Annotated in this window: 54 protein-coding genes and 1 riboswitch (1 of these 55 running past the window's edge); of the genes, 32 read left to right on the top strand and 22 right to left on the bottom strand. The window is 71.3% G+C overall.

The window, feature by feature from the left end:
* Positions 1–1,024, top strand: the 3' portion of a protein-coding gene (locus tag ACZ6SA_RS14515) for a L,D-transpeptidase (protein ID WP_465828262.1). The gene continues 188 nt to the left of window position 1, outside the view; the window shows 1,024 of its 1,212 coding nt (coding positions 189–1,212); its start codon lies off the left edge, out of view; the stop codon is at positions 1,022–1,024.
* A gap of 153 nt (positions 1,025–1,177) precedes the next feature.
* Here the strand turns inward: ACZ6SA_RS14515 and trpD are convergent, their stop codons facing one another.
* Both trpD and ACZ6SA_RS14505 read right to left on the bottom strand, forming a co-directional pair.
* Positions 1,178–2,224, bottom strand: coding sequence for an anthranilate phosphoribosyltransferase (gene trpD / locus ACZ6SA_RS14510; RefSeq protein WP_347642610.1), 1,047 nt, complete (start codon positions 2,222–2,224; stop codon positions 1,178–1,180).
* Between the two features lie 6 nt (positions 2,225–2,230).
* Positions 2,231–2,656, bottom strand: a complete 426-nt coding sequence (locus tag ACZ6SA_RS14505) for a hypothetical protein (protein ID WP_347642611.1) — start codon at positions 2,654–2,656, stop codon at positions 2,231–2,233.
* A 205-nt stretch (positions 2,657–2,861) separates the two neighbouring features.
* Here ACZ6SA_RS14505 and ctaE point away from each other — a divergent pair, with 205 nt between their 5' ends.
* From ctaE to qcrB, 4 genes are read left to right on the top strand one after another with little or no spacing between them, the layout of a single operon-like run.
* A complete protein-coding gene (gene ctaE / locus ACZ6SA_RS14500) occupies positions 2,862–3,500 on the top strand; it encodes an aa3-type cytochrome oxidase subunit III (protein ID WP_347620840.1) in 639 nt (212 codons plus the stop codon).
* Positions 3,501–3,514: 14 nt separating this feature from the next.
* Positions 3,515–4,324 (top strand): cytochrome bc1 complex diheme cytochrome c subunit, encoded by an 810-nt coding sequence (gene qcrC, locus ACZ6SA_RS14495; RefSeq protein WP_347642612.1) that lies wholly within the window; start codon positions 3,515–3,517, stop codon positions 4,322–4,324.
* Positions 4,321–5,433: a cytochrome bc1 complex Rieske iron-sulfur subunit gene (gene qcrA / locus ACZ6SA_RS14490; protein WP_347642613.1), complete on the top strand. Its 1,113-nt coding sequence runs from the start codon at positions 4,321–4,323 to the stop codon at positions 5,431–5,433. Before qcrC ends, qcrA begins: the two co-directional genes overlap by 4 nt.
* Entirely contained in the window at positions 5,430–7,091 is a 1,662-nt protein-coding gene (gene qcrB, locus ACZ6SA_RS14485; protein WP_347642614.1) for a cytochrome bc1 complex cytochrome b subunit, read from the top strand. Before qcrA ends, qcrB begins: the two co-directional genes overlap by 4 nt.
* A gap of 409 nt (positions 7,092–7,500) precedes the next feature.
* On the opposite strand, the gene ACZ6SA_RS14480 is transcribed toward qcrB, so the two are convergent.
* Together ACZ6SA_RS14480 and ACZ6SA_RS14475 are read right to left on the bottom strand one after the other, a co-directional pair.
* A complete protein-coding gene (locus ACZ6SA_RS14480) occupies positions 7,501–7,788 on the bottom strand; it encodes an Lrp/AsnC family transcriptional regulator (protein WP_132603442.1) in 288 nt (95 codons plus the stop codon).
* A gap of 17 nt (positions 7,789–7,805) precedes the next feature.
* Positions 7,806–9,530 (bottom strand): DEDD exonuclease domain-containing protein, encoded by a 1,725-nt coding sequence (locus tag ACZ6SA_RS14475; protein ID WP_465828260.1) that lies wholly within the window; start codon positions 9,528–9,530, stop codon positions 7,806–7,808.
* 157 nt (positions 9,531–9,687) lie between these two features.
* On the opposite strand from ACZ6SA_RS14475, the gene ACZ6SA_RS14470 reads away from it, so the two are divergent.
* From ACZ6SA_RS14470 to ACZ6SA_RS14460, 3 genes are all read left to right on the top strand, one after another.
* Positions 9,688–11,196 (top strand): serine/threonine-protein kinase, encoded by a 1,509-nt coding sequence (locus tag ACZ6SA_RS14470; RefSeq protein ID WP_347642616.1) that lies wholly within the window; start codon positions 9,688–9,690, stop codon positions 11,194–11,196.
* Positions 11,186–12,643 (top strand): serine/threonine-protein kinase, encoded by a 1,458-nt coding sequence (locus tag ACZ6SA_RS14465; protein WP_465828258.1) that lies wholly within the window; start codon positions 11,186–11,188, stop codon positions 12,641–12,643. The genes ACZ6SA_RS14470 and ACZ6SA_RS14465 overlap by 11 nt, the downstream gene beginning before the upstream one ends.
* 73 nt (positions 12,644–12,716) lie before the next feature.
* Positions 12,717–14,381: a hypothetical protein gene (locus ACZ6SA_RS14460; RefSeq protein WP_465828257.1), complete on the top strand. Its 1,665-nt coding sequence runs from the start codon at positions 12,717–12,719 to the stop codon at positions 14,379–14,381.
* Positions 14,382–14,588: 207 nt separating this feature from the next.
* Here the strand turns inward: ACZ6SA_RS14460 and ACZ6SA_RS14455 are convergent, their stop codons facing one another.
* Genes ACZ6SA_RS14455 through ACZ6SA_RS14445 form a run of 3 tightly spaced genes read right to left on the bottom strand, consistent with a single transcriptional unit; the run spans position 14,589 to position 16,962 of the window.
* A complete protein-coding gene (locus ACZ6SA_RS14455) occupies positions 14,589–16,250 on the bottom strand; it encodes a PH domain-containing protein (RefSeq protein ID WP_465828256.1) in 1,662 nt (553 codons plus the stop codon).
* The gene (locus tag ACZ6SA_RS14450) at positions 16,247–16,738 is read right to left on the bottom strand and encodes a PH domain-containing protein (RefSeq protein ID WP_347642620.1); all 492 of its coding nucleotides are present in this window, start codon (positions 16,736–16,738) and stop codon (positions 16,247–16,249) included. Before ACZ6SA_RS14450 ends, ACZ6SA_RS14455 begins: the two co-directional genes overlap by 4 nt.
* Entirely contained in the window at positions 16,735–16,962 is a 228-nt protein-coding gene (locus ACZ6SA_RS14445; RefSeq protein ID WP_465828254.1) for a hypothetical protein, read from the bottom strand. Before ACZ6SA_RS14445 ends, ACZ6SA_RS14450 begins: the two co-directional genes overlap by 4 nt.
* A 110-nt stretch (positions 16,963–17,072) precedes the next feature.
* Between ACZ6SA_RS14445 and ACZ6SA_RS14440 the strand changes: the two genes are divergently transcribed.
* The 8 genes from ACZ6SA_RS14440 to ACZ6SA_RS14405 all read left to right on the top strand — a co-directional run bounded on the left by ACZ6SA_RS14440 (position 17,073) and on the right by ACZ6SA_RS14405 (position 26,438).
* Positions 17,073–18,311 carry a sensor histidine kinase gene (locus ACZ6SA_RS14440; protein ID WP_465828253.1) on the top strand — a complete coding sequence of 413 codons (1,239 nt, stop codon included), beginning with the start codon at positions 17,073–17,075 and terminating at the stop codon, positions 18,309–18,311.
* Positions 18,308–18,976 (top strand): response regulator, encoded by a 669-nt coding sequence (locus tag ACZ6SA_RS14435; protein WP_465828251.1) that lies wholly within the window; start codon positions 18,308–18,310, stop codon positions 18,974–18,976. Before ACZ6SA_RS14440 ends, ACZ6SA_RS14435 begins: the two co-directional genes overlap by 4 nt.
* Positions 18,977–19,417: 441 nt before the next feature.
* Positions 19,418–20,671 carry an NYN domain-containing protein gene (locus ACZ6SA_RS14430; protein WP_465828250.1) on the top strand — a complete coding sequence of 418 codons (1,254 nt, stop codon included), beginning with the start codon at positions 19,418–19,420 and terminating at the stop codon, positions 20,669–20,671.
* An 86-nt stretch (positions 20,672–20,757) separates the two neighbouring features.
* Positions 20,758–21,732 carry a C40 family peptidase gene (locus ACZ6SA_RS14425; protein ID WP_347642625.1) on the top strand — a complete coding sequence of 325 codons (975 nt, stop codon included), beginning with the start codon at positions 20,758–20,760 and terminating at the stop codon, positions 21,730–21,732.
* 396 nt (positions 21,733–22,128) lie between these two features.
* Positions 22,129–22,291, top strand: a riboswitch (cyclic di-AMP (ydaO/yuaA leader).
* Positions 22,292–22,364: 73 nt separating this feature from the next.
* Entirely contained in the window at positions 22,365–22,886 is a 522-nt protein-coding gene (locus tag ACZ6SA_RS14420; RefSeq protein ID WP_347643131.1) for a C40 family peptidase, read from the top strand.
* Positions 22,887–23,013: 127 nt separating this feature from the next.
* Complete coding sequence (locus tag ACZ6SA_RS14415) at positions 23,014–23,829, top strand: gluzincin family metallopeptidase (protein WP_465828248.1); 816 nt, start codon at positions 23,014–23,016, stop codon at positions 23,827–23,829.
* Positions 23,830–23,841: 12 nt separating this feature from the next.
* Positions 23,842–25,338 carry a M48 family metallopeptidase gene (locus ACZ6SA_RS14410; RefSeq protein WP_465828247.1) on the top strand — a complete coding sequence of 499 codons (1,497 nt, stop codon included), beginning with the start codon at positions 23,842–23,844 and terminating at the stop codon, positions 25,336–25,338.
* A complete protein-coding gene (locus tag ACZ6SA_RS14405; RefSeq protein ID WP_347642628.1) occupies positions 25,335–26,438 on the top strand; it encodes a glycosyltransferase family 4 protein in 1,104 nt (367 codons plus the stop codon). The genes ACZ6SA_RS14410 and ACZ6SA_RS14405 overlap by 4 nt, the downstream gene beginning before the upstream one ends.
* Positions 26,439–26,446: 8 nt before the next feature.
* On the opposite strand, the gene ACZ6SA_RS14400 is transcribed toward ACZ6SA_RS14405, so the two are convergent.
* Genes ACZ6SA_RS14400 through ACZ6SA_RS14390 form a run of 3 tightly spaced genes read right to left on the bottom strand, consistent with a single transcriptional unit; the run spans position 26,447 to position 29,513 of the window.
* Positions 26,447–27,364, bottom strand: coding sequence for a carbohydrate ABC transporter permease (locus ACZ6SA_RS14400; protein ID WP_443151842.1), 918 nt, complete (start codon positions 27,362–27,364; stop codon positions 26,447–26,449).
* On the bottom strand, positions 27,361–28,233 hold the full coding sequence (locus tag ACZ6SA_RS14395; protein ID WP_132603395.1) for a carbohydrate ABC transporter permease: 873 nt from the start codon (positions 28,231–28,233) through the stop codon (positions 27,361–27,363). Before ACZ6SA_RS14395 ends, ACZ6SA_RS14400 begins: the two co-directional genes overlap by 4 nt.
* Entirely contained in the window at positions 28,233–29,513 is a 1,281-nt protein-coding gene (locus tag ACZ6SA_RS14390; protein ID WP_347642630.1) for an ABC transporter substrate-binding protein, read from the bottom strand. Before ACZ6SA_RS14390 ends, ACZ6SA_RS14395 begins: the two co-directional genes overlap by 1 nt.
* 185 nt (positions 29,514–29,698) lie before the next feature.
* On the opposite strand from ACZ6SA_RS14390, the gene ACZ6SA_RS14385 reads away from it, so the two are divergent.
* Positions 29,699–30,613 carry a DeoR/GlpR family DNA-binding transcription regulator gene (locus tag ACZ6SA_RS14385; protein ID WP_465828244.1) on the top strand — a complete coding sequence of 305 codons (915 nt, stop codon included), beginning with the start codon at positions 29,699–29,701 and terminating at the stop codon, positions 30,611–30,613.
* 6 nt (positions 30,614–30,619) lie between these two features.
* Here the strand turns inward: ACZ6SA_RS14385 and ACZ6SA_RS14380 are convergent, their stop codons facing one another.
* A complete protein-coding gene (locus tag ACZ6SA_RS14380) occupies positions 30,620–30,961 on the bottom strand; it encodes a hypothetical protein (RefSeq protein WP_465828243.1) in 342 nt (113 codons plus the stop codon).
* Between the two features lie 287 nt (positions 30,962–31,248).
* On the opposite strand from ACZ6SA_RS14380, the gene ACZ6SA_RS14375 reads away from it, so the two are divergent.
* Positions 31,249–32,379: an FG-GAP repeat protein gene (locus tag ACZ6SA_RS14375; RefSeq protein WP_465828241.1), complete on the top strand. Its 1,131-nt coding sequence runs from the start codon at positions 31,249–31,251 to the stop codon at positions 32,377–32,379.
* A gap of 76 nt (positions 32,380–32,455) precedes the next feature.
* Here the strand turns inward: ACZ6SA_RS14375 and ACZ6SA_RS14370 are convergent, their stop codons facing one another.
* Positions 32,456–34,204 (bottom strand): AMP-dependent synthetase/ligase, encoded by a 1,749-nt coding sequence (locus ACZ6SA_RS14370; protein WP_465828240.1) that lies wholly within the window; start codon positions 34,202–34,204, stop codon positions 32,456–32,458.
* Positions 34,205–34,322: 118 nt separating this feature from the next.
* Between ACZ6SA_RS14370 and ACZ6SA_RS14365 the strand changes: the two genes are divergently transcribed.
* The 7 genes from ACZ6SA_RS14365 (at position 34,323) to ACZ6SA_RS14335 (ending at position 40,022) form a co-directional block, all read left to right on the top strand.
* On the top strand, positions 34,323–35,090 hold the full coding sequence (locus tag ACZ6SA_RS14365) for a metallophosphoesterase family protein (RefSeq protein ID WP_347642635.1): 768 nt from the start codon (positions 34,323–34,325) through the stop codon (positions 35,088–35,090).
* Between the two features lie 58 nt (positions 35,091–35,148).
* On the top strand, positions 35,149–35,586 hold the full coding sequence (locus ACZ6SA_RS14360) for an SRPBCC family protein (RefSeq protein WP_347642636.1): 438 nt from the start codon (positions 35,149–35,151) through the stop codon (positions 35,584–35,586).
* A gap of 1 nt (position 35,587) precedes the next feature.
* Positions 35,588–36,736 carry an ArsA family ATPase gene (locus ACZ6SA_RS14355; protein WP_347642637.1) on the top strand — a complete coding sequence of 383 codons (1,149 nt, stop codon included), beginning with the start codon at positions 35,588–35,590 and terminating at the stop codon, positions 36,734–36,736.
* A 93-nt stretch (positions 36,737–36,829) separates the two neighbouring features.
* Positions 36,830–37,222, top strand: coding sequence for a hypothetical protein (locus tag ACZ6SA_RS14350; RefSeq protein ID WP_347642638.1), 393 nt, complete (start codon positions 36,830–36,832; stop codon positions 37,220–37,222).
* A gap of 14 nt (positions 37,223–37,236) precedes the next feature.
* Positions 37,237–38,169 (top strand): ROK family glucokinase, encoded by a 933-nt coding sequence (locus ACZ6SA_RS14345; protein WP_347642639.1) that lies wholly within the window; start codon positions 37,237–37,239, stop codon positions 38,167–38,169.
* 10 nt (positions 38,170–38,179) lie between these two features.
* Positions 38,180–38,875, top strand: a complete 696-nt coding sequence (locus tag ACZ6SA_RS14340; protein WP_465828236.1) for an endonuclease/exonuclease/phosphatase family protein — start codon at positions 38,180–38,182, stop codon at positions 38,873–38,875.
* Between the two features lie 88 nt (positions 38,876–38,963).
* Entirely contained in the window at positions 38,964–40,022 is a 1,059-nt protein-coding gene (locus tag ACZ6SA_RS14335; protein WP_443151830.1) for a hypothetical protein, read from the top strand.
* Between the two features lie 10 nt (positions 40,023–40,032).
* Here the strand turns inward: ACZ6SA_RS14335 and ACZ6SA_RS14330 are convergent, their stop codons facing one another.
* Together ACZ6SA_RS14330 and ACZ6SA_RS14325 are read right to left on the bottom strand one after the other, a co-directional pair.
* Positions 40,033–40,512 carry a hypothetical protein gene (locus ACZ6SA_RS14330; RefSeq protein ID WP_465828234.1) on the bottom strand — a complete coding sequence of 160 codons (480 nt, stop codon included), beginning with the start codon at positions 40,510–40,512 and terminating at the stop codon, positions 40,033–40,035.
* 46 nt (positions 40,513–40,558) lie between these two features.
* Positions 40,559–41,317 carry an alpha/beta hydrolase gene (locus ACZ6SA_RS14325; protein ID WP_347642643.1) on the bottom strand — a complete coding sequence of 253 codons (759 nt, stop codon included), beginning with the start codon at positions 41,315–41,317 and terminating at the stop codon, positions 40,559–40,561.
* A gap of 160 nt (positions 41,318–41,477) precedes the next feature.
* On the opposite strand from ACZ6SA_RS14325, the gene ACZ6SA_RS14320 reads away from it, so the two are divergent.
* Positions 41,478–42,185, top strand: coding sequence for a lysophospholipid acyltransferase family protein (locus tag ACZ6SA_RS14320; protein WP_347620874.1), 708 nt, complete (start codon positions 41,478–41,480; stop codon positions 42,183–42,185).
* Positions 42,186–42,316: 131 nt separating this feature from the next.
* Here ACZ6SA_RS14320 and ACZ6SA_RS14315 read toward each other — a convergent pair whose 3' ends face one another.
* On the bottom strand, positions 42,317–42,775 hold the full coding sequence (locus ACZ6SA_RS14315) for a MarR family winged helix-turn-helix transcriptional regulator (protein WP_347643132.1): 459 nt from the start codon (positions 42,773–42,775) through the stop codon (positions 42,317–42,319).
* Between the two features lie 135 nt (positions 42,776–42,910).
* On the opposite strand from ACZ6SA_RS14315, the gene ACZ6SA_RS14310 reads away from it, so the two are divergent.
* On the top strand, positions 42,911–43,339 hold the full coding sequence (locus tag ACZ6SA_RS14310; RefSeq protein WP_347642644.1) for a DoxX family protein: 429 nt from the start codon (positions 42,911–42,913) through the stop codon (positions 43,337–43,339).
* A 15-nt stretch (positions 43,340–43,354) separates the two neighbouring features.
* On the opposite strand, the gene mmuM is transcribed toward ACZ6SA_RS14310, so the two are convergent.
* Entirely contained in the window at positions 43,355–44,221 is an 867-nt protein-coding gene (mmuM, locus tag ACZ6SA_RS14305) for a homocysteine S-methyltransferase (RefSeq protein WP_347642645.1), read from the bottom strand.
* 58 nt (positions 44,222–44,279) lie between these two features.
* Positions 44,280–44,942, bottom strand: a complete 663-nt coding sequence (locus ACZ6SA_RS14300; protein WP_465828231.1) for a Crp/Fnr family transcriptional regulator — start codon at positions 44,940–44,942, stop codon at positions 44,280–44,282.
* 73 nt (positions 44,943–45,015) lie between these two features.
* On the opposite strand from ACZ6SA_RS14300, the gene ACZ6SA_RS14295 reads away from it, so the two are divergent.
* A complete protein-coding gene (locus tag ACZ6SA_RS14295; RefSeq protein WP_347642647.1) occupies positions 45,016–45,279 on the top strand; it encodes a YciI family protein in 264 nt (87 codons plus the stop codon).
* 21 nt (positions 45,280–45,300) lie between these two features.
* Here the strand turns inward: ACZ6SA_RS14295 and ACZ6SA_RS14290 are convergent, their stop codons facing one another.
* Positions 45,301–47,631, bottom strand: coding sequence for a VIT domain-containing protein (locus ACZ6SA_RS14290; protein WP_465828229.1), 2,331 nt, complete (start codon positions 47,629–47,631; stop codon positions 45,301–45,303).
* Positions 47,628–48,290: a helix-turn-helix domain-containing protein gene (locus ACZ6SA_RS14285; RefSeq protein ID WP_465828228.1), complete on the bottom strand. Its 663-nt coding sequence runs from the start codon at positions 48,288–48,290 to the stop codon at positions 47,628–47,630. The genes ACZ6SA_RS14290 and ACZ6SA_RS14285 overlap by 4 nt, the downstream gene beginning before the upstream one ends.
* A gap of 116 nt (positions 48,291–48,406) precedes the next feature.
* Here ACZ6SA_RS14285 and ACZ6SA_RS14280 point away from each other — a divergent pair, with 116 nt between their 5' ends.
* Both ACZ6SA_RS14280 and ACZ6SA_RS14275 read left to right on the top strand, forming a co-directional pair.
* Positions 48,407–48,874: a Dps family protein gene (locus ACZ6SA_RS14280; protein WP_465828226.1), complete on the top strand. Its 468-nt coding sequence runs from the start codon at positions 48,407–48,409 to the stop codon at positions 48,872–48,874.
* A 306-nt stretch (positions 48,875–49,180) separates the two neighbouring features.
* Positions 49,181–50,203 (top strand): alkaline phosphatase PhoX, encoded by a 1,023-nt coding sequence (locus ACZ6SA_RS14275; RefSeq protein WP_347642651.1) that lies wholly within the window; start codon positions 49,181–49,183, stop codon positions 50,201–50,203.
* A gap of 95 nt (positions 50,204–50,298) precedes the next feature.
* On the opposite strand, the gene ACZ6SA_RS14270 is transcribed toward ACZ6SA_RS14275, so the two are convergent.
* The gene (locus ACZ6SA_RS14270) at positions 50,299–50,892 is read right to left on the bottom strand and encodes a TetR/AcrR family transcriptional regulator (protein WP_443151821.1); all 594 of its coding nucleotides are present in this window, start codon (positions 50,890–50,892) and stop codon (positions 50,299–50,301) included.
* Between the two features lie 149 nt (positions 50,893–51,041).
* On the opposite strand from ACZ6SA_RS14270, the gene ACZ6SA_RS14265 reads away from it, so the two are divergent.
* On the top strand, positions 51,042–53,216 hold the full coding sequence (locus ACZ6SA_RS14265) for an MMPL family transporter (RefSeq protein WP_465828223.1): 2,175 nt from the start codon (positions 51,042–51,044) through the stop codon (positions 53,214–53,216).
* Here the strand turns inward: ACZ6SA_RS14265 and ACZ6SA_RS14260 are convergent.
* Positions 53,173–54,033: a bifunctional helix-turn-helix transcriptional regulator/GNAT family N-acetyltransferase gene (locus ACZ6SA_RS14260; RefSeq protein ID WP_465828221.1), complete on the bottom strand. Its 861-nt coding sequence runs from the start codon at positions 54,031–54,033 to the stop codon at positions 53,173–53,175. The genes ACZ6SA_RS14265 and ACZ6SA_RS14260 overlap by 44 nt on opposite strands.
* Positions 54,034–54,127: 94 nt before the next feature.
* On the opposite strand from ACZ6SA_RS14260, the gene ACZ6SA_RS14255 reads away from it, so the two are divergent.
* The gene (locus ACZ6SA_RS14255; protein WP_347642655.1) at positions 54,128–55,030 is read left to right on the top strand and encodes a lactonase family protein; all 903 of its coding nucleotides are present in this window, start codon (positions 54,128–54,130) and stop codon (positions 55,028–55,030) included.
* Here ACZ6SA_RS14255 and ACZ6SA_RS14250 read toward each other — a convergent pair.
* A complete protein-coding gene (locus ACZ6SA_RS14250) occupies positions 55,023–55,256 on the bottom strand; it encodes a hypothetical protein (protein WP_465828219.1) in 234 nt (77 codons plus the stop codon). The genes ACZ6SA_RS14255 and ACZ6SA_RS14250 overlap by 8 nt on opposite strands.
* Positions 55,257–55,385: the final 129 nt, after the last annotated feature.

Here is a 55,385-nt window from a genome sequence, read left to right as displayed (position 1 = left end):
GTCGGCCCAAGGGGGAACGCTCAGGAGCGTGCGCGTGGAGGGCGACAAGTCCGGCTCGCTGGACGGTGTCCTGAGCGGCGACCGTACGCGGTGGCGCAGCACCGTCACGGCGAGGCCGGGCGTGACCTACACGGTCACCGCGCTCTCGGTGGACGCCGCGGGCAAGCAGACCCAGGCGAAGAGCACGTTCAAGACGGTCAAGAGCAACAAGACGTTCGACATCAAGACGATCACCCCGAACAAGGACTACACCGGGCTGACGGTCGGCGTCGGCATGCCCATCATGATCGAGTTCGACCAGCCGGTCGCCGACCGCGTGTCCGTCGAGCGCAACCTCATCGTCCGCACGTCCAAACCAGTCGAGGGCGCCTGGCACTGGTTCGACGACACCCACGTGGACTTCCGGCCGCGGAAGTACTGGCCCGCGCACACGAAGGTGCGGGTGGAAGCCAAGCTGGCAGGAGTGCGCGGCGGGCCCGGCATGTACGGCAAGCGCGACGTCCGGCTCAACTTCAAGATCGGCCGCGAGCAGATCACCAAGGGCAGCACCAACAACCACGTGCTCACGGTCAGGCGCAACGGCAAGAAGATCCGGACGATGCCGATGAGCGCCGGCCAGGGCGGGCAGTGGAAGTACTACACCACCTCCGGCATCCACCTGGCCATGTCGCGCGAACCAGTGACGATCATGACCTCTCCGGGGATCGGGCCCGGCTCCCCGGGCTACTACCGGCTGACGGTCTACAACACGGTCCGCATCTCCAACAGCGGCGAGTACGTGCACAGCGCACCCTGGTCGGTCGGGTCGCAGGGCCACGCGAACGTCAGCCACGGATGCGTCAACGTCAGCCCGGCGAACGCCGCGTGGTTCATCAAGAACACGCTGATCGGCGACCCGATCATCATCACGGGCTCGCCGCGGCAGCTGGAGCCCACGAACGGGTGGGGGCACTGGCAGGAGAGCTGGAAACAGTGGCTCAAGTGGAGCTCGATCAAGTCGGGTCCCACCGTCACCCTGCCATAGCCGGCCACCGTACGACGACCGCCGGACCGGGTCACGCCACCCGGTCCGGCGGTTCCTGCCGCCAGACCCGCCTCCCGCCCGGCCGCGGGCCTCGGCGCGCCACACAACGTGCCGCCCGGGCAGCGCGATCCCGGAGGACCGGCGACCAGGACGTCAGGCGGGGCCGCAGGCGCCGCTGACCTCGACCCAGCGGTCGAGGGTGGCCGCGGCCGCACCCGAGTCGACCGCCTGCACCGCGCGGGCGTAGCCGTCGATCATCGCCGAGTCGAGGTTGTCGCCGGGCCCGTCGAGGGCCACCAGGGCCGCGGCCGCGTTGAGCAGGACGGCGTCGCGCACCGGGCCGGTCTTGCCGCGCACCAGGTCGTGCACGGCCTGGGCGTTGAACGCCACGTCGCCGCCGCGCAGCGCGCCCACGTCGGCGCGCGGGATGCCGAGCACCGACGGGTCGAAGCCGGTCTGCGTCGCGGTGCCGTCTTTCACCACCCAGACCGTGGAGGTGCCGGCGATGGTCAGCTCGTCGAGGCCGTCGTCGCCGCGGAACACCAGGGCGGAGACCCCGCGCTCGGCGAAGACGCCCGCCAGCACGGGCAGCATCGCGGCGTCGAAGACGCCGATGGCCTGGGCGGCGGGGCGGGCCGGGTTGGTGAGGGGCCCCAGGAAGTTGAAGACCGTGGGAACGCCGATCTCCTTACGGGTGGGCCCGGCGAAGCGCAGCGCGGGGTGGTAGACCGGGGCGAAGCAGAACGCGATGCCCGCCTCGCGCGCGACCAGCGCCGTCTGCTCGGGCGTCAGGTCGAGCCGGATGCCCAGGTGCTCCAGGACGTCGGCGGCGCCGCACGAGGACGAGGCGGCGCGGTTGCCGTGCTTGACGACCCTGGCGCCCGCGGCGGCGGCCACGATGGCGGCCATCGTCGAGACGTTGACGGTGTGGGCACGGTCGCCGCCCGTGCCGACGACGTCGACCACGGGGCCCTCGACGCTCAGCGGCGTGGCCAGCTCCAGCATGGTGCGGGCCAGGCCGACCACTTCGGCCACCGTCTCGCCCTTGGCGCGCAGCGCGATCGCGAAGCCGGCGATCTGGGCGGACGTCGCGGTGCCGGACATGATCTCCCGCATCGCCCAGGCCGTCTCGTCAGAGGTGAGGTGCTCGCCTGACAGGAGAGCGGAAAGCAGGGTGGGCCAGGTCGTGCGGGAGTCCATGGGCACCTACTTAGCGTTGAGTCGGGTGGAGGAGCGGCGGCGCATGAGATCGGCGACCGTGTCGGCCAGCACCATCGGCTCCAGGGGCTGCGACACGACGGCGTCGGCCTTGGACCAGTCGGCCAGCCAGCGGTCGTCGCGCCTGGCGATGATCAGGCAGATGGGCGGGCAGTCGTAGACCTCGTCCTTCGCCTGGCGGGAGATGCCCATGCCGCCCGCCGGCTGGGTCTCGCCGTCGAGGACGGCCACGTCGATCTCGCCGGAGCCCAGCCACTGGTGGACCTTGGGCTCGGTGGCGCACTCCACGAGCTCGACGAAAGGCACGTCGGCGGCCGGGCGCCTGCCGATGGCCGCGCTCACCTCGGCCCTGGTGGCGGCGTCGTCGCTGTAGACGAGGACCTTCATCGTGTCGTCGGTGCTCCCAGTGGACATCGCTGTCGCGCTCACTATCGTGTCGTAGCAGTATGGTCACCTGGGATCGTACCGGTGCGGCGGTGTGCAATCCCAGGCCGCCCGAGCGCGTGCCGCGCATGCTGGGCGGTTTGGGTGTGGTTTGCCCCAATTATCCCAGGTTGGTGCGCGGTTCGTGCCCTCTAACGGGGGGTCGTGCGCCGGACCGACCACTGGAGCCGCAATAATGCTGCCCGTGGCGACAGCATCCGCAATAACTTCGACGACGGCAGCCCAGCCGTACCGCAGACCCAACCTGGTCAGCGTCGGTACGATCGTCTGGCTGTCCTCCGAGCTCATGTTCTTCGCGGCGCTGTTCGCGATGTACTTCACCATCCGGTCGGTGAGCGAGGGGAAGGGCCTGGCGTGGAATCCGCTCATGGTCCCGAACCCCGAGCACGACCTGAACATCCCGTTCGCGACGGTCAACACGATCATCCTGGTGCTGTCGAGTGTGACGTGCCAGCTCGGCGTGTGGGCCGCGGAGAAGGGGCAGGTCGGCAAGCTCCGCTTCTGGTACATCGTCAGCTTCCTCATGGGCGCGGTCTTCATCGCGGGGCAGCTGTACGAGTACGGCGAGCTGGCGTCAGACGGCGCGACCCTGTCCGCCAACGCCTATACCTCGGTGTTCTACCTGACGACGGGCTTCCACGGCCTGCACGTGACCGGTGGCCTGATCGCGTTCCTGTTCATGCTGGGACGCACGTACGCCGCGAAGCGCTTCACGCATGAGCAGGCCACCAGCGCGATCGTCGTGTCCTACTACTGGCACTTCGTCGACGTCGTCTGGATCGGTCTTTTCGCGACCATCTACATCATTCGTTAAGGAACGGGACTTCTGTGACTAGGATCACCGCTTGGCGGCGGCATCCCCTAGCGAGATACGCCGTCCTGATTTTGGCGTTGGCGCTGGTCGGGATGGCATACACCGCTTTCGTCCAGGCGGGTAAGCCTGCCGACGCGGCATTGGCGGCGGGCAAGGTCGACGACGTGGCCGAGGGCAAGAGCCTGTTCGTGGCGCACTGCGCGAGCTGCCACGGCACCAACGCCGAGGGCACCGAGACGGCGCCCACGCTCATCGGGGTCGGTGCCGCGGCCGTCGACTTCCAGATGAGCACGGGCCGCATGCCCGCCGCCAACCCTGGGCCCCAGGCGCCGCGCAAGCCGCAGCCGGAGTGGGTCACCCCGGAGAAGATCACGCAGATCTCCGCCTACGTGCAGTCGCTCGGCGGCGGCCCGCAGGTGCCGGGCGCCGAGCAGGTCGACCCGAAACTGGGCGACGCGGGCAAGGGCGGTGAGCTGTTCCGCGCCAACTGCATCCAGTGCCACAACTGGGCCGGTGCCGGCGGCGCCCTGACGCAGGGCAAGCACGCTCCCAACCTCAACGAGGCGACCCCCACGCAGATCTACGAGGCGATGGTCACCGGCCCGCAGGCGATGCCGGTCTTCAACGACACGACGATCACGCCCGAAGAGAAGCGCAGCATGATCGCCTACATCACGCAGGTGCGCGCGCAGAAAGACCCGGGAGGCTTCGGCCTCGGGCGGATCGGTCCGGTCACCGAGGGTCTCGTAGCGTGGATCGTGGGTCTCAGCGCCCTCGCACTGGCCGCCATCTGGATCACCGCGAAGAAGCGACAGAAGTCATGACAGACAACGAGCACGAGATCGAGCAGCCGGACGAACGCGTTCCCAAGCGCGTCATCGGCACCCCCGCGCCGGGCACCTCGATGCTCGGCGCCACCGAGAAGCCGCAGGAGGCCGGCCAGGAGGTCCCCGGCGTCACGCTGCAGGACGAAGCCAAGGCCCGCAAGGCCGAGAAGATCGTCGCCCTGTGTTTCATGATCACGTTCCTGGCGGCGATCGGGTTCATCGTCTCCTACGTGGTCTTCCAGGTCGGCGGGCCCGAGGCGACCGGGGTGTCCAACTTCGCGCTGGGCAGCACCCTGACCGTGGCGATCCTGGGGCTGGCGATCGGCATCGTGGTCTGGGTCCGCCAGATCATGCCGAAATACTCCCTGGTCCAGGAGCGCCACGAGATGGCCTCCGCCGCCCCCGACCGCGACGTCGTGGCCGAGACGTTCGTCCAGGGCGCCAACGAGAGCGGCTTCGTCAAGCGCAAGCTGCTGCGCCGCACGCTGCTGCTCGCGGCCGCGCCGCTCGGCCTGGTGCCGCTGGTGCTGCTGCGCGACCTCGACAACAGCAAGATGCCCGGCGCCAAGTTCAACGAGACGCTGCGCCACACCGTCTGGGGAGAGAAGACCAAGGAGGGCAAGCCGCTCAGGCTCGTCGTCGAGGGCACGGGCCAGCCGATCCGCGCCGCCGACTTCAACTCGCCCGGCGGCATCCTGTCGGTCGTCCCCGAGGGCTACGAGCACGACCTCAACGCCCTCGCCAAGGCGACGCTGATCCTGATCAAGTTCCGTCCTGAAGAGATCAAGAGCGGCACCCGCCAGAACTGGACGCACGACGGCATCGTGGCATATTCCAAGATCTGCACGCACGTGGGCTGCCCCGCTGCCCTCTACGAGCAGAACACCCACCACATCCTGTGCCCCTGCCACCAGTCGACGTTCGACGCCGCTGACGGTGCCAAGGTCATCTTCGGTCCCGCGGCCCGGCCGCTGCCGCAGTTGCCGATCACCGTCGACGCCGAGGGTTATCTCATCGCCCAGCACGACTTCGAGGTGCCCGTCGGCCCCAGCTACTGGGAGCGCGGTGACGCCGAGGCCGCGGTCAGGGAAGGAGGCCAGACGTGAGCGAGCTCACGAATGTTCCGAAGGCCGTCTCCGGGCCCTCGACGTTCCTCGACGACCGCCTCGGCGGCGCGAACTTCCTCAAGCGCAACATGCGCAAGATCTTCCCCGACCACTGGTCGTTCCTCCTGGGCGAGATCGCCCTCTACTCGTTCATCATCCTGCTGCTGACCGGTACGTTCCTGACGTTCTGGTACAAGCCCAGCATGATGGAGATCGCCTACGACGGCTCGTACGCGCCGCTCAAGGGCGTCATGATGTCCGAGGCCTACGCGTCGTCGCTGGAGATCAGCTTCGACGTCCGTGGCGGTCTGCTCATCCGGCAGATGCACCACTGGGCGGCCCTGATGTTCGTCGCGGGCATGATGGTCCACATGCTCCGGGTGTTCTTCACCGGCGCCTACCGCAAGCCGCGCGAGCTCAACTGGATCATCGGCGTGCTGCTGCTGACGCTGGCGCTGGCCGAGGGCCTGACCGGCTACTCCCTTCCCGACGACCTGCTCTCCGGCGCCGGTCTGCGGATCACCGAGGGCGTGGCGATCTCGCTGCCGCTGGTCGGCACGTACATCACGTTCTTCTTGTTCGGCGGGGAATATCCGGGTGAGGATGTCGTCGCCCGGTTCTACTCGCTGCACATCCTGCTCATCCCGGGCATCCTGCTGGCGTTGATCTCCGCCCACCTGGTGCTCATGTGGGTGCAGAAGCACACCCAGATGCCCGGCAAGGGGCGCGACAACAAGAACGTCGTCGGCGCGCCGTTCTACCCGGCCTTCATGGCCAAGGGCGGGGCGTACTTCCTGTTCACGCTGGCCGTGGTCACGGGCCTGGCGACGTTCGCCCAGATCAACCCGATCTGGCTGTTCGGCCCCTACACGCCCGCCGACGTGTCGGCCGGCTCGCAGCCCGACTTCTACATGGGCTTCCTCGAAGGCGCGCTGCGCATCATGCCCGCCTGGGAGATCAACCTCTTCGGCACATCCCATGCCGGCACGCTGCCGTTGAGCGTCATCATCCCGGCGCTGGTGCCGATGGGCATCATCATGACCGGTCTGGCGCTCTATCCGTTCCTCGAACGCTGGGTGACGGGCGACAACCGCGAGCACCACATCGCCGACCGGCCGCGCAACAACCCGCACCGCACCTCGATCGGCATGTCGGCCATCGCGTTCTACGGTGTCCTCTGGCTGCTCGGCGCCAACGACGAGATCTCGGCGTTCTTCCACATCAGCCTCAACTGGACGACCTACGCGGGACGGGTGCTGATCTTCGTGGCGCCGGCGCTGACGTACATGATCACCTATCGCATGTGCCTCGGCCTGCAGCGCTCCGACCAGGCGATCATCTCGCACGGTGTGGAGTCCGGCGTGATCAAGCGGCTGCCGCACGGTGAGTTCATCGAGGTCCACACGACCCCGGCCGACGACATCGAGGCGCACATGCGCGGCAAGGAGCCGGTGCTCATGCTCCCGGTCGCGCCCGACGGCTCGGGCATCCCGCCGAAGGGCATGCGCGGGCCCCTGGGCAAGCTGCGTGCGCGCATGTCCAAGGCGTACGGCGGGGAGAAGATCCCGCTGGACGGCGGGCATGGGGACGGGCACGGGCACGAGGAGGAGCACGCCGCCGTCGGTTCAGCCGACGACGACCACAGCCTCACGCGCTGACGCCGCACACCGTACGGGCCCGGACGAGCACCGCTCGTCCGGGCCCGTCGGCGTTCGCGGCCGTGTGCGGTGGTTCAGGTGGGGCGCCGGGACGGGCCGATACCGCGGCAGGACGTGGGGACGACGCCCTGCCGTGGCCGGGAACCGGGATCGGGTGGGGCCTGGGGCAACCATCACAGGGGCACAGAAGCACGCGATGCGGGAGAACCTGGGGGCGCACCCGGGAGCATGTCACCGGCGGCCGGGCTGCGGCGCGCGGGGTCAGGGGCCGGTGAGCGCTCGGGGGTGGACGCGCCGGGTGGGGTGGTGAACGCTCCGAGGCGGTGGAGGCGCCGGGGTGGGTGAACGCTCCAGGTGAGGGCCGGGGTGAGGGCCGGGGTGGGCGTCAGGAAGTGCTCGTGTGCGGGGGTCAGTCGGCTTCGGGAAAGCCGATGGAGAAAGCCGCTTCGAGGTCGTGCTTGGAATAGGCGCGGAAGGCGATGTGCGTCTCGGTGTGCAGGACGCCTGAGACCTTGTTGATCCGCCCGGGGACGACCTCCGCGATCTCTTCGTACGCGGAGACCCTGACCATGGCGAGCAGGTCGTATTCGCCGGTGATGGAGTAGACCTCGCTGACCCCTTGGATCTCGGCGATCGTCTGGGCGACCTCCGGGATGCGGTCTACCTCTGCCTTGATGTGGACAATAGCCGTGACCATGTAACAACTCTATCGTTTCACCTCAAAGGTCGCCCCTCTCGAGGGCGTGGCCGATCAGGCCGCTGGTACGCCAGATCGATGCGCGCCTTGTGCCGGGCAGCCCCCCGGGCGGGCAGGCTCCACTCGCCGTCGACCTCCACCAGCCGCACCCCCGGCGACTCCAGCCAGCGCAGGATGCACTCGGTCTCCTCGGCGCTGGCGGCGTGGACGGGCCCGGGACCAGGAATGACGGACTCGGCGCCGGCCGTCAGCGAAGCGACGAAAGGGGTCGGATGGGCGCCCTTCGGCATGACGCCCGCCGCCGCCAGCCGGCCGTAGCGGATCACGTGGATGTCCCAGCCACCGCCGAAGGCGGGGCTGGCGGCCACTAACTGGGGGATGCGAGTGATGGCGCTCAGCCGCTGCATGCGGGCGGCCGCGCGGACGAACGCGGCCAGCCGGTCGCGGTCGATGGAGGCCTCCTCGTAGCGCTGCTCCACCGACAGGCGCTCCATGCGGGCCGACACGGCGGAGAAGACCGGCGACGCGTCGAGCGTCATCGCGCGGCGGGCGCTCTCGGCGTGCACCGCGTATTCCTCCTGGCTGGTCTTCCCCTCGCAGGGGGCGCCGCAGCGGCCCATCTCGTGCAGCACGCAGGCCGCCCGCCGGGTGCGCAGCGTGATCGGCTGCGTGCACTGGCGCAGGGGGACCGCCTCGTGCAGGGCGATGCGGGCGTCGTCGGCCAGGCGGGAGCTGCCGAACGGGCCCAGATAGGTGGCGCCGTCGTCCTTGAGCTCGCGCACGATCGACAGGCGCGGGAACAGGTCGGTGGTGAGCTTGAGCCAGACCACCTTCTCGGGGAAGCGGGAACGGCGGTTGTAGCGGGGCTTGGCGCCGCCGATCAGGCGCAGCTCCCTGACCTCCGCCTCCAGGGCGGTCGAGCAGACGATGTGGCGCACCCGATCGGCGATGCCGATCATCTCGCGGATGCGCGGGCGGGTCTCGCTCGCCGTGAAATAGGAGCGCACGCGGTTGCGCAGGTTGGTGCTCTTGCCGATGTAGAGGACCTCGCCGCGTTCGTCCTCGAACAGGTAGACGCCGGGGGCGTGCGGGACGGACTCGGCCAGGTGGCGCTTGCGCTGCTGCTCCGGGGTGGGGGCGCGGACGAACGACTTGAGCTCTTCCAGCGTGTGGACCTGGAACGACCCGGCCCGCTCGATGAGCCCGTGCAGCACGTCGACGGTGGCCCTGGCGTCCTGCAGGGCGCGGTGGCACGGCTCGGTGGAACTGCGGAAGAACCTCGCCAGCGTGGCCAGCTTGGCGTTGGGCGTCTCGTCGCGGGTCAGCACGCGCCGCGCCAGGTCGACGGTGTCGACGACCGGGTTGACCGGCGGGGGATAGCCGAGCGAGGCGCAGGCGGCCTTGACGAAGCGGGTGTCGAAACCGGCGTTGTGGGCCACCAGCGTGGCGCCGCGGATGAACTCGAGAAAGCTCGGCAACACCGCGTCGATCCGCGGCGCTGCCATGACCATGGCGTCGGTGATGCCGGTCAGCACGGAGATGAACGGAGGTATGGGGCCACCGGGATCGACCAGCGTGGAGAACTCGCCGAGCACCTCGCCCGCCCGCACCTTGACCGCGCCGATCTCGGTGATGGCGTCCTCGGCGGGGGCGCCCCCCGTCGTCTCGAGGTCGAACACGACGAACGTGACGTCACTCAGCGGGGTGCCGAGCTCGTCGAGAGTGCCTTGAACCGGGTCCACGAACCAAGACCATAGAGAGGCCGACCGACAGGAACCACGACCGGCACCCGCGATCACCGTGACAGGTCACCGGAGGGGCGTTGTTGTCACCGGGCGGCCAGGCCGCTTACCACCATTTTGTTCAGCAGAACCTCCATAAGTAGTTACCCTTCCCTTTATGTCCGCGGGAAGACTTGCCGGCCGTTACTCCCTGCTGCGCCCGCTGGGCGCGGGCGGCATGGGGAAAGTGTGGCAGGCCAGGGACGAGATGCTTGACCGCGAGGTCGCGGTCAAGGAGCTCACGCTGCCCGAGGGCATGTCGCCCAAGGAACGGTCCGACTCGATCACCAGGGCCGTGCGCGAGGCGCAGGCCACCGCGCGGCTGCGTCACCCCGGCATCGTGGCGCTGCACGACGTGGTCGTCGAGAACGAGCGGCCGTGGCTGGTCATGGAGCTGCTGCGCGGGCGCACCCTCGCCGAGACCGTGCGCGAGTTCGGGCCCATGCCTCCCGACTACGCCGCGCGGATCGGCGCCGACGTGCTGGAGGCCCTGGGCATGGCGCACGCCCAGGGGGTGCAGCACCGCGACGTCAAGCCGGGCAACGTGTTCCTGACCGACAGAGGCAGGGTCGTGCTCACCGACTTCGGCATCGCCAGGCAGGAGGGCCAGGCCACCCTCACCGAGCAGGGGCTCATGATCGGCTCTCCCGGGTTCATCGCGCCCGAGCGACTCGAGGGCCGGCCCGGCGGCCCCGCCAGCGACCTGTGGTCGCTCGGCGCCACGCTCTACGTCGCGGTGACGGGCGGGCCCGCCTACTCCGGTTCGGCGGCCCAGCGGGTACGGGCCACCCTGATGGAGCCGGTCCCGATCGCGCCGGGCCCGCTGGGGCCGCTGCTGGCCGCCATGATGGCGCACCACCCAGCGGCGCGGCCCGACGCGCGCACGGCAGGGGAGGCGCTGCGCCAGGTCGCCGCGGGCGGGGCGGCGCCGCAGTTGCCGGTCACCCAGACCGTGACCGCGCCGACCAGAACGAAGCGGCCCGGCGGCGCGGCCCGCTGGATCGCCGTCGCCGCCGCGGCGGTGGTCGTGGTCGCCGCGGGCACCACGGCCTTCTTCTTCCTGCGGGGGGAGGACGACGGCGTGCCGTCGGCGTTCACGGTGCCCATGGACGTGTGCACCCTGCTCAGCTCCCAGGAGATCGGCAGCGTGCTGCGTACGCAGAGCCCGCCGAAGGGAAGCCCCGACGCCGACGAGGCGGGGCCCAAGTGCGGCTGGCCGCTTTCGGGCAGCGGCGTGGGCCTGCAGGTGCAGAAGGACTCCGACACCGTCGATCCCTGGTCGATGACCGATGATTCCGCCCACAGGCTGTTCGAGAACCAGAAGCGCTACTGGGCCAGATACGACGAGGTCTCCTGGTCGTGGCCCGAGATCGGCGTGAAGGACTCCAGGGAGGCCACGCGCACGCCGGTACGGCCGGTCGGCGGCGTGGGCGAGGAGGCCTTCGCCTTCGAGCTGAAGGGCCCCACCGGCCGCGTGCACTCCGCTCACGTCTACTACCGGCTGGCCAACCTCGTGGTGAGCGTCGAATACTCCACCCTGGCCAACAGGCCGACCGACGACGACGTCAGGCAGGCGGCGCTGAGGGTGGCGCAGGCGAGCGAACAGGCGTTGCGCAATGCCGGGTGACCTCTACCTGCTGGCGGGCCGCTACCGGCTGCTCGAGCGGCTCGGACAGGGCGGCGCGGGCACGGTGTGGCGCGCCATCGACGAGGTGCTCGACCGGCAGGTCGCGGTCAAGCAGGTACGCGTGCCCGAAGGGCTGACCCCGCCCCAGCGGGCGGACTTCGCCGACCTGGCCATCCACGAGGCCAGGTCGGCGGGACGCCTGCGCGATCCGGCGATCGTGCTCGTGCACGACGTCGTCCTGGAGGGCGACCAGCCGTGGATCATCATGGACCTGGTCACCGGCCGCTCGCTCGACAAGGTGATCAAGGAGCGGGGGCCGCTGCCCGCCGCGTACGTGGCCGAGATCGGGCTGCGCGTCCTGTCCGCGCTGGAGGTCGCCCACGCGCACGGCATGGTGCACCAGGACGTCAAACCGGCCAACATCCTGCTCGACGCCGACGGCTCGGCCATGCTGACCGACTTCGGCATCGCCGCGCCGATGGGCGGGCACGCCGACAGGTTCGGCAGCGCGGGCTCGCCCGGCTACATGGCGCCGGAGCGGCTCAACGAGCAACCCTCAGGCCCGGCCTCCGACCTGTGGTCGCTCGGCGCCAGCCTCTACACGGCCGTGGAGGGCAGGGCGCCGTTCGAGCGGCAGCTGTCCGCGGCGGTCGCGGCGGCGGTGCTGCTGCACGAGCCGCCGTTCCCCGCCAGGGCCGGGCGGGAGCTCGGCGGCCTGCTGATGGCCATGCTCGCGAAGGATCCGGCGGCCAGGCCCACGGCTGCCCAGGTGCGCCACGTGCTGCGCGGCCTGGCCGGCGCCACCACGGGCGCCCACGGCCGGCGGGCGGGCTCGGGGTCCCGGCGCTGGCTGCTGCCCGTGGCGGTCGCGGCCGTCGCGCTCCTGGGCGCGGGCGGCTGGTACGCCGCCGGCGCGCTCGTCGGCGGGCCGGAGACCGGCAGGTTCGCCACGGCTCCCGACCCGTGCACGTTGATCACCGACGCCCAGGCCGGCCGGCTGGTGAAGGGCAAGCCCGAACGCATGCGCAGCAGGCCGGACGAGTGCCAGTGGCTGGTCCGTGACGGCTCGACGCCCGGACGCCGGCTCATCGTGCGCGTCTGGGCGGAGAAGCCGGGCGCCGACCTCGGCGGGCCGCAGGTCGCCCAGCGCCGCTTCGACAGCGAGAGGACCACCCGCACCGCCTCCGAGGGCAGGCACATGCGCGAGCTGCGCGGCGGGATCAGAGAGGTCAAGGGCGTCGGGGAGGCGGCGATCATGCAGAACAAGTTCAAGTTCCATCTCAACAGCAAGGAGAAGGGCTCGTCCGACAGCGTCATCCTCTTCCGGACGAGCAACCTGCTGGGCGAGGTGGTCTGGCATCGTGATGACGTGCCGTCCTCCGACCCCGCTGACAAGGAGCCGGCCGTCGCCGCGGCCCGCCTGGTCTCGGCGGCGCTGGCGAAGTGAACGCCTGCAAGCCTCTCGCAAGGGGTGTGACTACCATGTACCCCCGCACGTCAAGGCAACCCCAGGAGTCTTTGTGAATCCCGGTAGCGAGCACGAGCCGCCTGCCAGCCCTCACGAGGCGCCAGGCAGGCAGTTCGGGCCGCCCAACATGCCGCCCAACATGCCGCCCAACATGCCGCCCAACATGCCGCCCAACATGCAGCCCGGCACGCCACAGAACACGCCACCGTACCTGCCTCCCGCCATGCCGCCGATGTCGCCGCCGCCGCAGCGCCCGCGGCGGCCCGCCTGGCTGCTGCCCACGCTGGCCGCCGCCCTCGTCGTGCTGGTCGCGGCGGGCGGCGTCGGAGCCTACTTCGTGTACGGCAAGGTCGCGGGCACCTCCACGCCGCCGTTCGCGCAACCGGGCGACACGACGGACGACGGGCCGGCGCAACCGGCCGCCACCGCCCCCGCGACCTCCACGGCGACCTCCACAGCGGCAGCCGCGACGCGGCCCGACGTGTGCGCCATGCTGCCGAAGGACGAGGCCGACCGGCTCGTCCCCGACGCGACCATCGCCAAGAGGTCCCGGGACAGCCACTACACGGTCAGCTTCACCTGCAACTGGCAGAACCAGCGCATCTCGTACGGCGAGTTCTGGCGCAGCAGGGAGATCGACGTCCGGATCGATCAGCACAAGGGCGAGGGCTCCAAGACCGGCAGGGCGATGGCCCAGAACTCCTACGAGGTCGACTACCGCGGCGGCAAGTACGGCGAGACCGCCACCCCGTCGCTCAAGCCCGGCGAGAAGAGTTACACCTCGCCGGTGAAGGACATCCAGGGCGTCGGCGACAGCGCGTTCGCCCAGTACACCTGGCGCCGCGACGGCAAGCTGCTGTGGTACTCGTTCGGAAAGGCCTACGCCCGCGTCGGCGACATGACGATCGAGGTCAAGTACCAGGCGAGCCAGCAGCGCAAGGACGCCCAGATCCTGTCCAACGAGACCACCCAGTCGATCACCGAGGCCAACGCGATCCGCGAGGTCTCCAAGCTGGCCGGCCACTTCGCGAAGGGGGTGGCGGCCTGGCAGGCGAAGCATCCCGGCGTGCTGGCCCAGGCGGAGTCGTCGGAGGCCACGGTGTCGCCGAGCGCCACCCCGACGCCCTCGCCGAGCGTGCTGGCCGTCTTCCCCGCCGACTGCTCCGCCGTGACGGAGGCGGCCACGAAGCTCGTGCCCGAGCCCACCACCCGCGCCCGCGGCACCACGGCCGGGGGTGACAACCAGACCGAGTGCCGCTGGCTCAACCTGGACCTGCCCGGCGGGGAGGGCACCAAGAAGATCCGCAGCGCGCTGATCACCGTGCACCGCTTCACCAACCGGGCCGGCGCGGTCGACGCGGCCGCCGCCAAGGCCTACTACGTCAGCGAGTATGGCGGCGACAAGAGCACCGCCGACTCATCGCTCGAAGGCATCAACTGGGGCAAGCTGGCCGAGGTCGACGGGCTGGGCGAGCAGGCCTACCGGCAGTACGTGGAGACGAGGCGGGGCGAGGTCTCGGCGTCCAGCGCCACCGTGACCATCCGCAAGGGCGCCATGGTCGTCAGGGTCGACTACTCGGGCCACCAGCGGCCGGAGGGCGAGGCGACGAACTCGTCCAAGGTCGAGTTCATGCCGGAGAAGGAGGCCATGGCCGGCGCGCTCACCCTGGCCAAGTCCTACATGGCCACGCTGACCAAGCAGCCCAAGGGCAGCTGACCTCACGCGACGCCGCCCCGTCCCCGCCATCAGGGAGGGAGGGGCGGCGTTGTCGTGTTCTCCTGACCGGCGGTTCGCATCAACGGTTAAAGAGCCTGCAACCCGGTTGCAAGTGTGACAAATACGGTTAAGACCGCAAGCACTTGAGCCGCGCGATCACGTTTGTCCAGTACAGGGGCATGGGCAAGCGACGGGGGATCTCGCGGCTCATTGCTTTGCCACCGTCTTCCCCCTGACGAGGAACGGCTCCAGCAAGCCGGGCACGGCGCTGGAGGCCAGGTCCAGGCCGGTGCCACGGCCGACGTCCACCACCTCGTAGTGACCGCGGCCGGCGGAGGTGGTGGCCGAGACCGTCAGCAGTCCCGAGCGCCGCTGGAAGTACGACTCGGTGATCGTCCATCCCGCGATGCCCCTGCGGTCGAGCGCGACGGTCCGCCGCACCACCGCGCCACTCCGGCTGACCAGGTGCCGGGCGCCCAGCGCGTGCCCGAGGTTCCTGGCGCCCTCGACGGCGCCCCACATCCCGGCCGCCAGCACCACGACGGGGATCAGCCACACCCAGGCACGCACCCACGGCCACGGCGCCGGCCAGGACGCGGCCCCCGCCGCAACGGCCGCCAGCGCGGTCGCCAGCGCGGTCGCCAGCAGGGCCCGTACGACGCGCCGCCGCCTCGCCGCCAGGGGATGCGGGATCAGCTCGGCACCGGCGTCGAGGACACGCGACACCGGCACACCGGCCGACGCGACCTCGGCGGCGGGGCCGCGCGGCCCCGGCACGCCGGCCGGATGGCCGCCGCCGGCCCCGGCGACCTCGGCGGCGAGCCGCCAGGCCCGGTCACGGGGGAGGGGCGGTGCGAGCGCGGCGGCGTCCTCGGTCTCGTTCGCGGCCTTCTCGCCGAGCCCCGTGGCGACGGTCCTGACGCGGGCGCCGCCGCCCAGCCGCAGCAGCAGCGGCTCGCTGATCTCCACTCCGCGCAGCCTGCGCAGCTCCAGGGTCAGCGACCGGGTGGTCAGCAGCCCGCGGCGCAGCCTGAGCCGGCCGGGCTCGTGCTCCAGGCGGTAGCGGCCCCACGACTCGGCGAACAGCAGCACCGCGCCGAGCACGCCGACGGCCAGGTTGACCGCCAGCAGCAGCGGGACCGCCGTCAGCGGCCGCGCGACGATCCAGCCCCACAGGTCACCCGCCGCCCTGCTGGTGACCGACTTGAACCCGAGCGCGTTGAGCGGCTTGTAGAGCGCGCCGAGCACCAGCGCGGACGCCGTGAACGTCCACACCGACAACGGCGCGTACCTGATCCACGACCAGCGCAGCTCGGCCAGCGGCCCGTCCCGCGCCTCCCGCTCCTCCTCCCCGTGCAGCAGGGTACGGCGCAGCGTCTCGGCGTCGTTCCTGGCCAGCGGGTCGAGCGTCAGCTCGGTGTGCTCGCCCGCGTGCTCGCCGGTGCCCACCTTGACGACGGTCAGGCCGAACATCCGGAGGATCGGGTCGGCCCTGAGGTCCACGCTGCGCACCCGGTCGCGCGGGATCGAGCGATGCTGGCGCGTGGTGAGGCCCGAGCGCAACTCGAGGCGCCCGGCGGTGAGCCGCCAGCGGGTCGTACGCAACCTGGCCAGGTCATAGGCAGGCACGGCGGCCAGGATCAGCACCGCGGCGCCCGCGCAGGCCGCGACGATCCAGCCCGGCCGCCAGTCCAGGCCCAGCAGGAAGCGGGTGAGCCCGGCCACCGCGCCCGCCACCAGTGCCAGCGACTTGGTGCCCGAGACCCACAGGCTCCGTCGTGACAGCCGCCGCCAGCCGTCCTGCCCGCCGCGGTGGCGTGCCGCCTCCGGTGCGTTCCTGTCCTGCCCGCGCAGCCCTGGCGCGTTCATGTGGCGTCCCCGGGCGTCGCCTGCGTGCGGGCGGTCAGGCGTTCGGCCAGTTCGGCGGCCACCTCGTGGTCCAATCCTTCGATCTTGACGGCTCCCGCGGACGAGGCGGTGGTCACCGTGACGTCGGCCAGACCGAACAGTCGCTGCACCGGCCCCCGCGCGGTGTCGACCCGTTGGATCCGCGACATCGGCGCCACCCGCCAGGTGTGCGTCAGCCACCCCTTGCGCGTGTAGACCGCCTCGCCGGTGACCTCCCACCGCTCCACCCGGTAGTACGCCCGCGGCGCCACCAGCGCCAGCGCCACGCACGCCACCCCGAACACGGCGACCGCCGCACCCAGCCAGAGCGGCCGCTCGGTGAAGATCCAGTACGCCGCCACGGCCGCGACGGCGAGCGGCGCCATGAGGAGCAGCCACTGGACCGTCCACCACGGGATCACCCGCGGATCGGGCAGGTTGCGCGGCGGCCTCAGCATGGTCGTGCTCATCTCTCCTCCTTCGACTTCTTCGTCGCGTCGGACGCGGCCAGCAGCACGAAGCCGAGCACCCCGAGCACGATGGCCGCGAACACCTCGTATCCCTCGAGGACCGGCAGCAGATTGACCACGAGCAGGTCGTGCGCCCACCGCCACCATCCGAACAGGGCGTTGACCAGGCCGCCCACACCCTGCAGGAGCAGCACCCACCCCGATATCGTCAGAACCGCTTGCATGGCTCCAGCCTCGCCGCGCGGCCGCGCGGCGCGCGTCGGCCGTAGGTCTCGGCCGGCATCGACTTTGGTCGCTGTCGCCCCGCCCCTGGCGGGGCCTAACCTCGGTGGACGTGACGGCACACCAGCAGGACGGCGTTCCCGCCCCCGAATATCGGTGGGCGCTGCCGTCGGTGCTGCTCGGAGACGCCCGGGAAGGCGGGCGCGTGCGGCGCTCGACGCGCGACTGGATCGTCGACACCGTCATGTTCCTGCTGGCCTGCGGCCTGACGTTGCTGTCGCTGACGGAGATCCAGGACGAGCCGGCGCCGCTGCTCATGATCGAGCAGGTCATAGGGGCGTTGTCGTGCGCGGCGGTGTGGCTGCGGCGCAGGTGGCCGGTCGGACTGGCCGTGGTGACGACGCTGCTCTCGTCCTACCTGGAGCTGCCCGGCGGGCCCTCGGTCGTGGCGCTGTTCACGGTGGCGGTGCACCGGCCGTTCAAAATCTCCGGGCCGCTCGCGCTCTTCTCCCTCCTCACGCTGGCGCCCTACGTCTGGCTGCGGCCGCAGAACGACCTCGATCGGGGCTGGACGGCGGCACTCGGGGTGACGATCGCGCTGACCGTGTTCGCGTGGGGCATCGTGGTCAGGGCCAGGCGGCAGGTCATCTGGTCGCTCAGGCAGCAGGCCGAGGTGGCCGCGGAAGAGGCCAGGCGGAGCGAACGCGAGCGCATCGCCAGGGAGATGCACGACGTGCTCGCCCACCGCATCTCGATGCTCAGCCTGCACGCGGGCGCGCTGGAGTTCCGCCCGGACGCGCCCACCGAGGAGATCGCCAGGGCGGCCGGCGCCATCAGGAACAACGCCCACCTGGCGCTGCAGGACCTGCGCGAGGTGATCGGCGTGCTGCGCGCCGCCAGGCCGGGCGAGGAGGGCGAAGAGGCCGAACCGGTGCCGGAGCGCCCGCAGCCCACGCTCGCCGACCTGCCCAAGCTGGCCGAGGAATGCCGTCAGGCGGGCATGGACGTGCGGCTGACCCTCGGGGTGGGGGACGCGCCGGAAGGGCTGGGCCGTAACCTCTACCGCATCGTCCAGGAGGCGCTCACCAACGCCCGCAAGCATGCGGGCGGCGCGCCGGTGGCCGTCACCGTGGCGGGCAGGCGGGGCAAGGGAGTGTCGGTGGAGGTGCGCAATCCGCTGCGGGCCCGCCACGGCCTGCGCATCCCCGGCGCGGGCGCCGGGCTCATCGGGCTGACGGAACGCGCCGAGCTGGCGGGCGGCAGGCTGGAGCACGGCGCGACGCCGGAGGGCGAGTTCCTGGTACGCGCCTGGCTACCGTGGCCGGTGAAGACGACTCGGGAGGACGCATGACCACTCCGGCCGGCGAGCCGATCAGACTGCTGATCGTCGACGACGACGCGATGGTGCGGGCCGGGCTGTCGATGATCCTCGGCGGCGCCGGCGACATCGAGATCGTCGGCGAGGCGGGCGACGGCTCCGAGGTGCCGCCCATGGTGGCCGAGCACCGGCCCGACGTGGTGCTGATGGACATCCGCATGCCGGGCGTCGACGGGCTCACCGCCACCGAGGCGCTGCGCCGCGCCTCCGCGCCGCCCGAGGTGGTGGTGCTGACCACGTTCCACGCCGACGCGCAGGTGCTGCGCGCGCTGCGGGCGGGTGCGGCCGGCTTCCTGCTGAAGGACATCGCGCCGGGCGACCTGGTCCAGGCGATCAGGAAGGTGGCCGAGGGCGAGCCGATCCTGTCGCCGGCGGTCACCCGGCAGCTCATCACACACGTGTCCGACGGCGGGGCGGGCGATCGCACCGAACGCGCCAGGAAGCTGCTCGGCCGGCTCAGCGAGCGGGAGCGGGAGGTGGCGACGGCTGTCGGCCAGGGCAAGTCGAACGCCGACATCGGGCGCGAGCTGTTCATGAGCGTGCCCACGGTCAAGGCCCACGTCTCGCGGATCCTGACCAAGCTCGACCTCAACAACCGGGTCCAGGTCGCGCTGCTGGTCTACGACGCGGGCTCGTAGCCGGGGCACCGCGCCGGCAGGTCCCGATCACGGCGCGGCGAGCCGCCGGACCGGGCCCGTGCTCCGAGGGCCGGGCTCGGACGGGCCGGGGCGCTGGAATCCCAGCTTTTCGCGCCGGGTGGCGGCGACCCGGACAAGTGCGCGCCCGCCGGGCCTGCCGCAGCGCCGCGGGGCGCCGGGCCGAGGCGACCCTCCGAGGTCACGAGCGGCGGTGCGAGACCGTTCCGCCATGGTCGGCCTCCCTGGTGGACGCCCGTACCGGCGTGGCCGATCCGTCCCCACCAAGCGCTTGCCCAAAGCGGAGTGGCCGTTACGGTCAGGTACGCGGCAGCCGTACCCTTGTCTGAAAGGGCATGTCACGAAGGGACAAGTGGGATGAGTTCAGCGGGTGAAGGCCTGTCTCGCCCGCTTCCCGAGCAGGTGCGGCTCAATGTCGTCGACTTGGCGTCTCAAGTCCTCGGCACGACGCCCGGTGCCGCCATTCCGCCGCCGCTGCGGGGCATCGCCAAGTTCGACCCGCGTAAGCGGGCCAAGCTGGGCGGCGCCCCCATCGCGGCGCAGCTGGAGAACGACAAGAAGTTCCGCGAGCTGGTCGCCGAGTCGGTGACCGCGGGCTGGCCCGAGCTGGTCGCCGCTCTCGCCGAGGGCAACGTGCCGCCCGCCGCCGACCCCGTGCTGGTGGCCGCGGCCGCCTATCTCACCCGCCCGCCCGGCTGGGCGGAGATGATCGAGGCCGCCCGCTCCGACCTGGAGCAGTCGCTCGCGGCCGCCGAGGACTCCGAGCGCGAGGAGGCCGTCGCCCGGTTGCGCGAGCAGCTCGCCGCGCAGAAGAGCGGCGCCAAGGAGGAGGCGGAACGCCTGCGCGAGCAGGTCAGGGCCGCCCGCGCGGAGAACTCCGACCTGCGCCGCAGGCTCCACGACGCCCGCGAGCGGGCCAAGGCCGCGGCGCGCAGGGCCGAGGAGATGGAGCGGGCGGCCGAGGAGGCCAGGACGGCCGCCTCGGCCGCGGGCAGCGCGGGGGAGTCCGAGCTGCGGCGGCTGCGCGAACGGCTGTCCGACGTGGAGAAGCAGCTCGAAGCCTCGCGCCGGGCCGCGCGCGAGGGCAGGAGCATCGAGGACGCCCGCATCAGGGTGCTGCTCGACGCGCTGCAGGACGCGTCCGCCGGGCTGCGCAGGGAGCTGGCCCTGCCCACCACGATCAGCCGGCCGGCCGATTCTGTCGCCGCGGTCACCGGCGAACGGCCGGGTGTGCGCGTGCCCGCGCGGGCGCTGGCCGATGACGACCCGCAGCTTCTCGACCAGCTCCTCGCGCTGCCGCAGATCCACCTGATCATCGACGGCTACAACGTCACCAAGACCGGCTACGGCACGCTCACCCTCGCCGACCAGCGCAACCGGCTGATGACCGGGCTGGGCGGGCTGGTGGCGCAGACGAGGGTCGAGGTGACCGCGGTGTTCGACGGTGCGGAGCTCAACGCCCCTGTGCAGGTCGTGGCGCCGCGCGGCGTGAGGGTGCTGTTCAGCGCGCCCGGGGAGATCGCCGACGACCTGATCCGCCAGCTCGTCCGCGCCGAGCCGCCCGGTCGCGCCATAGCCGTGGTGTCGTCGGACCGGGAGGTGGCCGAGTCCGTCAGGCGGATGGGAGCCAGACCCGTTCCCTCTGGCTTGCTGCTGCGCCGCCTGGGCCGGGCTTAAGTTACGAATTGGTATGTTCGGGTGAGACCTCACCCGCCACTTCTGTACTATTTCGCCCCAGTAAAGATCTCCTGGGAGGCGACGCAGTGAGGTTTGGCCGGGTGCCGGTGGCCGTGGGTCTCGCGTTCGGGCTTGTGGTGTCTCCCATGGGGGCGGCGCTCGCTGATCCGAAGCCGACCATCGGGCAGGCCAAGGCCAAGCTCGACAAGCTCAACGACAAGGCCGACAAGGTCGTCGACCGCTACAACACGGCGACCGAGCGCTACAAGAAGGCCAAGGGCACCTACGCGAAGCTGAACAAGAGCTACAAGCGCAAACTCCGTACGGTCGCCGACCTGCGCACCCAGATCGCCGACATGGCCGCCACCGTCTATCGGGCCGGCGGCTACGCCACCACCATGCCGGGGCTGGTCAGCGCCGACAACCCGCAGGGACGGCTGGCCGGGATGGCGCTGGCCGGGCAGATGGCCAAGGAACGCTCGGAGAAGCTGGCGGCGTTCGACCGGGAGAACCGCGGGCTGAAGAAGGAACGTGACAAGGCGCAGGGTGCCCTGCGGTCGGCCGACGAGGTCCGCGGCGAGGTCGAGAAGGAGCGCAAGGAGATCCTCGGCCTGATCGCCAAGCAGAAGAAGCTCCTGAAGAAGCTGGGCGCCTACAAGACCGGTGACCCGAACAGCACCGGCATCGCGTACACGGGACCGGCGTCGGGGAACGCCGCAGCGGTGCTGCGGTTCGCGTTCGCGCAGGTCGGCAAGCCGTACGTGTTCGGCGGGACGGGGCCGGGCGGCTACGACTGCTCGGGGCTGACGCAGGCGTCATGGCGGGCCGCGGGCGTGTCCTTGCCGAGGACGACGTGGGCGCAGTGGGCGTGGGGCGCCAGCCGCAAGGTGTCGCTGAACGCGCTCCAGCCCGGTGATCTCATCTTCAGCGAGGGTCTGGGGCACGTCAGCATCTATGCGGGCAACGGGAAGATCGTCCATGCGCCGCAGACGGGCGACGTGGTCAAGGTCGTCAGCCTCTCCGCCTACGGCCGCAGCCTCGTGGGCGCCGTCCGCCCATAATTCCGTCCCCTCCTTCTACGACGCACCATCGTTGCCGTCGTGCGGGCGGTCCGCGATCACGTTCCGCATCCTCCTGATCACCTTAGGTCGAGATCATACGAGGCGGAATGTGACAAACGCGACATCTGACCCCTGACAAGACGGATGTTTCGCGAATGTGAGCAGGGTCACTTTTTGGTAACGACGCCCCCTGTTCCAACAGGGGTTCGGGAGTTTACTGAGGCCTGAGTCGATCTTTACAGCCTGACTCGGCTTTTGCTGATCCTTGACCGTTCCGCGTAGCTTCTGGCGTCGTCGCGGTGCACAAGCCATGGCGCCGTGAACCCGCATCGGTCCCTCCCGGTGTGAAGACAGATGAAGATCCGCTGGTCATCGCCGCGACATCCCCATGACACGGGCGATGACCTGCCGAATCCGTGCAGTCAGGAGGCACGGAACCGGGGACCCAGCGATCCCAGTTCCCCAGGGATCAGGGGTGAATCGGCGCGCCATCGCGCCGTAGGGCGACTTCCAGGCCCGAATCCGACAGCTAACCCGGTAGGCGTTCGTGGAAGACCCAAGGAGAAATCCTGTCTACCTCCCTGCACAACCCCCGTCTGTCCCGCATTGCCCTGCCTGGCGTCGTGCTCACGATGACCGTGACGGCCGGAGGCCTGGTCCTCCACGCCCCCACGGCTCAGGCGGCGACGAGGAGCGACACGGCCGGCGTCTCCTCGGTGAGGGCGGCCACCGCCGCCACCACCGCGAAGTCGGCCAAGGCCGCTCGCAAGCGGGCAAAGACCGCTCGGCAGAAGGTGAAGGCCGGCAAGGCCATCGCCGTGGCCAAGAACCAGATCGGTGACCCGTACCGTTACGGCGCCACAGGCCCTGGTTCGTTCGACTGCTCCGGCCTCGTCCAGTACGCCTGGAAGAAGGCCGGGGTGAAACTCCCGCGCGTGGCGAGCAGCCAGTTCGCCGGCATCAGGAACAAGGTCTCCTGGCGCAACCTCAAGCCCGGGGACCTCATGTTCTTCAACGGGCTCGGCCACGTGGGCATGTACGTCGGCAAGGGCAAGATGATCCATTCGCCGCGGACAGGCGAACGGGTGCGCATCGACAAGCTGGGCGGATGGCGCAAGTCGTCGTTCGTCGGCGCGGTCCGTCCCGGCCTCTGATGAGGCCCCGCCCGGGCCCGGGAGATCTTCCGGAGCCCGGGCGGGCTCCCGTGGCAGCCCGTCCTCACGCTCGTCGGCGGCCCCTCGTAGAGGGCCGGCCCTGATCGGGCCCACTACGATCGGCAGCGTGTCCGAGCAGGTGAGCCGACGAGCCGCGCTGGCCGCGCTCCTCCTCCTCGGCCTCGCCGCCGACGCGCCCGCCCCCGGATCGCCCGTCTTCCCCGCGCACGCCCGTGACCTGTGGCCGGACGGCCAGGTCACCGCCCGCGGGGCACGTTCCCTCGTCACCGGCCACCGCGCCGCACCCGGCACGCTCAGCGAACTCGCCCGCCGCGCCGACTCGGCGGGGCTGCGGGTCACGGCCGTGCTCGGCCGCCCGGTGCGGCCCGTGGTCATCGTTCCCGGCTCCGCGCAGGACGCGGCCCGGCTGGCCGGCGTGGAGCGACTCGACGGGCTGGCGGCGGTGGCCGACGGCGGGCGGGTGATCGTCGTCCCCGAGTCGTTCGGCAGGCTCACCTCCACCGGCAAGGACGTCGTCCTCACCCACGAGCTGACCCACGTCGCCGCGGGCACCGGCGGGCTGCCCGTCTGGCTCTACGAGGGCTTCGCCGACTACGTGGCCTACCGGGACGCCGGGCTGCCCGTGCGCACGGCCGCCGCCGAGTTGGCCGCCGAGGTGCGGGCCGGGCGCGTGCCGGCCGCGCTGCCGGGGCCCGAGGCGTTCGCCGTCGGCGGGCCTGACCCCGGACGCCTTGCGCTGGCGTACCAGGAGGCCTGGCTGGCGTGTCGGTTCCTCGCCCGCCGTTTCGGTGAGAGGAGCCTGGTGAGGCTCTACCGTGATGCGCAGGCGGCCGGCGTCGACGAGGCGCTCGCCGCGCTCGGGCTCTCCGTGGCCTGGCTGACGGCACGGTGGCGCGCGTACGTGCGGGAGCAGCTCGCGTGAGTGGGGAGAAGGATGAGCGGACGGCGGGACGCGGACGGCCCCTCTGAGGAGGCCGGGGCGGGCGGCGGAGAGGCGGCTGCCACAGGGCCCGGTGACGGTGTTCCCGTGGGCGCCGTCAGCGCGGAGGACGCCGCGCGGACGGACGGCGGCGCGGCGGGGGCGTGGAGACGGCGCGAACGGGGGCAGGGTGACGGGGTGCCCGCGACGACGGACGGCCCGGCGCAGGATCCGGGGGAGGGCCCGGTAGCGGACGCGGCGGTGGATGCGGTCGAGCGCCGGTTCAGACGGCAGGCCGCCGTGGTCCTGGCGGTGCTCGCGGCGGTGATCCTGGCCGTGGCCGCCTTCAGCACGCCGTGGACGGTCCTGGCCGCGGGGCCGCCCGACCCGGCGCGCGACTTCACCGCCGCCGAGATCGCGAGGGCGCGGGCGTTCGACGCGGCCACGTCCCTGCCGAGCTATCTCGGGCTGGCGCTCACGCTGGCCTTCGCGGCCCTGCTGGTGGCCACCCCCTTCGGGGCCAGGGTGCTGGGCCGGCTGAAAGGCCCCTGGTGGGTGCGGGTGGTCCTCGGCGTCCTGGTGCTCACCGCGATCGTCGAGGCGGTCAGGTGGCCGCTCGGCGTCTGGTTCGAGACGCTGCTGCGCGACTACGGGCTGTCCACCCAGGACTGGGCGGGCTGGACCGCCGACCGGCTGAAGGGCCTCGGCGTGGAGGCCTTCCTGCTCTGCCTCATGCTGCTCGTCCTCGTGGGGCTGGCCCGCAGGGTGCGGCGCTGGTGGATCCCGGCGGCCGTGGGGGCGTGCGCGCTGACCGTGGTGATGTCGTTCGTCTACCCGGTGGTGTTCGAGCCGCTGTTCAACGACTTCACGTCCATGCCGCAGGGCTCGCTGCGCGACAACCTGCTGGACATGGCAGAGCGCGACGGCGTGCCGGTGCAGGACGTGCTGGTCGCCGACGCCTCGCGGCGCACGACGGCGCTCAACGCGTACGTGTCGGGCTTCGGCGCCACCCGCAGGATCGTCGTCTACGACACGCTGCTCAAGGCGCCGCAGCCCCAGGTCGAGCTGGTCGTCGCCCATGAGCTGGGCCACGCCGAGGCCGACGACGTGCTCTTCGGGACCCTCGTCGGCGCCCTGGGGGCGGCGCTCGGCGTGGTCCTGCTGTACCTGGTGTTCGGCGCGATACGCCGGCGCACCGGCGTCACCTCGATCGCCGATCCGCGGGCGGTGGGTGTGGTCATGGGCCTGATGACGCTGGGTTCGCTGATCATGGGCCCTGCCCAGAACCTGATCAGCCGCCACGTCGAGGCCAGGGCCGACGTGCACGCGCTCGACCTCACCCGGGATCCGGCCACGTTCATCGCCATGCAAAAACGGCTGGCAATTACCAATATTTCCGACTTGTCGCCGGATCCGGTGGAATATGTGCTCTATGCCTCCCATCCTTCCAGCCCTGAGCGCATCGCCCTGGCCCGCTCATGGGCCGAGCTGAACGGCGTCCCGGTGCCGTGACCCATGCGGACGTGCTCTTCGTCACGAACGACTTCCCGCCCAGGCCGGGCGGCATCCAGTCATTCGTGCACGGGCTCGCGCTGCGCACGCCGGGCGTGACCGTCTACGCCCCCGCCTGGCCGGGGTGCGCGGACTTCGACCGGCGCCAGCCGTACCGGATCGTGCGGCATCCCACGCGGCTCATGCTGCCGGGCCCGGCCGTCGCGCGCAGGGCGGCCGGCCTGGTGGCCGAGCAGGGCGTGCGGACCGTCGTGTTCGGCGCGGCGGCGCCCCTCGGCCTGCTCGCGCCGCGCCTGCGCGCGGCGGGCGCGCGGCGCGTGGTGATGCTCACCCACGGCCACGAGGCGTCGTGGGCGAGCACGCCCGGATTCCGCGCCGTGCTGCGCAGGATCGGCGAGCACGCCGACGTGGTGACGTATCTGGGCGAGTACACGCGAGCCCGCCTGGCCGCCGCCATCCCCCCGGCCAAGCTCGTACGCCTCGTTCCCGGCGTGGACACCGGCCAGTACCGCCCCGGCACGGCCCGCCGGTCCATCAGGGCCGAGCTGGGCCTCGGCGACAGGCCGGTGGTGGTGTGCGTGTCGCGGCTGGTGCCCCGCAAGGGCCAGGACCAGCTCATCAGGGCCTGGCCCCAGGTGCTGCGGGTGGCGCCGGACGCGGTCCTGCTGCTGGTGGGTGACGGGCCCCACCGCAGGACGCTGGAGCGGCTGGCGGCGGGGCACGAGTCGGTCAGGTTCGCCGGCGCGGTGCCGGCGGCGGGCCTGCCCGGCTACTACGCCGCCGGCGACGTGTTCGCGATGCCGTGCCGCACCCGGTGGAAGGGCCTGGACGTGGAGGGGCTCGGGATCGTGTTCCTGGAGGCGTCGGCGACCGGGCTGCCGGTGGTCGTGGGCGCGTCCGGCGGCACGACCGACGCGGTGCGGCCCGGCGAGACCGGGCTGGTCGTCGACGGCGAGGACGTCGGCGAGATCGCCCGGGCCCTCGTCGAGCTGCTGACGGATCCCGGCAAGGCGCGCAAGATGGGCGCGGTCGGCCGTGACTGGGTGGCCCGCGAATGGGCGTGGGACCACGTGGCCGCCCGCTTCCGGGCACTCCTCTAGGCCTCGGCCTAGCCCTTGGTCGACCCCAGCGTGAGGCCGGCCACGAACTGCTTGTGCAGCAGCTGGAAGACGATCAGCGTCGGCAGCGCCACCAGCACCGACCCGGCCGCCAGCAGGTTGTAGTCGGTGAAGAACTGGCCGCGCAGGTTGTTCAGCGCCGAGGTGACGGGCAGCTTGTCGCCCGACGACATCAGTACCAGCGCCCACAGGAAGTCGTTGTACATCCACGTGAACTGCAGCGTGGACAGCGCCGCCAGCACCGGCCGGCACAGCGGCAGCGTCAGCCGCCAGTACCGTTTCCACACCCCGGCCCCGTCCACCAGCGCCGCCTCGCTGATCTCCTCGGGGATGGTGCGCATGAAGTTCGCCATCACGAAGACGCAGAAGCCGAACTGGAACGCCACGTGGATGAGGATCAGCCCCAGGTAGGAGTCGTAGAGCGACTGCGAGTCCGACAGCCAGGCGGGCAGCGGGACCAGCGTGTAGAGGGTGTAGAGCGGCGTGATGAGCACCTGCGGCGGCAGCAGGTTGCCGGCGGTGAAGACGATCAGCAGCGCCTTGCGCCCGGGGATGCGCAACCGCGCGATGGCGAACGCCGCGAACGACGCCAGCAACAACGTGATCAGCACGCCGGGGATGACGATGATCAGCGTGTTCAGGTAGTAGCGGGGCAGCTCGGCCTGGATCCACGCCTCCGCGTAGTAGTCGAGCGTGAGATCCTCCGGCAGCGAGAAGTAGCCCAGGCGGGCGGTCTCCTCGTACGGCCGCAGCGACGCGTACACGGCCAGGGCGAGCGGCAGCAGCCAGCCCAGCGCCACCAGCGCGAGGAAGGCGTGCAGCAGGATCCGCAGCGGCCGCGCCGGGCGCCGCGCGGCGGGCCGTCGCGCCTGCGACGGGGGAGCGGAGGCGGGGGCGGTGAGCGTCATCGTTCCTCCCTGAACAGCTGCGACAGGTAGGTGACGATGAATGCCAGCGAGATCACCAGCAGGATCACCGCGATCGCCGAGCCGAACCCGATCCGGCTGGCCTCGCCCACGATGTTCTCCGTGACCAGCACCGACAGCAGCTCGAGCCCGTTCCTGCCCTTGTTGATGGCGTAGACGATGTCGAACGCCCGCAGCGCCTCGATCACCGTGATGACCAGCACGATCACGTTGATCGGCCGCAGCGTCGGGAAGACGACGCGGAAGAACGCCTGCCGCTCGCTGGCCCCGTCGATCGCCGCCGCCTCCTTGAGCGCCGGGTCGACGGCCTTCAACCCCGCCAGATAGATGATCATCACGTACCCGACGTGCCGCCACGCGGCGGCGACCATGACGACCCAGATGTTGATCGAGCTGTCGCCGAGCCAGTCCACGCCGAGCCCGGTCACCGCGTTCAGCACGCCGTAGTCGGAGGAGTAGACGAGCTGCGCGATGAAGCCGACCACGGCCAGCGACAGCACCACCGGCATGTAGAGGGCGCTCTGGTAGACGCGTGACAACCGCAGCCGCCGGTCCAGCAGCACCGCGCAGAACAGGCCGAACGGCGTCGCGACCAGGCCGAGGAAGGCCAGCCACAGCACGTTGTTGCGGACGGCCGACCAGAACGGCGGATATTCGGCGGCCAGGTCGTGATAGTTGCGCCCGCCGACCCACTCGATGGGGCCGATGCCGTTCCAGGCGGTGCCGGACAGCCCTACGGAGGCCAGCGTGGGACCCCAGACGAGGCCCACGTTGACGACGATGGCCACCCCCAGCCCGATGACCAGGATGGTCACGTCGCGGGCGGAGTAGCGACGGGTCTTGACGGCCATCAGCGGAAGATGTTGGCCTTCTGCTTCTCGATGCTCGCCAGTAAGGAGTCGATCTCGTCCGGTTCGCCGACGAACGACTGCAGGGACGGGATCATCACGGTCGAGGCGAAGTCGGGCCGGGTGTCACGGTCGAGGAACTGCGCGATGTGCGTGGCCTTCGACACGAGCTCCGCGCCGCGCTTCTGCAGGGCGCTGTAGCCGGAGGTGTCGGCCTTGGAGCTGGCGGCCAGCGTGCCGGGGTCCAGCTTCGTGGCGACGTTCTGCGAGGAGGCCTGGGCGAAGTGCTTGAGCAGGGCCTTGGCGCCGTCCACGTTCTTCGCCTTGGCGGAGATCATGTAGCCGTCGATGGGGGCGTCGATCGAGTCGGTGCCGTACGCCGGGTTGATCTCCGGGAAGGTGAAGAAGTCCAGGTCGTCCCGGTCGGCCTCGGGGAACTGCTGGGCGACGAACATCCCCAGCAGGTACATCCCGGTCTTCTTCTGCGCCAGAGACTGGCCGGCCTCCTGCCACGTGCGGCCGAGCGAGGCCGGCTGGTGGAACTCCATCAGCCCCCGCCACGTGTCGAACACCTGCCTGACCCGGGGATCCGTCCACGACTCCTTGCCGGCCATGAGCGAGATGTGGAAATCGTAGCCGTTCGTCCGCATGTTGAGGATGTCGAACGTGCCCATCGCCGGCCAGCCGTCCTTGTCGGCGAACGCGATCGGGACGAGCCCGTCGGCCTTCATCTTCCTGGCCAGCGCGGTCAGCTCGTCGAGCGTGGCCGGCGGCTCGTACCCCTTCTCCCGCCAGAGGCTCTTGCGGTAGAACACCGCCCACGGATAGTAGGTGAACGGTACGAAGTACTGCTTGCCGTCGGATCCGGTCGACTGGTCCTTGAACGCCTGGGTGTAGCCGCCGCCGATCTCCCGCCACACGTCGGAGATGTCCACGGCCAGCCCCTGCTGGGCGAAGAACTGCATGCGGTAGCCGGCGAACCAGGTGAACACGTCTTCGGGCGTGCCGCGGAGATAGCGGTTGATGTTCTCCTGGAACGTGTTGTGGTCCACGGTGTTGATCTTCGTGGTGGCCTGCGTGAAGTCGCCGACCACGGTTTCGAGGGTCTTCTTCGGGATCTCGTCGGAGGCGTTGGAGCCGATCGTGACGGTGCCCTGCCCGCCGCCGCCGGAGGCGGGGCCGGCGTCGCCGGAGCCGCACCCGGTGAGCACGGCCGGGACGCCGAACGCGGCGGCGGCTCCCAGCAGGACATGACGGCGGGAGATCGGTAGCTGGTGGGCCATCGTGGATTTCCTCCTTGCCGGACCCTTCAGATTCCCCCGAGTTCGCGCATCTTCCTTCATCGAAAGACCAACATTTCGGACTGTCAACGCACGGTTTCATGACGAATCCCCGGCAGCCGCGCCGCCGCCGCCGTGTCATGATGCGATCGGGATGGTGTAGGAACCTGTTGGGATCTGGTGAGGCGATGCGCGCTCCGCAGCGTCAGCAGGCGATTCTCGAACTGGTCAGGCAGCACGGCGGCGTCCGGGTGGTCGAGCTGGTGCGGGTGTTCGGGGTCTCCGACATCACCGTCAGACGCGACCTGGAGTCGTTGTCGGAGCGCGGCCTGCTGGCCAAGGTGCACGGCGGCGCCACCGTCATCGGCTCCACGGACGAGCCCGGCTTCGCCGCCAAGTCAGTGCGGCAGGAGGCGGAGAAGCAGGCCATCTCCCGCCGCGCCGCCGCCCTCGCCCGGCCCGGCACCGCCGTGGCCCTGTCGGCGGGCACCACCACCTGGACGCTGGCGCACCATCTGGCCGGCGTCCCCGCCCTGACCGTCGTGACCGACTCGGTGCGCGTCGCCGAGGTCTTCCGGCGCTGCGGCCGGACCGACCAGACCGTCGTGCTCACCGGCGGGATGCGCACGCCCTCCGACGCCCTCGTCGGCCCCGTGGCGGTGGCGGCGATCCGCGAGCTCAACGTGGACGTGCTGTTTCTCGGCGTGCACGGGATGACCGTCAGAGCGGGTTTCACCACTCCCAACATGATGGAGGCCGAGACGGACCGCGCCCTGATCGAGTCGGCCGGCCGGCTCGTGGTGCTCGCCGACCACACCAAATGGGGCACCGTCGGCATCAGCACCATCGCCCAGCTCAACGAGGCCGACATGGTGATCTCCGATGCCGGGCTCGGGGCCCCGGCCAGGGAGGCGCTGGCCGGCCAGGTGGGCGAACTCGTCATCGCGGGGGCGGACCAGCGCCGCCCACCTGTTCACCCACCGGGACGGGGGTCGGGTACGCCCGCACCCCCCAGGTCCGTCCGGCGTTGGCCCGCACGTGACGGACCAGGCGGCGGACGTGACGAGGGCGGGGCCGCACCGAACGCGGTCCCGCCCTCGTGACGGCGATCAGGCCGCGTCGAGCTTGCTCTGGATGCCGACGAGGATGTGGAACATCTCCGTCTGAGTGGCCTGCATGGTCTTCTGGCCCTCCTGCATGGATTCCACGCGGCCCTCCACGGATTCCATGCGGCCCTCCATGGAGTTCATGCGCCCTTCGAGGCCGGTGAGCCTCTCATCGACCCTCGCGAACCCCGCGTCCATCGTGCGGGCGAGGTCCTTGACGCGGTTGTCCACGCCGTTGATGCGGTGGGTGAGGTCCTCCCCCAACAGTCGCTGTTCTGTGCGGATCTTGACCAGCTCGCCCTGGATCTTGTCGCCGAGCTCGATGCAGGTGTCCTTGATGCTCATGGAGATCTCCCCTACGGTGGTGAGGAGGGACCGGGGATGTTAAGGATCTCCGGTCCCGTTTCTTTGCCACGAGAATACTCCGCGGGCTGGCGTCCGCAAGCCGGAATCGAATGGAGATTCCCCTGTTCAGGTGGCACGTGGGAGCTTAAATCCGAAATGATCCGGGTATGTTACGGCGACATATTGCATGGGTTCTGGCGCTCGTTCTCGCTATCTCCGCGTGCGAGTCGGACATAAATCCCGCGGCCTCTCAAAAATCGTCAAATCGTCCTACTGGGGCCCCTCCGGTGAAGGACTGTTCCAAGGCGACCGCGCGGGATTTCGACGGGGACGGCAAGGACGACGTCGCGGTCGGCAACCGCATGATCATCGGCGGTCAGGTGTCGATCCTGAGCGCGGACCGGCTCGTTCCCCTGACCATCCCCGACAAGGCCGCCGACGGGATCGGCGCCGCGGTGACGCTGACCCGGGTCAACGCGGACAACTGCGCGGATCTCGTCGTCGGCGCCCCGTACACGGAGGTCGACGGCAAGGGCGCCGCGGGTGCCGTCTATGTCCTGTACGGCGGGAACGCCGAGCCCGTCAAGAAGATCGTCTCGCCGCAACCCCAGGCGGGGGCGCGGTTCGGGACGGCCGTGGCGGCGTACGGCCGGACGATCGCCGTCGGCGCGCCGCAGGAGAAGGACGGCGGCGTTCAGTCGGCGGGCGCCGTCTACGTGACCGGCGACGGCACTCCGCCCCGGCGCATCACCCAGGACACCGAAGGGGTGCCGGGCAACAGCGAGCCTTTCGACGGCTTCGGCGCCGCGGTGGCGGTCGGCCCGCTGCACGACGGCCGGATGGGGCTCGTGGCAGGCGCGCCGGGGGAACGCGACGACGGCGGCGGCAGGCAGCGTAAGTCCCGGACGCGATCACGCGACGGCGCGGTGACCGTGATCCCGGACGTGCGGGCGAGCCGGATCGAGGCCGTCAAGCACGACGGCGGCGACGGCTGCGCGTTCGGCGAGGCCGTCGTCTACGTGCCCGGCGGCAGGTGGGCGGCGACCCAGCCGAGATGCGGCAAGGTGCAGTTCTTCCACGACGCCGGACTCGCCGGCTCCACGACGTGCGGCGCCTGCGCCGGGAGCACGGGCGGGGGGACCGCGGCCCTGGCCGCCGCGCCCGACGGCCGGGTGGCGGTGGCCTGGGGCGACTCCGCGCAGGTGCTGCCCGCACAGGAGGGCGGGCCGGCCTCCGTCGTCCCGACCCTGCCGGGCGGCAACCTGCCGGTGGCCTTCTACGGGACGCGGCTGGTGTTCGGCATGCCCCGCGATGCGCCGCCCATGGGGGTGACCGTCTTCGATCCGGCCACCGGCAGGAGCGAGCAGGTCATGAGCAGGAGAGGCGACGTGGAGGGCGTCGGGGAGGCGCTGGGCTGACCGGCGCGCGGACCACGTCCCTGGACTTGTGCGGTGGGCCGGTGCCCGCCCCCGGCCCTCGCACCTGTGCGGTGGGTCAGGGCCCGCCGTACAGGTCGTCGATCTCCTTCTGGAAGTCGCGCAGCACGAGATTGCGCTTGATCTTCAGGGTGGGCGTGAGGTGCCCGCTGTCCTCGGTGATGTCGGCGGCCAGGATCGCGAACTTCTTGATCTGCTCGGCCTTCGACACCGACAGGTTGGCCCGGTCGACGGCCGCCTGGATGCCGGCCAGCACCTCCGGATCGGTGCGCAGCCGCTCGGCCGTCGCCCCCGCCGGCATGGCCTCGGGATCGAGGGTGATCAGCGCCGCCACGAACGGCCGGCCGTCTCCGACGACCATGGCCTGGGAGATCAGTGGGTGGGCGCGCAGCGCGTCCTCCAGAGGACCGGGGGCGACGTTCTTGCCCGCCGCCGTCACCAGGATCTCCTTCTTGCGCCCGGTGATCCGCAGGTAGCCGTCGGCGTCCAGCTCGCCGATGTCGCCGGTATGGAACCAGCCCTCGGAGTCGATCACCTCGTCCGTGGCCGCGTCGTTCTTCCAGTAGCCGGCGAAGACGTTCCTGCCCTTGGCGAGGACCTCGCCGTCGTCGCCGATGCGCAGCGTGACGCCCGGCAGCGGCTTGCCGACGGTGCCGACCTTGTTGGCGCCCGGCATGTTGACCGAGCAGGGGGCCGACGTCTCGGTCAGGCCGTAGCCCTCGAAGACCTCGATGCCCACGCCCCTGAAGAAGTGGCCGAGCCGGTCGCCGAGCGCCGAGCCGCCGGACACCGCCGCGGAGAGCCTGCCGCCGGTGGCGGCGCGCAGCTTGGCGTACACCAGCCGGTCGAACACCGCCCGCCGCAGCCGCAGCCCGAGCGGCGCGCCACCGGAGCTCTCGGCGCGGCTCCAGGCCACCGCGACGTCCACCGCGCGGGCGAAGATCGCGCCCTTGCCGCCGGCGATGGCCTTCTGCTCGGCGGAGTTGTACACCTTCTCGAAGACGCGTGGCACGCCCAGCAGGAACGTCGGCTGGAAGCCCTGCAGGTCGGGGGCGACGTTCTTCATGTTGGGGGTGTGCGCCATGACGGCGCCCGCCTCGAACAGCACCACCTGGATCATCCGCGCGAAGATGTGCGCCAGCGGCAGGAACAGCAGCGCGGCCGGGTCCTTGCCGGCGAACAGCGGCTCCAGCGGCCCGCGCAGCACGTTGAGCGCGGTGAACAGCAGGTTGTCGTGGGTGATCCGGCAGCCCTTGGGCCGGCCGGTGGTGCCCGAGGTGTAGACGATCGTGGCCAGGTCGGAGGAGGCGACCCGCTTCCTGCGCTCGTCGACGGCGGAGGCCGGGACACCCTCGGCGTCGAGCGTGCCGTCGATCCGCCAGACCGCCTTCAGTCCGGGCGCCGCCTCCCGCACGGTCTCCTCGTGCGAGCCGAGCTCGACGAACGCCGCCTTGGCCTCGCTGTCGGCGAGGATCCACGCCACCTGATCGGCCGAGGAGGTCTCGTAGACCGGCACGGTGACCGCTCCGACGGACCAGATGGCGTAGTCGACGAGGGTCCACTCGTAGCGGGTGCGCGACATCAGCGCGACCCGGTCGCCGTGCTCGACGCCCGCCGCGATCAGCCCTCTGGCCACCTCGACCACCTGGTCGCGGAACTCGGCCGCGGTGACGACGGGCCAGCCCGCGTCGGTTCTGCGGCGCATGACCACGGCGCCCGGCCGCTCCTCGGCCCGCGCGAAGACGGTGTCGGCCAGGCCGGCGGAGGCGGGCACGTCGACCAGGACGGGGACGCTGTACTCGCGCACGGATCAACTCCTCTTCGTGACGACCTGGCCTGGACGTTACCGCGCCAAGTTACGCACTGGTAGCTCCGTCGCCGAGGCGTTATGTCACGCTAGCAGCGGGGCTCTTAGGATTTCCCCCATGAGGGTCCATGTGGTGAGCGACGTCCACGGCAGGGCGGACGCCTTGGCCAGGGCCGGCGACGGCGCCGACGCGCTGATCTGCCTCGGCGACCTGATCCTTTTCATCGACTACGACGACCACGCGCAGGGCATCTTCGCCGACCTGTTCGGGGCGGAGAACGCGTCCGCCTTCATCGCCCTGCGCACGGCCAAACGGTTCGACGAGGCCAGGGCCATGTCGGCGCGGCTGTGGGCCACGCTCGGCGGCGACCGGCGCGAGCACATCGAACGCAAGGTGCGCGCCCAGTACGAGACCCTCTTCGCCGCCATGCCGGCCCCCGCCTACCTCACCTACGGCAACGTCGACATCCCCGCGCTGTGGGCCGACTACCTCAGGCCGGGGCTCGAGGTGCTCGACGGGCAGGTCACGGAGATCGGCGGGCTGCGGTTCGGGTTCGTGGGCGGCGGGCTCAGGACCCCCTACCGCACGCCGTACGAGATCGGCGACGAGGAGTACGCGGCCAAGGTCGAGGCGGTCGGCGAGGTCGACGTGCTGTGCTGTCACATCCCGCCGGCCCTGCCCGAGCTGCTCTATGACGTGGTGGCCAGGAGGTTCGAGCGCGGCAGCGAGGCCACACTGGAGGCGATCAGGCGCACCCAGCCGCGCTACGCCCTGTTCGGACACGTGCACAACCCCCTTCACCGCCGCACCCGCGTCGGGCGCACCGAGTGCGTGAACGTCGGCCACTTCCGGGGGAGGGGCGTTCCGTACGTCCTCGAGTGGTGAGCGCGGGCGCCGCCCTCCGGTCCGTCCCGAGCGGCGTGTTGTGCACTACGGTGGTCGCATGGCTGATCGCACCACTTCGAGCACCACCATCAGCGCCGGTCGCGCCGATGTCCTGGCGGTCATCGCGGACTTCCCGGCCTACCCGGAATGGGCCGGGCAGGTCAAGAGCGCGGAGGTCCTCTCCACCGGCCCCGACGGCAGGCCCCAGCAGGTGCGGTTCGCCCTCGACGCCGGCCCGATCAGCGACACCTACACCCTCGGCTACGCCTGGCAGGACGACGACGGCGTGAGCTGGCAGGTGGTCGAGCCGGGCAAGATGGTCTCCGACCTCAGGGGGAGTTACCGGCTCGCCGACGCGGGCAGTGGCACCGAGGTGACGTACGAGCTGTCGGTCGATCTCAGCGTGCCCATGATCGGCATGATCAAGCGCAAGGCGGAGAAGGTGATCGTGGACACCGCGCTCAAGGGTCTCAAGAAGCGCGTCGAGGGCCGCTGAGTTGAGCCCCCGGGTTCTGCTCTTCACCGGCAAGGGAGGCGTCGGCAAGACCACGGCCGCCGCCGCGACCGCCACGCTCGCCGCCGCCCGCGGCCTCAAGACGCTGATCGTCTCCACCGACACCGCCCACTCGCTGGCCGACGCGCTCGACGCCGAGCCTGGCGAGATCGCGCCAGGGCTGCACCTGCACCAGGTCGACACCCAGAAGACGCTGGAGCGCCACTGGGGCGAGCTGCGCGAATACGCCAGGGGAGTGCTGGAGGAGCTGGGCCTCGACGAGGTCACCTCCGAGGAGATCACCGTCCTGCCCGGCGCCGAGGAGATCATCGCCCTGCTGGAGCTGCGCGAGCACGCCCGTGAGGGCCGCTGGGACGTGATCGTGGTCGACTGCGCGCCGACGGCTGAGACGCTGCGGCTGCTGGCCCTGCCCGAGGCGCTCGACTGGCACGTCAGCAGGCTGATGCCGGTCGGCCGCAAGCTCGTGCGGCTGGTCTCGCCGTTCGTGCGCAGCGTGGCCCACGTCAGCGCGCCGGGCGAGGAGGTCATGAGCGCGGCCGAGCGTTTCCACCGCGGTCTGATGGAGGTGCGCGAGCTGCTCACCGGCGACCACGCCTCGGTGCGGCTCGTGCTCACCCCGGAGGCCGTGGTGCTCGCCGAGGCCAGGCGCACCATGACCTCGCTCAACCTGTACGGCTACCGCGTCGACGCCGTCGTGGCCAACCGGGTCTTCCCCGACGGCGACGCCGACGAGTGGCGTGCGCGGTGGGTGGAGGCGCAGTCCAGGCTGCTGGCCGAGGCGGAGGAGTCCTTCGCGCCGCTGCCCGTGCACGTCGTCCCCTATCTGCCCGCCGAGCCCGTCGGCAGGAAGGCCCTGGCCGAGCTCGGCGCGTCGATGTACGGCGAGTCCGACCCGTTCGCCCCGCACGCGATCGAGCCTCCGCTGCGGATGAGCGCCGACGAGCTGGCCCTCGCCCTGCCCGGGGCCGACCGCGACGACATCGACCTGGCCCGCAAGGGAGACGAGCTGATCGTCACCGCCGGCCCCTACCGCAGGATCCTGGCGCTGCCCGCCGCGCTGGCCCGTCGTAAGATCAGCGCGGCAGCGCTCCGCGACGGCGTGCTCAGCGTGCGGTTCGGCGATCCCGCGTGACGGCGATTTCTGCATTACCGTTCAGGTCGGGGAGCGAATCCGCAACCTGACGAGTTGAGGAGGATGAGCGACCCCATACGCAGGGAGGGCCAGATGACCGAGAGCAACGACAGAGATCCGATCGGGACCGTCGCCGACGAGGCGCGCAAGTTGTTGGAGTCGATCCAGGGGCGGGCCACCCGCCAGGTCGGCAAGTCCGTGTTCAACTCGTTCGCCGGCGGCGGTCGCAGGGAACGCGACGTGTGGGAAGAGGCGGTGTCCGAGCCACACGACGAGTACATCTGCCGTGCCTGCCCGGTCTGCCGGGCGATCGCCGCCCAGCGCGAGTCCGGCTCCGACGTGACCGGGCACCTGGTGGCCGCCGGCGGTGAGCTGTTCGCCGCCGTCCGCGGCGCGCTCGACGTCCTCAGCAGGCCGCCCGCCCCTCGCAGGCAACGCGACGATCAGGATCGCCGCGACAATGTGGAACACATAGATCTGGGATAGGGAGACACGGGGCAATGCTCACGATCGGTGTCGACATCGGCGGAACCAAGGTGGCCGCCGGTGTGGTCGACGATGACGGCAAGATCGTCGAACACACGCTCAGGCCCACCGCCGCCGACCGCCCGGAAGTGGTGGCCGAGACGGTGGCCGACGTCGTTCGCGAGCTGGCGGAGGGCAGGCGGATCGAGGCGGTCGGGGTCGGCGCGGCCGGGTTCGTCGACGAGACCAGGTCGATGGTGCGCTTCGCCCCCAACCTGGCCTGGCGCGAGGAGCCGCTGCAGAAGAAGATCAGCGGCCTGCTCGGCCTGCCGGTCGTGATCGAGAACGACGCCAACGCCATGGCCTGGGGTGAGACCAGGTTCGGCGCCGGGCGGGGCCAGTCTCACGTGGTCTGCATCACGCTCGGCACGGGCATCGGCGGCGGTCTGGTCTTCGACGGCGCTCTCTACCGCGGTCGCTGGGGCATGGGCGCCGAGCTGGGCCACATGCAGGTGCTGCCCGGCGGGCGGCCGTGCGGCTGCGGCAACATCGGCTGCTGGGAGCAGTACGCCAGCGGTCAGGCCCTCGTCAAGGAGGCCAGGAAGATCGCCGAGGCGGAGCCGGAGCGGGCCGGGATCCTGCTGGGGCTGGCCGGCGGCAAGATCGAGGGCGAGGAGGTCACCGAGGCCGCGCGGCTGGGCGACGAAGCCTCGCTGGAAGCGTTCGGCAATCTCGCCGACTGGCTGGGCCAGGGCATGGCGGACCTGGCCGCGGTGCTCGACCCCGGCTGCTTCATCGTGGGCGGCGGGGTGTCCCGCGCCGCCGACCTGTTCATCGACCGGGCGCGCGAGACCTTCGCCGAGCGGCTCACCGGGCACGGGCACCGGCCGCTGGCCGAGGTCAAGCTGGCGGAGCTGGGCGCCTCCGCCGGCGTGGTGGGCGCCGCCGACCTGGCCAGGCGCCGCTAGTCACCGCTACGTGACGATCCGCGTAGCGACCTACAACCTGCACGGGTTGCGCGACGACGTTCCCGCGCTGACCAGGGTCATCACCGCCATGCGCGCCGACGTGCTGTGCGTGCAGGAGGCGCCCAGGTTCGTACGCTGGCGGGCCAGGCGCCGGGCCCTGGCCGTCGCGTCGGGGCTGCGGCCGGCCACCCCGGGCAGGCTCGGGGGCGTCGCCGTGTTCACCGGGCCCCGCGTCAGCGTGCTGCACGCCGAGAGCCACGCGCTGCGCGCCTTCTTCGGGCTGGAGCGGCGCGGGCTGGCGGTCGCCGTGGTGGAGGCGGAGGGGACCCGGCTGGCCGTCGGCTCGCTCCACCTCGACCTCAACGACCCGGCCAGGGTGCACCACGCGGCGGAGGCCGTGGCGCTGGTGGAACGCGCGGCCACCCGGCTGGACGCGACGGTGGTGCTCGGCGGCGACATCAACGAGCGGGACCGCCAGCCCGCCTGGCGTTATCTCGCCGGGCGGCTGGCCGACTGTTACGCGGTGGCGCCCAGGGGCGACGGCCTGACCTTCCCCGCGCGGCGGCCGTCCGCGCGCATCGACGGGGTGTTCGCCGCGCGCGACGCGCGTGTCGTCTCCTGCGGGGGAGTGGACGCCCCGCCGGCCGATCTGGGCGCTGCCTCCGACCATCTGCCGGTCATCGCAGAGTTGCGAGTTGGGCTGTAACGGGCAAGAGGGGCTCGCGAGCCCGTAGCATTCAATCATGACCCGTCGCTCTCAGCGGCGTGCGCTCTCTTTGATCTTGGCGACGTCCGTGGCCTTGACACAGGCCTCGCCCGCCGCGCATGCCGATCCCCGTCCTGCCACGATCGAGGCGTGGCAGCACTCGACCAGCGTGCGCCTCCAGGCCGACGGCTCGCTCTCCGACGTGCTCGCGATCTCGGCCGACGACGTGTGGGCCGTGGGCCAGCAGGAGATCTGGGACGTCTGGAAGAACCGCGGGGCCATCCGTCACTGGAACGGCAAGAGCTGGGCGGAGGTGCCCGTGCGCGACGCCACGGCCGCGGGAAACCTGCGCGGCCTGGCCGCCGTGTCGGCGTCCGACGTGTGGACGGTCGGCGACGGCCACGACGGGCTGCCCTATCTGGCGCACGGCGACGCGACGGGGTTCGACCGGGTCAGGCCGCAGGGCCTGCGGGCGGGCGACTGGCTGGGCGGCATCGACGCCAGGTCGGGGCGGATCGTCGCGGTCGGCAGCCGCGAGAAGAACGGGCTCATCCTCACCGGCCACGGAGCCTCCTGGACCGTCCACGAGACCAAGGAGAAGGGCGCGCTCTACGCGGTGGCGGACGGGTTCGCCGTCGGCGACACCGGCACCGAGCCGCTGATCGTGCACCGGTCAGGCAACTCGTGGAAGTCCATGCCGGTGCCCTCGATCCGCGGCGGCTACCTGCGTGACGTGCACGTCGACAGCTCCAAGCGGGCGGTGGCCGTCGGCGGCGTCTACCACGGTCCCGGCGACATCAGCCCGCTCGTGCTGACCTGGAACGGCAAGCGCTGGCGCGAGCAGCGGCTGCCCCGCTCCGAGGCCCGTCTCTACGGCGTGACGGGCGACGGCAAGGGCCGCCACTGGATGGCCGGCTACGACCCGTCGCGGGCGGGGGAGCCGTTCATGATGCGCTGCGAGAAGGGCGACTGCGAGATCATCCGTGGCCGCGCCAAGCACGGCAGGAGCAGCGTGCGCCTGCAGGCGGTGGCCTATCTCGCGGGCAAGGGCGCGGTCTGGGCGGTCGGCCACGCGGTCGACACCGCCGACCGCTACACCGACGTGGTGGAGGCGTTCGCGCCGAAGACCACCACGTCGAAGTCGTAGGGCCGGGGCCTCACAACACGGCGCCGTCGTCCCAGCCCGAGTCGTTGGACGGCGGGCCGTCGCCCATGCGCACCACCAGCGCCACGAACCCGCCGATGAACGCCGCCACCGCCGTGAACAGCGCCCACCCCTCCATGTGCCAGTTGGCCATCGCGGCGACCAGGAGGTAGGCGGGGCCGCCGAACAGCGCCACCCACGCCAGCTTGGTCGGCAGATCGAGTTTGGGCAGGGGAGGCGGCGGGGGCGGCACGAAGTGACCCTCGTCCTCCTCGTCGCCGTCGTCACGCGGTTCCGGGTCGCCTTCGGGCTCGTCCGGCCCGCCGGGCCCGGCCGAGGGCTCCTCGGAGGGCTTGACCACCCTGCGGGTGGGTTCGGCGGGGACGTTTTCGCTGTCCGGCCAGGGCTGGTCGGCCGAGTCGCGCTCGGCGGTGTCGTTGAAGGACGCGACGATCTGCCGCCAGACCTCGTCCTCGTCACTCTGGGGCGTCACCTAGATGGGCCTCTCCACAGCGATCGCGACTTCCCCCTGGGTGCGATCAGTCCCTCTGCAAGGGTACCGAGGCATGTGTCCGGATGAAGCCGAGGCTCCCGGCAAAGATCCTGTCGGCATCGTTGTCCAGCGTCGCAACATGGTAGCTATCGGTAAGCTCCTCGATCGTGGCCTGCGGCACCTTCTCACGGATGATCGCCACACTCGCCGGCTTCACCACGTGGTCATCGGCACTGCGGAAGACCAAAAGCGGTTGTGTCACCTTCGCCAGGTCGGCCTGCACCAGCGACCACAGTTCCGGCAGCGAGGCGGCCGCCTTCACCGGGGTGCGGGCGTAGGCCAGCTCGGTCACGCCGGGCTTCTTGACGTCGCCCGCGACGCCGGGCACCGACGGCACGAACCATTTCAGCAGCGGGGCCAGCCTCATCAGGGGCACGTCGTTCGCGATCGACGGGTTGACCACGATCACGCCCCTGATCGCCGGGCCGTGCACCTCGGCCAGCCGCAGCGCCAGGCAGCCCCCGAGCGACAGCCCTGCCACGAACACCTCCGTGCAGCGGCCCTGAAGGATCTCGAACGCCTTCTCCACCTCGGCGTACCAGTCCTCCCAGCGCGTACGGTTCATCTCCTGCCACCGGGTGCCGTGCCCGGGCTGGCGGGGCAGTGAGACGCTCACCCCGTGCCCGGCCAGGAACTCGCCCCACGGTCGCAGCGACTGGGGCGTGCTGGTGAACCCATGACACAGCAGCACCCCGACCTGTCCTGCTTCGTGGTGGTAGGGCTCCGCGCCTGGCATGAGCGGCATAACAGCTCCTCTGTGCTGTTTCATTCCAGCAATTCATCCCGGAACGGCCCGATCGTCGCACGTTCTAGGGTGTTTGTGCGAGAGGTGGTGTAGGAGCATCCCCCGCGGGATGGGAAGATGACTCTGATCGCCGACAACACGCTGAGGAAGAGGTGCCGGGGTGTTCTACTGGGTGGTCAAGGCCATCTTGGGGCCGATCCTCCACCTTGTCTTCAGGCCATGGACCGAAGGCGCGGACAACGTGCCCAGGCAGGGGCCGGCGATCCTGGCCGGCAACCACCTGTCGTTCGCCGACCACTTCTTCGGGCCGCTGCAGATCCGCCGCAAGGTCATCTCCCTGGGCAAGGCCGACTACTTCACCGGGCGTGGCGTGAAGGGCTTCTTCACCCGCCTGTTCTTCAGCGGCGTCGGCACCGTGCCGATCGACCGCTCCGGCGGCAAGGCCAGCGAGGCCGCGCTGCGCACCGGGCTGCGCATCCTGCGCGAGGGCCACATCCTGGGCATCTATCCCGAGGGCACCCGCTCGCCCGACGGCCGCCTCTACAAAGGCAAGACCGGCGTGGCCCGGCTCGCGCTGGAGTCCCGGGTGCCGGTCATTCCCTGGGCCATGATCAACACGTACGAGATGATGCCGCCCGGGCGGCCGCTGCCCAAGCTCGGCATCCGGCCGGGCGTCAGGTTCGGCAAGCCGCTCGACTTCTCCCGCTATTACGGGATGGAGGATGATCGGCTGGTGTTGCGCGCGGTGACCGACGAGATCATGTACGCGCTGATGGAGCTGTCGGAGCAGGAATACGTCGACAAGTACGCCGCCAGCGCCCGCGTCGAGATGGAGCGGGCCGCGCGCGCCGCCGCGGGGAAGAGCTAGAGCGGCAGAATGGTCGCTCGGCGTGACGGCATGCTAGCTTAGAGTGACATCGGATGGTGATGCTCACGCATGACCGTCCTCCTGTCATGGGCCTGCGCGTGCCTCCGGGCATGCCGAAGCCACGTCACCTCTCAGCGGGACGACCGTAAGGCCCGTTCCGTCTTCCGCATGGCGGTCGTCATCGTATGCAGCTCTTCACGGCTGAGCCGGTCGATCAGATAGGCGCGCACCACCTCCACGTGGCCGGGCGCCACCCGTTCCAGGCAGTGCATGCCCGCGTCGGTGAGCACCGCCAGCACCCCGCGCTCGTCCGAGGGGCAGTGCGCCCGCTCCACCAGGCCGGCCTTCTCCAGCTGGGTGATCTGATACGTCAGCGCGCTCTTCGACGCCACGACGTCTCTGGCCAGCTCCGTCATGCGCATCTGGCGGTCGGGGGCGGCGGAGAGGTGCACGAGGATCTCATACTGCGGGTGCGTCAGCCCCGCCGCGGCCTTGAGCTGCTCCTCGATGCGGCGCTCCAGCAGGTGAAAGGTGGACACGAAGGCATGCCACGCCGCCATCTCCGTCGCGTCCAGCCATCGGGGGTCCATCACCGCCTCAGTGTAGGCGCAGGCCGTGCCGCCCCTGCGAAGAGGTCCTTGACTCGGCGGCCTGACTTCTTGTTCGGCTTTGAACATCACGGTTAGAGTTGTCGTTCAAAACTGAACGACAATCAAGGAGGTCGCATGATCGAACAGGCGCGCCCCATCGTCCTGCTGCTCGCGAGGATCGCCGTCGGCGTGATCTTCATCGTCCACGGTTACCAGAAGTTCGCGACGATGGGCATCGCGGGCACCACCAAGTTCTTCGAGTCCGTCGGCATCCCGCTGGCCGGGGTGGCCGCCCCCGCGGTGGCCACGCTGGAGGTCGTGGGCGGGCTCGCGCTCGTCGCCGGCGCCGCGCTGCCGATCGTGGGCTCGCTGCTGGCGCTCACCATGGTGGGCGCGATCGTCTTCGTGCACGGCGCGAACGGCTTCGCCGCCGGCGAGGGCGGCTACGAGTTCGTGCTGGCCCTCGCGGCGGCCAGCCTGGCCATCGGCTTCAGCGGCGGCGGCGCGTTCGCGCTCGACCGCGTGCTGGGCCGCCGCGGGGGTGCGGCCACGGTCGCCGTCTAGCGCCACGGCGGGCGCTCAGGACAGGTGCGCGCGGATCTGCCGGACGTGCTCGGGAGTCGTCCGGCAGCAACCTCCGATCAGCGACGCACCCGCCCGCTGCCACTCCTTGGCGGCCTGGCCGTACTCGATCGGGTCGGCCAGGCCCACCCAGCGGCGACCGGCCGGGTCCCACGACTCGCCCGAGTTGGGATAGACCACCACGGGCAGCGCGCCCGACAGGCACGAGATCAGCCCGGGGATGTGGCGCGGCGCGGTGCAGTTGGCGCCGACGGCCACCACCTGCGAACGCCCGGCGAACAGCGCGGCGGCCTCCTTGATCGGTGTTCCGTCGTGGAGATGCTCGCTGTCCCTGCAGGAGAAGCTCACCCACGCCTTGACCTCCGGCGTGTGGCTCAGCAGCCGGGCCAGCGCCCGCGCCTCAGGACGGGACGGGATCGTCTCGCAGGCCAGCAGGTCGGCTCCCGCCCCGGCGAGGATCTCCCAGCGCGGCAGGTGCCAGGCGAACAGGCCGTCCTCGTCGAGGTCGTAGTCGCCGGTGTATTCCGCCCCGTTGGCCAGGTAGGCGCCGTAGGGGCCGATCGACGCCGCCACCAGCCCGCCGCCGGCCTCGTCGCGGGCCTGTCCCGCCAGCTCGACCGACAGCCTGAGCAGCCGCCCGGCCTGCGCCACGTCGAGCCCGCGCCGGACGAAGCCCGGGATCGTGGCCTGGTAGCTGGCGGTCGTGGCCACGTCGGCGCCCGCCGCGAAATAGCCGGCGTGCGCCTGCCGGATCAGCTCCGGCTCCTCCAGCAGCAGCCGCGCCGACCACAACGCGTCGCGCAGATCCGCGCCGAGCCGTTCGAGCTGGGTCGACAGGCCGCCGTCCAGGACAAGTGTCGTCACCTCTTCAGGGTATGAGCAGCCGGACGGCCTCCGGACGACGCGGACGCTCCGCCGGGACTCAGGACGCCGGGATCGGGACGGCGGCCAGGCGGGAGAGGGCCAGACGATCCAGCACGACCACCTCGCCGGTGGAGATCTCGACCCATCCCCGGCGCTCGAACCCGCGCAGCGCACGGTTGACGCTCACCCGGGTCGCGCCGATCTCGGCCCCCAAGCCCGCCTGGCCGCCGTGGAGCGGCACCCGGCCGCCGGCGCAGCGGCGTACCAGCCAGGCCGCCACGCGCGCCGGCACGTCGCGCACCGCCGCGTCGGTGAGCCGCTCGTCGAGATCGCGCACGGTCGCGGCCAGCGTGCGCAGCAGCCGCGCCGCGACCTCCGGTTCGCCGGCGACCAGCTCCAGCACGGCGGAGCGCGGGACGTACGCGACCTCCACCGCCGTCAGGGCCGTGCGCGTCGCCCGGTGCGGCCCGTCCACGAGCAGGGCCGTCTTGTCGAACGCGACCGGCGCCGCCTCCACGGCGAGAACCACCTCCCGGCCCTCCGCGCTCACCCGCCCGGCCTTGACCCGCCCGTCGAGCAGCACGATCAGATGGTCTGCGGGATCGCCCTCGGAGCACAGCACCTGCCCCGCCGGATAGCGCCTGCGCCGCGCCGCCAGACCGCGCAGCCGTTCCTCTCCCAGCCGGGCGAACATCGGCAGGTCGGCCAGCGTGTACGTCATGTATCCCGATATACACCATCGCCGTGCCCCACGATGCTGAGCCGAAGGAGGGTGCGGGCCTAGCGTGCGGGGCATGGCGAGATACGTACTGAACCTGGCTTTCGACGGCGACCCGCGGCGGCTCGCCGCCCGGCCCGCGCACCGGGAGCACCTGCGCGGGCTCAAGGAGGAGGGCCGGCTGGTGACCGCCGGGCCGTGGGCGGACGACACCGGGGCGCTGCACGTCTACGAGGTGCCCGGGGAGGAGGACCTGCGGGAGATCCTCCTCCGGGACCCGTACACGGCGGCCGGCGGCTACGAGGTCGTCCTGCTGAAGGAGTGGACGCCGATCATGTGACCGCCCCGGTGACCCCGGAAACTAGGTGCGCTTCCAGAACGGGCCGCGACCCTCGCGAGGCTCACCCGTGGCCCCCGGCCCCGAGGAGTGGCCGACGAGCGCGGTGAGGACGGCGACGGCGCGGTCGTGCAGCGCCTGCGCGTCCGCGCCCGGCCGCTCGGCCGCCTCCAGCTCGCGGGCCAGCGCCGCCAGTTCCTCGTTTCCCCCGAGGTAGGCGGCGAGCGCGGCCAGCCGCGAGCCCAGGTCGGCCAGGTAGAGCAGGTCGGGCGCGGGAAGCGCCGTCAGCCTGCCGAGTTCGGCCACCAGCTGAGGCCGTACCGATGCCACCGGGTCCGCGTGCCGGGGGCCGGACCTCCGGGAGCGGGCAATGCCGCGAGGCGAGCCCGGCCGCGCGGGCGCTCCCGGCGCCGGAAGCGGGCCGGCGGCGCCGGCATCGCCGAGCAGCCCCTGCTCCGCTCCCGGGGCGAAGCCCTGAGGCTGCCGCATGTGTACGGCGGCCGCCGGCGCGGCGGCCATCATCGTGTGCCCGAAGGCGCCCATCGGCGCCGCGCTCCGCGGCATCTCCCATCCGCTGGGCGGCTCGACCGGCTGGATGACGCGGTGCTCGGGGCCGCCGTCGGCGACCTGCCTGGTGTCGATCGCCACGTACGCGGTGAAGCGGCAGAGCACACCGTTGTCGAGGGACGTGCGCACGATCCTGGACTCAAGGTCGTGCTCGCCCATGGCGTACCGGTCCTCCAGCTCCCGCAGGTGCGTGCGGGCCCAGACGGCGCGGATGGCCGGATGGTCCACCGTCACGCCCGGGACCTGCTGCTCCCACGGCCCGTCGGCCGCCATGCCGTGCACGGTCAGCGCGGAGCCCTCGCGATAGCGCCCGAACACCCGCAGGGGCACGCCGGGGAAGATCGAGCCGAGATGGGTGACCGTGTCCGGCTCCAGGTCGAGGCCCTTGACCGACAGGTCGGTGACCAGGGGGGCGCCGATCCTGCGGTGGATCTGCTCCATGGCGGCGTCGAGCCGGTCCTCCGACTCGACCAGCTCGCACCTCCCCGCGCCCAGCCCGGCCAGCCGGCCGAGGAACCCGGCGTTCACGGCCCTGTCGATGCCGACGGTGTGCACGCGCATGGCCGACAGCGCCCCGCCGGCCCGCTCCAGGATCTGGTCCTCGTTGCCCACCTGGCCGTCGGTGACCAGCACGACGACGCGTTCGCGCCCGGACGTGGCGCCCAGGAGGGCGACGGCCCGGAGCAGCGGCTCCAGCAGCTCGGTGCCGCCTCGGGCGTCGACCCGCGCGAGATGCTCGACGGCGCGGTAACGGTTGCGGTCGGACGCCTCCACCAGACCCTCGAACGCCTGCTCCACCACGGAGTCGAAGGTCAGCACCGCGAACCTGTCCTGGGGCGTCAGCGTGTCCACGATGCGCGCGGCGGCCCGGCGGGCGCACACCATCTTCCAGCCGCCCATGCTGCCGGAGCGATCGAGCAGCAGCACCACGTCGCGGGGCGCGCGCGTGGCCTGCAGCGGCGGCGGCACGACGGTCAGCGCGAACGTGCCCTCGCCGTCGAGCTGCAACGACGTGGACGCGTCGAACGACATGCGCAGGACGAAGTCGCGGTCGAGCCGCTCTCCAGGGCGCAGGCGAACCGTGTGGCCCTCCTCCTCGACCACGTGCAGGCTGGAGGCCAGCTCGCGCAGCTCCAGGCCCGCGGCGTCCACGCGCGCGCTGAGCGAGAGCCGTACCGGGTCGGGGAAGCCGGGCAGCAGGACGGGAGGGCTGATCCTGGACGCGTCCGGGACGGCGTCGGTGTCGGGCGCGGCGCCGTCGCCGGCGGGCCGCCCGTCGATGGGCGTGCCCGGGATGTAGCGCGGCGCGACGACCAGCGGGAACCTGAACGTGGCCGCGCCGTCCTCGTACGGCAGGGGCTGGCTCATGGTCAGCCGGACCGAGACGCGCTCGCCGGGCAGGACGTTGCCCACCCTGATCGTGAAGACGTCCGGCCGGTCCTCTTCGGCGATCGCCGCCCGCCTGCCCTCGCGCAGCGCCTGGTCGTAGTCGGCCCTGGCCTGGCCGCGCTCCTTCAGCACGCCCTCGATGACCCGGTCGTCGGCCTCCATCCTGAACCCCGTCACGGCGGCCCGGTCGGGCAGCGGGAAGACGTACGTCGCCTCCAGGGTGACGTCGAACGGGTTCCTGAACCCCTGGGTGACCTCCACCCCGGCGATGAGCCCCGAGATGCCGGCGGCCACGTCCACGCTTTCGAGCGGCAGGTTGCCGCGTTCGGTCCGCAGGGCGCCGAACCCGGCGTCCGGCACCGGCAGGCACCGTGCGGGCTCCAGCGAAGTGATCCTCATATCAGTTGCCTCTCTTCGAGCACCGCGAGCAGCGGCCCGGCCGCCGCCAGCACCGCCTGAACGTCCTCATCGGACGGCGCCCGGCCGGCGTCCAGCACCAGCCGCACCCCGTCGCCCAGCACGACCCCTCCCACCAGGGCACCCGCTCGGCGCCCGGTCCTCCCCGCACGCGCCTCAGGACCGGGCCGGGGGCCGACCGCCGGCGGCCCCGTGTCCCGTGCGGCTCCCGTACCCGGGTGCTCGGCCCAGAACCGTCCGCGCGCCCGGTCGTCCGGCGCGTCTCCGGACCCGGCGGTGTCGCCGAGCCTAGGGGTGTCCCCGAGCGCGGTGCCGGTGTCGAGCGCGGCGGTCGTCTCCAGCATCCGGTCCGTCGCGCCCGCGAGGGCGGCCTGGATCTCGGCGATCGACCGGCCCGCCGCCTGCAGCCGTTTGACGGCCACGATCTGGAGCAGGTGGCGCCGTCCGTACCGGGCGATCCTGCCGCGCCTGGTGAGGGGCGGGTCCACGAGGCCGATGGTCGTATACCACCTGATCAGCCGCTCGCCGGGCACGTCGCGGACCCGGCCGTTGATCCTGCCGTTCCCGGAAGGCGCCGCGCCGTCGCGCAGTGCTCGCGCCGCGCGGTCGGCCAGCTCGCCGATGGTCCAGGTGTCGCTCATACCTTCACAGTGACACTGTCACTATTACACTGTCAAGCCATGGCGCACCGGAAGAACGCGGGCCTGAGAGTCGTTAGTAAAAGGGACAGTCCGACCGAATAGGGAGGAATGACGACATGGCCACGATCACCGGTCCACTCTCGGGTGATGCCAGGAACACCGTCGCGGAAGCCCTGCAGGGCGCTCTGGTCGACCTGGTCGACCTTTCGCTGGTCGCCAAACAGGCCCACTGGAACCTCGTCGGCGCACACTTCCGCCCGATCCACCGGCAGCTCGACAAGGTCACCGACCTGGCCAGGAAGCACATGGACCTCATCGCCGAGCGCAGCGTCGCCCTGGGGGTCAACCCGGACGGCCGTTCCGCCACGGTCGCCAGGAACACGAAGCTCCCTCAGCCGGATGGCGGCTGGCTGGAGGACGGCAAGGTCGTGGCGAGGATCACCGAGACGCTCGACGGCATCAGCAAGCGGATGTACGAGCGCATCCGGGTCACCGACGAGCCCGATCCCGTCACCCAGGACCTGCTCATCGCCGTGGCGCAGGACATCGACAAGCAACACTGGATGTTCCAGGCCCAGCGCTGACCGACCCCGAGGAGTCCGGGATCCGCAGGGCGGAGCACCCGGGCTCTTCGTCTGCCCTGAGCGGCGCACACGGCCCGCGAGACGGTCGCGAGACGGCCGCCGGGATGGGCCGCCGCGCGGAGGCCGGGTGCCGGCGCGCGTTTCGAGCCTGAAGGCGGCCCGGGCATCGCGGGTTGCCGGCCGCTCAGGGTCTCCCGCATGATCAAGTTCTGGGGCCGTGAGGTTTGCGCAGAGTTTGGTCTGCCGAGTCTCTGCCATTCATGTCCGTGCGGTCGACTAGCGTGGCACCTAGAGGGAGGCCCCACGATGTCCCACAAGACTCTCCTCCGCACGGGCCCGCTCGTGCCGGGCGGCCCCAGCCCGTACGGCCCGCTCCGCCTGCCGGGCGAGCACGGCCTCGCCCTGCCCTCTGGGTTCCATGGCAGGGAGGTGGCCCGCTCCGGGCACAAGGTGGCCGGGCTGACCTGGCACGCGGCGCCCGACGGTGGCGCCTGCTTCCCTGACGGCGCGGGCTGGATCTACGTGTCCAACTCCGAGTTGCCGCTGCTCGGCGGCGCGTCGGCGCTGCGCTTCCGCGCCGACGGCAGCGTGGCCGACGCCTACCGCATCCTGTCGGGCACCGATCTCAACTGCGCGGGCGGCGCCACACCGTGGCACACCTGGTTGTCGTGCGAGCTCGGCCACCGCGGCCGCGTCTTCGAATGCGATCCGTACGGCTCGCGCGCCGCCCGTCCCCGCCTGGCCATGGGCCGGTTCAAGCATGAGGCCGCCGCCTGCGACCCGCAGCGGCGGGTGGTCTACATGACCGAGGACGAGCCGGACGGCTGCTTCTACCGGTTCATACCCGGCGACTGGGGTGACCTGACGGAGGGGGCGCTGGAGGTCCTCTGCGCCTCGGGCCGCTGGCAGGCGGTGCCCTCGCCGGCGGCGCTCTTCCAGGAGGCCCGCCACCAGGTGGAGGACGCCCGCCACTTCGACGGCGGTGACGGCTGCCACTACGCGGGCGGGGTGTGCTACTTCACCACCAAGGGCGACTCGGGCCTGTGGGCCTACGATGCGCAGACCTCGACGCTCGACCGGTTGTGCTCGGGCGTGCGCGCCATCACGGCGGCGCCCTCGGGCGACCTCTACGTGGCCAGGGAGACCACGCAGATCGACGTCATCGCCCCCGACCGGGCGGTCACGCCGTTCCTGCGGCTGGAGGGGCACGACGGCGCCGAGCTGACAGGGCTGGCGTTCTCCCCGGACGGCGAACGGCTCTACTTCTCGGCGCGGCGGGGCCGCGCCGAGGGTCACACGTTCGAGGTGACGGGCCGCTTCCGCGCCTGAGCTTCTCCGGCCTGAGCTTCGCGCTCCCCGATCGTCCCGGGCCCGATCGTCCCGGGCCCGTGCTTACCTGCGAGCCTGCCCGATGACCCTGCCGGTCAGCTCAGATAGCGCACGAGCGCGAACTTCAGCTCGTCCACCAGCTCGGCGCCGCGCTCGGGCGACGCCGAAGTGATCATCGGCATCACCGCCTTCACCATGGCCAGCGCCATGCTGCCCACGAGCAGGGAGCGTTCCTCAGAAAGGCCGGGTGAGCGGCGGCGGAGCATGGAGGCGATGTGCCGGGCGATGTCGTCGTGCAGCCGTCCGGCCGCCTCGGCCAGGCGATCGCCCGTCGCCGTCCCGTACAACAACGACCAGTAGGCCGGCGAGCGGCTCTTGAACCGCACGCTCTCGTCCACCAACTGCCCGACCAGCACGTCCAGGGGAACGTCGGGCGTGACGGCGGCCAGCCGTCCGGCCCAGAACTCCTGCCGGTCGTCGGTGTAGCGGGTCACCAGCCCGTCCAGGATCTCCTCCTTGTTGCGGAAGAACTGGTACAGCGACCCGGGTGACATCCCCGCCCGCGCGGCGACCTGGTTCGTGGTCAGCTCGGGATAGCCCACCTCGGCGATGACCTGTTCGGCCGCGTCGAGGATCTCCGCCATGCGCTTCAGGCCGCGCGCCTGCCGGCGGACCGTGCGTTCAGCCATGCGTCTCCTCATTGACAAACACGAGCTTTTGCTTGTATTTCTGGTGCGAACCGTAAACACGAGTAGTTTACCGAGTTTTGAGGAGACGCCATGAGTACCGTGCTCGTCATCGAGCCCGGCCCCCTGAGGACGCCCGCCGAGGTGCCGGCATGGCGGTGAACGCGCGGCCCCGGGCCGCCGGAGCGAGCGTCGCGGACCCGGCGCTGCGCAGGCTCGGGTTCCTCCTCGTCCGGCGCCGCCGGCTCGTGCTCGCGCTCGCCCTGGTCGTGTCCGTCGTCGCCGCGGTGCTCGCGGCGGGCACGGTGTCGCGGCTGTCCCTGTCCAGGTTCGAGGCGCCGGGATCGGAGTCCGACCGCGCCCAGAGCGAGCTGGTCGCGCGGTTCGGCACGGGCAGCCCGGACATGATCTTCCTGGTGACCGCCAAACGCGGCACCGTGGACGATCCCGCCGTCGTCGCGGCGGGCAGGGAGCTGACCGCCCGGATCGGGCGCGAGGAGGGCGTCGCCGAGGCCGCCTCCTACTGGACCCGCGACCGGCCCGCCACCCTGCGCAGCGGCGACGGCAGGCACGCGCTGATCCTGGTGCGCATCCCGGGTGACGCCGACCATGTGCGGGCCGGGGTCCTGCCCGGGCTCGTGCCCGAGATCACCGAGGGCAGCGACCTGCTCCAGGTGCGGGCCGGGGGAGGGGAGGAGGTGTTCAGGGAGACGGTGCCCCTGGCCAGGCAGGACTTCGTCCGCGCCGAGCTGGTGATCTTCCCGCTGGCGTTCGTGCTGCTCTGGTTCCACCAGCGGCGCGTGGTGGCGGCCGTGGTGCCGATCCTGGCCGGGGTGTTCGCCATGGTGGTGGGGCTGGCGCTCCTCGGCGGCGCCCTGCTGTTCGCCGAGATCTCGACGTTCGCCCTGAACCTGACCCTGGCCATGGGGCTCGGCCTCGGCATCGACTACTGCCTGTTCGTGACGCAGCGGTTCCGCGAGGAGGCGCGGCGCGGCGCCGACCGGGCGAGCGCGGTCGCCGGCGCCGTGGAGCACGCCGGCAGGACGGTGCTGTTCAGCGGCCTCACCGTGGCCACGTCCCTGGCGGTGCTGCTCGCGCTGCCGTTCGACTTCCTGCGCTCCTTCGCGTACGCGGGCGTCGCCGTCGTGATCGGCGGCCTGGTCGCGGCGGTGCTGGTGCTGCCCGCCGTGCTCGCCACGGCCGGCGGCACGATGCTCCCCGAGCGGGAGGGGCCCGAGCGCGCGGCGGGGTTCTGGCACACGACGGCGCTGCGGGTGATGCGCCGGCCACTGCTGGCCGGCGGGCTGGCCATGGTGGTGCTGCTGGTGCTGGCCTCGCCGTTCCTCGGGCTGCGCTTCGGCGTGGCCGACGACCGCATCCTGCCGCCCGAGGCATCATCGCGGCAGACCCAGGACGTCATCCGCCGGTCCTTCCCGGCGGAGGAGACGGACGCCATCCAGGTCATCTCGAAAGGTACGGCGTCGGGCGACATTTCGGCGTATGCCGCGCGTTTGTCCCGGGTCCCCGGCGTCGCCCAGGTCGACTCGGCGGCGGGCTCCTACACCGCGGGCGGCCGGGTGGGCGACGGCGACCCCGCCAGGTTCGCGGGGCAGGGGACGTGGCTGTCCGTGGTCCCGTCGGCGGAGGCGCTGGCCGGCGACCCCGTCCGCGTCGTCGAGGCCGTACGTTCCGTCGAGCCGCCGTTCGAGGTGCTGCTCGGCGGCTATCCCGCCGAGCTGGCCGACTACCGGTCCTCCGTGGTGGACCGGTTGCCGCTCGTCCTCGCCCTCATGCTGGGCATGACCTTCGTCGTGTTGTTCCTCATGACCAGGAGCGTGATCATTCCCATCAAGGCGACCCTCATGAACGTGCTCAGTCTCGGCGTCATGTTCGGAGCCCTGGTCTGGATCTTCCAGGAGGGCAACCTGTCGAGCCTGCTCGGCTTCACCCCCACCGGCACGCTCGAGGTGAGCATCCCCATCCTCATGCTCTGCGTCGCCTACGGGCTGTCCATGGACTACGAGGTGTTCCTCTTGTCGCGTATCAAGGAGGAGTACGACAGGACGGGAGACACCGAGCACGCCGTGGCCGCGGGCCTGCAGCGGAGCGCCCCCTTGATCACGGCGGCCGGCGGGATCCTGGCGCTGACATTCGCCGCCTACGCCACCGCTCAGGTGTCGTTCGTGCAGATGCTGGGCGTCGGCATGGCGGTGGCCGTGCTGGTGGACGCGACGGTGATCAGGGCGGTGCTGGTGCCGAGCCTGATGCGCCTGGCGGGGCCGCTCAACTGGTGGCCCGCAGGTCGCACGACCACATCTGGTCGGTGACCTCGACGCCGTTCTCCGTGCCCTTCTCCTCCGACTCCAGCTCGAACCCGGCCGCCCGGTAGATGTGCCGCGCGCTCACCAGGCAGTCGCGCGTCCACAGCGTGACGCGCCGGCAGCCCTCCGCCCGCGCGTGCCGCAGGCACTCCTCCACGAGCCGCCGCCCGATGCCTATGCCGCGGGCGGACGGCTCGACCAGCAACATCCGCAGCTTGGCCGTGGCGGCGTCCTGCCGGACGAAGAACACGCACCCGGCCCGCTCACCGCCCACCTCGGCGATCCACCCGGCGTCGCGGGAGAAGTCGAGCTCGCCGACGATCCTGGCGACCAGCTGCTCGAAGCCGGTGCCCCAGCCGTATTCGGCGCTGTAGAGGGCGCCGTGGCGGTGGACGACCCAGCCCAGGTCGCCGGTGCGCGGGGGCCTGATCACGTACGGCTGCCGCTCCCCGGGCGGGCCCAGCAGCCTCCTGATCGTCGCCATGCCGGTGACCAGCCGCTCCTGGTCGGGCTCGGGCAGCGTGGACAGCAGGCGCTCGACCTCCTCGGCCGAGCGCCCGTCGAGCTTGGCGAAGACCTCCGAGCCCGCGGGCGTGAGGCGTACGAGCTGCTTGCGCGCGTCGGAGGCGGAGCGTTCGCGCGCGATCAGCCCGTCGCCCTCGAAGCGGGCCAGCATCCTGCTGAGGTAGCCCGCGTCCAGGTCGAGCAGCCCGCGCAGCTCGCCGGTCTCCATCAGCTCGGCGTGCGCCAGCTCGAACAGCACCCGCACCTCGGTCAGCGAGTACGGCGAGTCGAGCATCCCTGCCTGGAGCGCTCCGATCACCTTCGTATAGAACCTGTTGAAGGCTCTTACCTCAGAAACTCTTGCTTCTGGCAACGAACTCATTGCCATAGTCAACCACAGGAGGATACCCACCGTGAAGCACGTGTACATAGGCGGATACGGCCCGGGCATCGTGACGACAGGCGGCGACCTGACCAGGGTGGCGGCCCCGTCGTTCCTGGCCGCCCATCCCACCCTGCCGGTGCTGTACGCCGTGGGAGAGCTCGAACGCGGCTGGCTCACCGCGTACACCGTGGGGGAGGAGGGCCTCAGCCCGCTCGACGAGCGGCCGAGCGAGGGAGACAGCCCCTGCCACGTCGCCGTGGATCCCACGGGCAGGCTCCTGGCGGCGGCCAACTACGGCGACGGCACGGCCGTCGTCTACCACCTCGACTCCAGGGGCGCGTTCGCGGGCGAGCCGATCGTGCTGCGGCACGAGGGCTCGGGCCCCGACCCTGATCGCCAGGCGGGCCCGCACGCCCACGAGGCCGTCTTCCACGACGGCCTCCTGCACGTCTCCGACCTCGGCACCGACGAGATCCGCCGCTACCGCCCCGACGGAACGCCGCTGGAGCCGATCACGATGGGACCGGGCACCGGTCCGCGCCACTTCGCCTTCACGGGCTCACGCCTGTACGTCGCGGGCGAGCTCGGCGGCACCGTCACCCTCGTCGAGGGCGAGCGGCGCACGTCCGTGCCCGCCTCCGGGCAGGCGGGCGAGAACGCCCCCTCGCACCTGGAGCTCGCCGGCGGCCTGGTCTACGTCGCCAACCGCGGCCCCAACACGATCTCGGTGTTGCGGGACGACCTGTCGGTGGTGGCCGAGGTGCCGTCGGGCGGCGACTGGCCGCGGCACTTCGCCATCGACGGTGACCGCATGTACGTGGCCAACCAGCGCTCCGGCACCGTGAACGTCTTCGCGCTGAAGGACGGCGTCCCCGAGCCGACCGGGCAGGTGTACGACGTGGAGAGCCCGGCCTGCGTGCTGATCACGTGAGGGGCCGACCGGGTTGTGCCCTGCGGAGCAGGCGGGGATGGCTGCGAACGAAGGTCACGATGAAGAGGATCTGGATGCCGCCCTCGACGAGGAGCAGGAGCCCGGAGTCGAGCGCCGCGAGGGCGGATCCTCCGGTGAGGCCCTCCAGCGCTCGCAGCAGCGTGCCGATCACGATGGGTGCGGTGAACAACCCGAACGCGGTCAGCGCGACGGTCGCTCCGCCCACCAGGAAGAGGGATTGAACTCCTCTCCGGCCTGAAGGCCGGAGATTCTCCCGTCACACCGTGGTTAAGCGGCGCGCGGGGGTTGACGCTTCACAGACCGCCTAACGGCGAGGTCTCCACGTCCTGACACC

It is taken from the genome of Nonomuraea sp. NPDC049378, assembly GCF_055586745.1.
Note: the sequence above shows the minus strand (reverse complement) of the source record. Positions and strands in the feature narration are given on the sequence as shown.

What these genes read in the sequence shown, in the direction of transcription:
- ACZ6SA_RS14265 (WP_465828223.1), top strand. Translation starts at nt 51,042, where the DNA reads ATGGCGGTGAACGCGCGGCCCCGGGCCGCCGGAGCGAGCGTCGCGGAC.
- ACZ6SA_RS14310 (WP_347642644.1), top strand. Translation starts at nt 42,911, where the DNA reads ATGATCGAACAGGCGCGCCCCATCGTCCTGCTGCTCGCGAGGATCGCC.
- ACZ6SA_RS14365 (WP_347642635.1), top strand. Translation starts at nt 34,323, where the DNA reads ATGAGGGTCCATGTGGTGAGCGACGTCCACGGCAGGGCGGACGCCTTG.
- ACZ6SA_RS14285 (WP_465828228.1), bottom strand. Translation starts at nt 48,290, where the DNA reads ATGAGCGACACCTGGACCATCGGCGAGCTGGCCGACCGCGCGGCGCGA.
- ACZ6SA_RS14295 (WP_347642647.1), top strand. Translation starts at nt 45,016, where the DNA reads ATGGCGAGATACGTACTGAACCTGGCTTTCGACGGCGACCCGCGGCGG.
- ACZ6SA_RS14350 (WP_347642638.1), top strand. Translation starts at nt 36,830, where the DNA reads ATGACCGAGAGCAACGACAGAGATCCGATCGGGACCGTCGCCGACGAG.
- ACZ6SA_RS14470 (WP_347642616.1), top strand. Translation starts at nt 9,688, where the DNA reads ATGTCCGCGGGAAGACTTGCCGGCCGTTACTCCCTGCTGCGCCCGCTG.
- ACZ6SA_RS14270 (WP_443151821.1), bottom strand. Translation starts at nt 50,892, where the DNA reads ATGGCTGAACGCACGGTCCGCCGGCAGGCGCGCGGCCTGAAGCGCATG.
- ACZ6SA_RS14445 (WP_465828254.1), bottom strand. Translation starts at nt 16,962, where the DNA reads ATGCAAGCGGTTCTGACGATATCGGGGTGGGTGCTGCTCCTGCAGGGT.
- trpD (WP_347642610.1), bottom strand. Translation starts at nt 2,224, where the DNA reads ATGGACTCCCGCACGACCTGGCCCACCCTGCTTTCCGCTCTCCTGTCA.
- ACZ6SA_RS14275 (WP_347642651.1), top strand. Translation starts at nt 49,181, where the DNA reads ATGTCCCACAAGACTCTCCTCCGCACGGGCCCGCTCGTGCCGGGCGGC.
- ACZ6SA_RS14435 (WP_465828251.1), top strand. Translation starts at nt 18,308, where the DNA reads ATGACCACTCCGGCCGGCGAGCCGATCAGACTGCTGATCGTCGACGAC.
- ACZ6SA_RS14360 (WP_347642636.1), top strand. Translation starts at nt 35,149, where the DNA reads ATGGCTGATCGCACCACTTCGAGCACCACCATCAGCGCCGGTCGCGCC.
- ACZ6SA_RS14505 (WP_347642611.1), bottom strand. Translation starts at nt 2,656, where the DNA reads ATGTCCACTGGGAGCACCGACGACACGATGAAGGTCCTCGTCTACAGC.
- ACZ6SA_RS14300 (WP_465828231.1), bottom strand. Translation starts at nt 44,942, where the DNA reads ATGACGTACACGCTGGCCGACCTGCCGATGTTCGCCCGGCTGGGAGAG.
- ACZ6SA_RS14450 (WP_347642620.1), bottom strand. Translation starts at nt 16,738, where the DNA reads ATGAGCACGACCATGCTGAGGCCGCCGCGCAACCTGCCCGATCCGCGG.
- ACZ6SA_RS14400 (WP_443151842.1), bottom strand. Translation starts at nt 27,364, where the DNA reads ATGACGCTCACCGCCCCCGCCTCCGCTCCCCCGTCGCAGGCGCGACGG.
- ACZ6SA_RS14345 (WP_347642639.1), top strand. Translation starts at nt 37,237, where the DNA reads ATGCTCACGATCGGTGTCGACATCGGCGGAACCAAGGTGGCCGCCGGT.
- ACZ6SA_RS14395 (WP_132603395.1), bottom strand. Translation starts at nt 28,233, where the DNA reads ATGGCCGTCAAGACCCGTCGCTACTCCGCCCGCGACGTGACCATCCTG.
- ACZ6SA_RS14465 (WP_465828258.1), top strand. Translation starts at nt 11,186, where the DNA reads ATGCCGGGTGACCTCTACCTGCTGGCGGGCCGCTACCGGCTGCTCGAG.
- ACZ6SA_RS14385 (WP_465828244.1), top strand. Translation starts at nt 29,699, where the DNA reads ATGCGCGCTCCGCAGCGTCAGCAGGCGATTCTCGAACTGGTCAGGCAG.
- ACZ6SA_RS14480 (WP_132603442.1), bottom strand. Translation starts at nt 7,788, where the DNA reads ATGGTCACGGCTATTGTCCACATCAAGGCAGAGGTAGACCGCATCCCG.
- ACZ6SA_RS14290 (WP_465828229.1), bottom strand. Translation starts at nt 47,631, where the DNA reads ATGAGGATCACTTCGCTGGAGCCCGCACGGTGCCTGCCGGTGCCGGAC.
- ACZ6SA_RS14390 (WP_347642630.1), bottom strand. Translation starts at nt 29,513, where the DNA reads ATGGCCCACCAGCTACCGATCTCCCGCCGTCATGTCCTGCTGGGAGCC.
- ACZ6SA_RS14325 (WP_347642643.1), bottom strand. Translation starts at nt 41,317, where the DNA reads ATGCCGCTCATGCCAGGCGCGGAGCCCTACCACCACGAAGCAGGACAG.
- ACZ6SA_RS14315 (WP_347643132.1), bottom strand. Translation starts at nt 42,775, where the DNA reads ATGGACCCCCGATGGCTGGACGCGACGGAGATGGCGGCGTGGCATGCC.
- ACZ6SA_RS14410 (WP_465828247.1), top strand. Translation starts at nt 23,842, where the DNA reads ATGAGCGGACGGCGGGACGCGGACGGCCCCTCTGAGGAGGCCGGGGCG.
- qcrA (WP_347642613.1), top strand. Translation starts at nt 4,321, where the DNA reads ATGACAGACAACGAGCACGAGATCGAGCAGCCGGACGAACGCGTTCCC.
- ACZ6SA_RS14455 (WP_465828256.1), bottom strand. Translation starts at nt 16,250, where the DNA reads ATGAACGCGCCAGGGCTGCGCGGGCAGGACAGGAACGCACCGGAGGCG.
- ctaE (WP_347620840.1), top strand. Translation starts at nt 2,862, where the DNA reads ATGCTGCCCGTGGCGACAGCATCCGCAATAACTTCGACGACGGCAGCC.
- ACZ6SA_RS14280 (WP_465828226.1), top strand. Translation starts at nt 48,407, where the DNA reads ATGGCCACGATCACCGGTCCACTCTCGGGTGATGCCAGGAACACCGTC.
- ACZ6SA_RS14380 (WP_465828243.1), bottom strand. Translation starts at nt 30,961, where the DNA reads ATGAGCATCAAGGACACCTGCATCGAGCTCGGCGACAAGATCCAGGGC.
- ACZ6SA_RS14420 (WP_347643131.1), top strand. Translation starts at nt 22,365, where the DNA reads ATGACCGTGACGGCCGGAGGCCTGGTCCTCCACGCCCCCACGGCTCAG.